Genomic DNA, 54309 nt, shown 5'->3' with positions numbered 1-54309 from the left:
GCGACAGGTGTCGACGTAGTGATTGGTGTCGAACCGATGCCCGCGGCCGAAGCTGAGGACGCGTTGCGCGTCCTTGGCCTCGACGCCGATGGAGCGGATCCACGCGATGCCGTCGGCGAACCGGTCCACCAGGGCGCGCTTCAGCGAGACGTCTCCATGTGGATTGTGCTGATCCATGACGTCGTGGCTCGGCGCGGTCCAGGCGTATCCGGCGAGGCGGGCGGATCCGCCGACGTCTTCGCTGATCTCGACGATCACCACGGACAGTCCATCGCGTGCCGCGCGGGCACCGGCGGTCAGCCCCGCCATGCCCGCGCCGATGATCAGCAGATCGGTCTCCTCTGTGCTCACGCGGCTCTCCTCTGTCCGGATCGGCTGGTCGGCGGGGGTGGTTGCCATCCGCGTGCCACGATAGACCAAACTCAATTCAATTCAAGTCTCGGCTCCCGGTTCGTGCCGCGGCCGCCGGAGGGCCGATCAGCGTCCTGAGCCCACGATGCGGAGCGCGAACTCGCTGTACTGCCACACGACGGCGTCCTCGTTGTGCTCGCCGTCATCGCGGTACCAGGCCGCCAAGCCCATGCCGAGGTCGAGGATCGCGTAGGACGCGAGCCGCTCCGAGGCCACGCGGAACACGCCCGCGGCGATCCCCGCTCGTACGAGCTCGCGAAAGCAGGTCTCGTACTCGGCGCGCAGGTCGAGCACGCGGCCACGATGAGGCTCGACGAGACTGCGAATCTCCCGGTTGCCGACGAACGCTTCACGCCGGTGCCGGGCGTGATAGCGGACGTGTGCCTCGCTCGCCCGCCGCAGGCGCTCGACGGGGTCGGTCGTGGTCGCGACCGCCGCGCGGTTGGCCGCGAGCAGCTCCCGCATCGTCGCGGTCATGATCTCGGCGAGCAGATCCTGCTTGGAGGTGACGTGCTTGTACAGGCTGGGCGCGCGCATCCCCACCACGGCGCCGATGTCGGCCATCGTGGTGGCTTCGTAGCCCTTGCCGGCGAACAACTCCAGCGCTACCGCACGGATGTGATCGAGCCTGTCCACAGCGCCTCCCCTCAGCAAACACATATTAGCCCCCAGACCTTGCACAACCATGCTTGCGCGCTACAGTTCGGCTAACGATGATTAGCCACATGGGAGGCTCCATGTCCGTCGACCTTGCCCCCAGTCCAGCTGTCGCCGATGTCGCCCGGCGTACCGCGACGTTCATCCGCGAGGTGGTGATGCCCGTTGAAGAGCGGCATCGTGGCGTCGTACGGTCGGAGGACGTCCGCAGGCATCTGCAGCAGGCCGCGAAGCAGGCCGGGATCTTCGCTCCGCACGTCGCGCGGGAGTACGGCGGGCTCGGGCTGGACATGCTCGGCCGGGCGGCGGTGTTCGAGGAGGCCGGCTACTCCCTCCTGGGGCCGCTCGCGCTCAACATCGCGGCGCCCGACGAAGGCAACATGCACCTGCTTGAGGCCATCGCCACCGGAGAGCAGAAGGAACGCTACCTGCGGCCTCTCGCTGCGGGCGAGGTCCGCTCCTGCTTCGCGATGACCGAGCCTGCCCCCGGCGCGGGCTCGGATCCGAGCGCGATCTCCACCTGTGCCACGCGAGTGGACGAGGGATGGCGTATCGACGGCCGCAAGTGGTTCATCACCGGTGCGGACGGTGCGGGTTTCGCGATCTGCATGGCGAGAACCTCAGGGCGCCAGGGCGAGGCGGGTGGCGCGACGATGTTCCTCGTCGATGCCGGCAACCCGGGCATGAACACGGTCCGCCACATCGACACCCTCGACGAGAGCTTGTACGGGGGGCACGTCGAGCTGGTCTTCGACAACTGCGTGGTCGGCGAGGACGCGGTGCTCGGTGAGGTCGACCAGGGTTTCCGCCATGCCCAGGTCAGACTGGGGCCCGCCCGTATGACGCATTGCATGCGCTGGCTGGGCATCGCACGGCGGGCGCAGGACATCGCCGTGGCGCGGGCGGCGGAGCGGCGGTTGTTCGGGTCGCGGCTGGGCGAGCTCGGCATGGTCCAGCAGATGATCGCCGACAACGAGATCGACATCGCCGCGTCCCGCGGCCTCATCCTGCGGGCGTGCTGGGAGCTCGACCGGAAGGAATCCGCGTCGCAGTCCACCGCGATCGCCAAGACCTTCTGCGCGGAGGCGATCTGGCGCGTCGTCGATCGCTCCGTGCAGATCTGTGGCGCTCTCGGCATCTCCGGCGACGTTCTGTTGAGCCGCTACCTGCGAGAGGTCCGCCCGTTCAGGATCTATGACGGACCGTCGGAGACCCACCGCTGGGCCATCGCCAGGCGGGTGCTGCGCCGGCATGACGCGCAGGCGGCGCGATGACCGGCCTGGCCCCGTCCGCGATCGACGGCCTGGACCTTCCCGCGCTCGAACGGTTCTTCGCCGAGCGCGTGCCCGGGTTCACCGGCCACCTCACCGCCGAGTTGCTGCAAGGGGGCCGGTCGAACCTGACATACCTGCTCATGGACGGGCGGCACAAGTGGGTGCTGCGCCGCCCGCCGCTGGGCGGGCTCACCCCGTCGGCGCACGACATGGGCCGCGAGTACCAGGTCGTGGCAGCCCTCGCCGGCAGCCGGGTTCCGGTCGCGCGTGCGGTCGTCCTGGCCGGGGCGGAGGTGCTGGGCGTGCCGTTCTCGGTGGTCGAGCACGTCGAGGGGGTCGTGCTCCGGACCACGGACCACCTGCTCGCGCTGTCCGACGAGGACCTCACCCGCTGCGCGTACGGATTGATCGATGTGCTGGCCGGGCTGCACGCGGTCGATCCCGCCGCGGTCGGGCTGGAGGCTTTCGGCCGCCCCGTGGGCTACCTGGCCAGGCAGCTGGGGCGCTGGCACAACCAGTGGCGACGAGTGCGGACCCGCCCCCTGCCCGACATCGAGCGGCTGCACGCGCGGCTGGCCGAGCTGTGTCCTCATGAGAGTGGCGCCTCGATCGTGCATGGTGACTATCGCATCGACAACGCCATCCTCGCCCGGCACGACCCCGCCGAGGTTCGCGCGGTGGTGGACTGGGAGATGGCCACGCTCGGCGATCCGCTGGCCGACCTTGGATTACACCTCGTCTACTCGGATCCGGCGTTCGCTCCTGTCCTCGGCGGCTCGGCCGCCTCCACCAGTGAACGCCTGCCCGCGCCCGCCGAACTCACGCAGCGCTACGCCGCGGTCAGCGGCCGCGACCTCGGCCGGCTCGACTTCTATCTCGGGCTCGGCTACTTCAAGATCGCCGTGATCGCGGAAGGCATCCACGCCCGCTTCCAGCAGGGCATGACGCGGGGATCGGGGTTCGAATCGGCCGGCCTGGCGGTCGCGCCGCTGGCCGCCGCCGGCCTCCGCGCCCTGGAGAAGCCCGCCTCCCCCTAGGAAACGATCAGCGACCGCGGTTCCGGACGTCGGCGGCAGGCGCGGTGGCGCGTCCACCGCCGGGACGCCGTTGCCACAAGGTGACCCGTGTCGGCGGATCTGGCCCCTCGGCGGCCGGCGAGCGCCGGATCGGCTACGTCGCGCGGCGGGTTTTGGTGAACTGACTTCAGTTTACTAGCATGGGAGGCGTGCTGATGTCGATCATCGGCGGCCGGGCGGTCGCCGCACCCCGTACCATGGCGAGCCGGGTGGCGCGGTGAGAGCGCTCAGGCTTCCGGGCTGGGGCATCCCAGCGATCCTCTCCGACGTCGAGCGGCCGTCCCCCCGAGACGGCGAGGTCCTGCTACGGGTGGAGGCCGCGGGCCTGTGCCACTCCGACCTGCACGTCCTCGACGCGGGTCCGGCGGGCATGCCCTTTCCGGCACCGTTCACCCTCGGCCACGAGATCGCCGGTCGCGTCGCGGCCGTGGGCCCGGCCGTGACCGACGTCGCCCTCGGCGATCCCGTCGCGGTCTACGGTCCATGGGGCTGCGGTGAGTGCCCGCGCTGTCGGGCCGGTAGGGACAACTATTGCGACCGCAGGGCGGAGCTGCCGTGGGCTGGGGCCGGACTCGGCCGCGACGGCGGGATGGCCGAGTACGTCCTCGTGCCATCGGCCCACCACCTCGAGCCGATCGGCGAGTTGGATCCCCTGCAGGCAGCGCCGATGACGGATGCCGCCCTGACGCCCTACCACGCCATCCAGCGATGCAGGCCGGCGCTGGGCGAAGGGTCGACGGTCGCCGTCATCGGCGTCGGCGGCCTGGGGCACCTGGCCATCCAGATACTCCGCGCGATCACACCGAGCCGGGTATTCGCCGTCGACATGCGCGACGAGGCCCTGAGCCTCGCCGACAGATGCGGTGCCCACCTGAGCACCCGCGTATCGGGAGACACAAGCCGGGTCCTGCGGACCGCGAGCGGCGGTCACGGCGTCGACGTCGTGCTCGACTTCGTGGGCACCGACTCGACGCTTGATCTGTCCGCCGCGAGCCTGCGCGCCGACGGGGAGCTCGTGGTGGTCGGCAGCGCAGGTGGACGGCTGAGCGTCCGGAAACCAGGCCCCCTCCCCCAGGGCGCCCGGATCTCACTACCGTTCTGGGGCACCCGCTCCGAACTCACCGAGGTGATCTCGCTCGGCCGTTCCGGCGCGCTCCACGTCGAGGTCGAACGGTTCCCGCTCTCCGCTGCCCTTGAGGCGCTGGCCCGGCTGCGCACCGGACAGCTGAAGGGACGAGCCGTAATGGTGCCCGACTGACGCGTTCAACATCGGCTCTGACGCGCTCCGGAACCCCGTCGATTTGATCAACGCGGTTGAGCTGGGTCGGCCATGTGTCGGCTCCTCTGTGGTGTCCTTTTGGCGCGGAGGTCTTCGATCTGCTCCTCGGTGCCGTCAGAGCCGAGCAGTCGCCACGTCCGTGTCTCGCCGGAGGCGCCGGGCGGCAGACCCGCGCGCGTGCCGCCCGGCGCGGCTCACCAGCGGCACGACCTCGACACCATGACCACCGAGCCGGGCGAGGTCACCGTGTGACGACCGCTGTCTCCTCCGTGTCGATGGATCCGCTCCCAAAGAGCGCGGTGACTGCCGCGCCACCGGCGAACGCCGTCGCCAGTGCCATCGCCAGTGCCGTCGCCACGATCACAGGCCGCCGCCAAGCCGCGTGCCGCGAGGGCGCGGCGACCGGAGCGGCAGCCGTCCCGTCGGCGATCTTCGTGCGGGCGGCCGCCCAAGCCCGTACGTGCTCCTCGCCGAGGCCGCAGCCTCTGACGAACGCGACGAGGAGTTCCTCGCGTGGCAGCCGGTTCTTGCCGAGCATGGTGGAGGCGGTGGAGGAGGGCAGCGTCTCACCGGCGGCGGACGCACGGCGTTCGAGCTGCCGGAAGCTGAGGCCGCACCAGGTTTTGAGGGCGCGTAGCCCGGCCATGAAGGTGGCCTCGTCGGTGGCTGCCGCCGGTGAGGGCGGTGGTGTGATGGTCATGGTCGCCCCTTGGGCCAGTAGCGATCGATTGCCTGCCGGTGTACGGCGCTGAGCCGGCCGTACAGCGTCCCGCACAAACGCGGACACCCGGACATGTTGATCAGTTCCGGCCTCGTCGGTCAACTTGTGACCCCCGGACAATCACTTGTGGAGGTCATATGAGCCGGATCCGCACCGGCGTGCTGCTGATGGTCGTGCCGGCCCTGGCCGCGTGCTCCCCGGCGTCCGACGAACCGGTCGGCGATTTCCTCGCTCGCACGCTTCCCGAGGGACCTGGCGCTACGGTCATCGCAGCGCGCGGCGATCAGATCTCCTACTGTCAGGGCTTCGGCCTGGCCGACCGCGACGCGCGGGCCGCCGCGACCTGCGACACGGTGTACGACGTCATGTCGATCACCAAGCAGTTCACCGCGGCCGCGATCCTGAAGCTGGAGATGATGGGCAAGCTCCGGACGAGCGACCCGATCAGCGCGTATCTCGGGCCGGTCCCCGCCGGCAAACGCAAGATCACCTTGCATCATCTGCTGACGCACACGGCAGGCTTGGTCGAAGGGCTCGGCGACGACTATGACGTGCTGTCCCGCGACGACATGCTGGCCAGGGCGCTGGCATCCAAGCCGATGTCGGCACCGGGAGTGGGATTCCACTACTCCAACGTGGGCTACAGCATGCTCGCCGCGATCGTCGAGAAGGTCTCCGGCCTGGGCTACGAGCGATTCCTGGCGACCTACCTGTTCACTCCCGCGGGCATGACCAGCACCGGGTACGTGCTGCCCCGATGGAAGCCTGGCCAGGTCGCCGTGGAATACGACGCCAAGGGAAACAGCAAGGGCCGCCCGTACGAGCATCGGTGGGCGACGGACGGCCCGTACTGGAACCTGCGCGGCAACGGCGGCATGCTGTCCACCGCACGCGACATGTTCCGCTGGCACCGCGCCCTGACCGGTGATGCCGTCCTCTCGGCGAGCGCCAAGGACAAGCTCTTCACCCCTTACGTGCGGACGCCCTCCTCGGAGGAGTCGTACGCCTACGGCTGGAGCGTCCGCGACACCGGCGACGGGCGGGTCGCCTGGCACGACGGCGGCAACTCCTGGTCGCTGGCCGCCTACGTCAGGTCCCTCCACGACGGCGTCATGGTGTTCTGGGTCAGCAACCACGCCTACCGGCAAGGGCGGTGGAACCTCGAAGACCTGGCCTCTGACCTGACGCTGGGCATCATGAACCGTACTCGCTCCGGCTCGGCCGCCACCGCCTGAGCCGCGTGCAGCACCCGCACCTGGGGTCCCGCCTCGAACGCGCCGCGGTGGAACGGGTCGAAGATGCCCGGGCAGGAATGCCGGTCCGGGCCGCCGAAGACGGGCGCGTCCTGGGCTTGCCCAGGACGCCATTCAGTCGGTCAGAAAGAGTTTCCGCTCCGCGGCCCTGCTCTCGAAATCCTCCAGCGGTGCCGCGGGCAACATGTTGATCATCATATGCACCAAGGCAGCGCACAGGACGGCGGGTGCGGCCTGCGAGTCGAAGGCGAAGCGCGAGCTCACCGGCGCGGTCAGCACCACGTCGGCCTGCTCGGCCACCCCGCCGACGGCGTGGTCGGTGACCAGCACGATCCGCAGCCCGCACCGCCGGGCCCAGCTCAGCCCCTCGCGCAACTCGCGGGGATAGCGGGGCAGGCCGAACGCCAGCAGCCAGGTGGCGCCCGCCTCCGCCGCCCGGCTGAGCCGGTCCTCCAGCGTCGACCCCGGCGCGTCGATCACCCGGATGTCGGGGTGGGCCTTGGCCGCCAGAAACCCGAACAGGGACGCCAGCGGCGCGGAGACCCGTAGCCCGACCACGGGGAGCGGCCGGGAGGCGGCCAGCACGGCGGCTGCTTCGGCGAGCCGGCCCGGATCGTCGAGGCTGTCGCGCAGCCGCTCCAGGTTGCGGATCTCGGAGTCCACCATCGACTGCAGTTCGCTGCCGGCCTGGGGGCGGACCCCCTCGCCGTCCGTGACGGCCGCCCGCAGGTGGTCGCGGAACTCGGGGAAACCGGCGAACCCCAGGGCGGCCACGAACCTGGTCACCGACGGCTGGCTGATCCCGACCGCCTTGGCCAGGTCCATGCCGTTGAGGAAGACCGCCTCGCGGGGATGGTCCTGCAGGTAGCGGGCGATCCGCCGTTGCGAGGGTGAGAGCCTGTGCCCGTCGAGGAGCTCCCTCAGCCGCGCGGAGACGTCAGACGAGTCCCATGCTCTTGAGCCATTCATCGGCAACGTCCTCAGGGTCTTCCTTGTCCACGTCGGTGCGGCGGTTCATCTTGACCAGGTCCTCGGTGGTGAGCTTGGCGTTGAGCTCGGTGAAGGCGGCGGTCAGCTTGTCGGTCACCTTGTCCGCGCGGACCAGCGGCACGATGTTCTCCGTCGGCGCCAGGTGCTTGGGGTCCTCCAGCACGATCCAGCCGTTGTCGGCGATCGCCGGGTCGCTGCTGAATCCGTCGGCGACGTCGACGTCGCCGTTCTTCAGCGCGGCCTTGCCGAGCGGCCCGCCCACGTCGAGCGGCTTGAACTCCTTGAACTCGATGCCGTACACCTTCTTCATGCCGACCACACCGATGTAGCGGGTCTTGTTCTCGGGCGGCGCGCCGTACACGAGTTGCTTGCTGACCTTGACCAGGTCCTCCATCGACTTCAGGTTGTACTTGGCGGCCGTCTCCTTGGTGACCAGCCACACGGTCTGGTCCTGGGCCGGCGCGTAAGGGAGAACCTTGAGCTCTGCCGGGAGGGCGGCGGCCAGCGCCTTGGCCTCGCCGTCGCCGTCGGAGGACTTGGCGTTGGGGTCGAGGTAGGCCATCAGAGCGCCCTGGTACTCCGGCAGAATGTCGACCTCGCCGCTCTTCAGCGCCGGGAAGATGATCTCCCGGGAGCCGAGGTTGGGCTTGACCGTCACCGTGTAGCCCTTGCTCTTCAGCAGGCCCGCGTACACGTAGCCGAGCGTGATGTTCTCGGTGAAGTTGGCGGTGCCGATCACGATCGTCTCACCGCCCGATGAGCCCGACGCGGACGCGGACGTGGTGGCGGACGGCCCGGCCAGCGTTGTGGTGCCGCCGCCGCAGGCGGTCAAGGTCAGGACCAGGCCGGCAAGGCCGGCGCTCAGTTTACGCATGTGCTTCCTTTCGGGTGTCACGGAGTCCCCGGGGGGTGAGGGCCCGTTGCAGTGCGGCGAGCAGGAGGTCGGTGGCGATGGCGAGGACCGCCACGGAAGTCGCCCCGGCGAGGACTTGAGGAAGGTCCCGCTGCGCCAGCCCGTCGAAGAGGTAGCGGCCGAAACCGCCGAAGCTCACGTAGGCGGCCATCGTCGCGGTGGCGATGACCTGGATCGCGGCCAGGCGGATGCCGGTGAGGATCAGCGGCGCGGCGACGGGCACCTCGACCTGCCACAGCCGTTGCCAGCCGGTCATGCCCATGCCGCGTGCCGCGTCCCGCAGTTCCGGCGGCACCGCCGCCATGCCGGCGTAGGTGTTGGTCACGATGGCCGGTACGGCGAGCACGACCAGCGCGATGTAGACCGGCCACAGGGAGAGCCCGCTGACCAGGAAGACCAGGGTGACCACCCCGATCGTGGGCAGTGCGCGGCCGAACCCGGTGGCGTTGACGGCGAGGAAGGCGCCGCGTCCCGTGTGGCCGATGGCCAGCCCGATGGGCAGGGCGATCAGGGCAGCGGCGAACGTGGAGAGCGCGGAGTACTCCAGGTGCTCGGCCAGGCGGGCGAGCAGCCCGTCGCCTCCGGTCCAATGGGCCGGATCGGCGAACCAGGACAGAATCTGCCGCAGAAGTTCCAGCATGACGTCACCGCCTCGTCCACGGGGTGAGGCCGCGCTGGACGCCGACCAGGACGGCGTCGGCGACCACGGCGAGCAGGAGGGTGAGGGCGATGCCCCCGATGATCGGCTCGGCGAAGTTCCGCTGCAGCCCGTCGGCGAACAACTGGCCGAGCGCGCCCTGACCGATGACGAGCGCGACGCTGGTGAGACTGATGGTCATGATGGTCGCGATGCGGACCCCCGCCATGATCACCGGTAGGGCGAGCGGCAGCTCGACCGCGATGAGCACCCGGGCTCTGCCGTACCCCATGGCTCTGGCGGCCTCGCGGACGCGCGGCGGGACGGCGGCGAGCCCTTCGACGATGTTCCGCACCAGAACCACCAGCGAGTAGAGGGTCAGGCCGATGACGGTGGTGGTGAGGCTCAACCCGGTGAACGGCAACAGCAGAATGAACAGCGCGATCGACGGCACCGTGAAGATCACGCTGGTGATGCCGAGGATGAGCCCGCGCAACCGGGGAACCCGGTGGGCCAGGATGGCGAGCGGAAGCGCGATCAGCAGCCCGCAACCGACCGAGATCACCGTGGTGATCACGTGTTGCAGGGTCAGCTCCGCCATCTCGTCGACGTGGCTGGCGAACCAGGACCATCTCACGTGGCCACCTCCTGACCGCCGTCGCCGATCACTGTGGAGCGGTGGGCCGCGGCGGCCCGCAGGACGTCGCGCTCGGAGGAGACGCCGGCGACCTTGCCCTCGGCGTCGACGCGGACCACATGGCCGCGCGGTGAGGAGACCACCGCCTCCAGGGCGTCCAGGAGGGTGCCTCCGTCGCGGACGGTCGCGACCGGCAGGCTGTTGCCTTCGGCGTCCACCCACGCGTACGGCCGGCCGTCCGCCTCGACGGCGACCATCCAGCGGATTCCGGCCCCGGCGGCGGTCGCGGCCACCGTCTCGGCGGGAGCGTCGCGGGGGACGGTCGTCACCGGGAGGGCGGGCACCTCCTTCAGCGAGCCGAGCGACAGCAGCCGGAGGCCGCGCTGGGCTCCGAGGAACTCCGCGACGAAGTCGTCGGCGGGGTGGGCCAGCAGTTCGGCGGGGGTGGAGTACTGCACCAGGCGTCCGCCCTGGCGGAAGACCGCGATCCGGTCACCGAGCCGCACCGCCTCGTCGATGTCGTGGGTGACGAAGACGATGGTCTTGCGCAGCTCCTTCTGGAGGCGGAGCAGCTCATCCTGGAGCAGGGTGCGTACCACGGGGTCGACGGCGCCGAACGGCTCGTCCATGAGCAGGATGGGCGGGTCGGCGGCGAGTGCTCTGGCCACGCCCACCCGCTGCTGCTGGCCGCCGGAGAGTTGGTGCGGGAACCGGGTGGCCATCTCCTGCGGGAGCCCCACGATCTCCATGAGCTCCGTGGCGCGGGCCCGCGCACGCTTCTTGTCCCAGCCGAGCAGCCGCGGCACGGTGGCCACATTGTCCAGGACGGTCCTGTGCGGGAACAGGCCGCTCTGCTGGATCACGTAGCCGATGCCACGGCGCAGCGTGTTCTCGTCCAGCGTGGCGATGTCCCGCCCACCCACGGTGATCGTGCCGGAGGAGGCCTCGATCATTCGGTTGATCATTCGAAGGGTGGTGGTCTTCCCGCAGCCGGACGAACCGACCAGGACGGTGGTCTCCCCTTCGTGGATCTCCAGGTCGAGGGCGTCCACGGCGGTCGTGCCGCCTGGATAGACCTTGGTCACCGCTTCGAATCGGATCACGGTTTTCCCCTTGAATGGAAAGATTCACTTAGAATTCCGACTGAAAGGGGTCTTTCACTTCAGAGCATGTTAATTCTGGGTAAATGTGAGCGATTCCAGGAGGTTCGGGCTGGGTGGTGAGCCCTCGTCGGGCGGGCCCGGCGTCCGCTGCAGCAGCCCGTCGACCACGTCGTAGTAGCCGATGGCGCGTAGCGGCGGCGAGTAGACGTGGATCGTGATCGCCCCCGCCTCGTGATCCATCCGGTGAATGCCCGAACCGGGGAGCGAGAACGACTCGCCGGCGCCGTAGGCGCGCACGCGGCGCACGCCGTCGATCGGCAGCCCCTCGTTGGTGACCCTGCCCTCCAGGACGTAGATGCCGACCGCGGAGCCGTCGTGGTCGTGGTAGCCGGTGTCCCGGCTCTCCCACCAGGTGTTGAGCCAGGCAACCGACTGCTCGTCCTCCCAGAGCAGGAGGTAGGAGCCCGGTCCTTCCCTTGACAGCGTGCCGGTGTCGAAGTCGGCCGCGGCGCGGCCGGCGCGTTCGGCGCATTCTGCGGGTGTCAGGTACATCGTGCTCCGTTCTCGGTCGTATCAGGGCAGCTCGTCGCTCGTGAGCCAGCTTTGGAGCGCGTCGATGTCGCCGTCGGCGGCTTCCGGGGTGGCGACCGGGATCGACCTGCGGGTGGCCTGGTAGGCCCGCAGCGTTCCCTCGCCGAGCTCACCGGTGATGCCGCGCAGGTCGATGGCCTGGGCGGCGCAGATCAGTTCGACGGCGGCGAGCCGGATGGCCAGGCCGGCCATGTCGTGCAGGCGGCGCGCGGCAGTGGGCGCGTTGGTGATGCGGTCTTCGATGCCGGCGGCGATGCCGCTGGTCGGCTGTTCGAGGGTGACCGGCTGGGCCAGCAGCCGGGCCTCCGCGGCCAGGCTGGCGGCGCCGTTGGCGACGATCGCCAGGCCGTCGTCGGGAGAGCCGGGGTCCGGCCGCAGCCCGGTGGTCAGCCCGGTGAAGGAGCCGTCGAGCAGCTTCTGCACCCGCTCGCCCGCGATCGTGACCGCCTGGGCGAGACCGAGCCGCGCGTAGTCCAAGCCGATGGCCACCGGGGTGATGTCATGGTTGCCGGTGGAGATGGCCCGGTCCTCCTCGGCCAGGACGATGGGGCTGTCTCCTGAGGAGGCGAGCTCGACTTCGAGGTTGTCGCGGCAGTGCCCGAGTGCGGCCCGCGCGGCGCCGTGGGTCTGCGGCACCACCTTGAACGCCAGCGGATCCTGGAGCATCCGCGGGCGCCGGGCCCCGGTCAGCAGCCCGCCGCCACGCAGCAGCTTGTGCAGGCGTTCGACGGTCTCGGCCACGCCGCGGTGCGGGCGGACGGCGGCGACCGCGGGGTGCATGGCGTCGACGTTGCCGCAGAGCGCCTCCAGGGAGGTGGCGGCGGACACATCCAGCGCGCGCAGTGCCAGGTCGGCGCGATGCAGGCCCAGACATGCGACGCCCATGGAGTAGGAGTTGGCGCAGACGATGGCGTGCGCCTCGCGCGGCTGGAGCACGATCGGCGAGTAACCCGTGGCGGCCAGCGCGGCGCCGTCCTCGCCGTAGCCGATGAGGGCCAGGCCGATCTCGGCCAGCTGGCTGAGATCGGCCTGGCCGATCGACCCGAGCTGGTGGACGCGGGGTGTGACCGGACTGTCCAGCGCCGTGCAGAACGCCTCGGCCAGGTCCGGCCGCACACCCGCCACGCCGACGGCCAGGCCCGCGGCGCGGACCGCCATCACCGCCCGCACGAACGGGGGCGGCGCGAGCTCGCCGTGTCCGACCCGGTGCGCGCGCAACAGCCTGACCTGGAACTCCGCCTGCGCCTCCGGTGCCACCGAGATGGTCTTGATCGCCCCGACGCCGGTGGTCAACCCGTAGACCGCGTCGCCGCGCGCGAGGGCGCCCTCCAGTACGGCGCGCGAGGCCAGCATCCGCTCCCTCGCCGCCCGACCGAGCACGATCCGCCTGCCGTAGGCGACGGACACCACGTCCTCCGGCCGCAGCGGCCCCTCCCCCAGCACCAGCGGCGCCTCGGTCACCGGGATCCCCCCTCATCGTTGACCGGGGCCTCGTTGACCGGGGCCTCGTTGGCCGGGGCCTCGGTGAGCAGGGCCAGGATCGCGTCGCGGCGGCGGGTGAGCTGCCGCACCGCGTCCGGTCCATATGTCCCGCAGAGTCCGGCTCCGCCCTTCATCCCGGTCTCCCCTCGTTCACGGGCCTGCTGCAGCAGCTCAGGAACGTCCGTCTGCCGGGAAAGCACGGGAAACAGCTGCCCGGCGACGGCCTCGTGGACCTCCAGCCCCGCCGCGTCCATGGTGGTGAACGGTCCGATCGCCGCCCACCTGGGTCCGAGGCCGTCGACGACGGCCCGATCGACGTCGGCGACGTCGCAGACCCCCGCCTCGACCAGCGCGTACGCCTCCCGCAGCAGCGCGTACTGCAGCCGGTTGGCGATGAACCCGGGTACGTCCCGCCGTACCGTCACCGGCCGCTTGCCGACCCGCTCGGACAGCGCCGTGAGGCGCTCCAGCGTCTCCGGCGCGGTCCGCGGCCCCCCGACCACCTCCACCAGCGGGACGAGCTCGGCGGGATTGAACCAGTGCCAGCCGGCGAACCGTTCAGGGCGGGCCAGCTCGCCTGTCAGGTCGGCCAGGCGCAGCGAGGAGGTGTTGGTCGTCACGATCCCGTCCTCGGCCAGGAGCGCCTCGGCGCGGGCGAGCACGTCGCGCTTGGCCCCGGCGTCCTCGGCGATCGACTCCACCGCGAGCGTGAATGGACCGCCCGGTTCGCCGGCCACCACGGAGACCGGCCGTCCGGCGCCCCTGCGGGCGATCTCGGCGCGCACCTCGTCCACCACCGAGGCCCGTCTGACCTGGACCACGGTGTCGATGCCGGCCGCCGACAGGCAGGCGGCGATCCCCGCGGCCATGGTGCCGCCACCGACGACGAGGGCTCTCATGACCAGAACCGCTGGCTGTCGAGGTAGGCGAGGAGGATCTCGCCCGCGTTCCGGACATGATCGCGCATGGCCCTGCGGGCGAGCGTCGCGTCGCGTGCGCGCAGTGCCGCGGCGATCGTCTCGTGCTCGGTGACGTTCATCGTCGTCAGCGCCGCCTGATCATGGCCCAGCGCTCGCCAGACGGAGTCGCGGGGAAAGAACGCCCGTAGCTCCTCGATGGTCTCCACCAGCCGGCGGTTGCCCGACGCCCGGTGCACGCAGTGGTGGAAGGCCGTGTTCCAGGTGGCGACGGCCGCGTCCAGCTCCGCCTCGTCGAGGTGCTCGGCAGCGGCGACCGCCTCGGTCAGCCGAGACTGCGCCCGATCGAGCTCGTCCAGATCCTTCTCAGCGGCGCGGGCGCAGGCCAGCTCGCAGGCGAGCCCCTCCAGGTCGGCACGCAACTCGTACACGTCGGCCACCTCGGTCCTGGACGGCACGCGCACCGTGGCGCCCCTGTTGGGCGCCACCACAACCAGGTTCATCGCCTTGAGCTGGCGGAGCGCCTCTCTGATCGGGGTACGGCTGACGCCGAACCTGACCGCGAGCTCCTCATGCTGGAGACGCGCCCCGCGCGGCAGCTTGCCGTCGAGGATCTCGGCCCGCAGCCGGAAGGCGATCTCGTCGGCCAGCGCCCTGGGGTGCACGGAATGCTGCTCCGGGGGTTCCGCAATCATGGCCGGGACATTACTTTGCATCCATGGATGCAATCAAGAGGACGGGGGAGCCTGCGCCCCGAGGCGACATTCTGCGCTGCAAGGGCTGGGAGCAGGAGGGCGTGCTGCGCTGCCTGCTCAACACGCTCGACCCGGCGGTGGCCGAGGACTCCGCCCGGCTGATCGTGTACGGCGGGCAAGGGCGGGCAGCCCGCTCCTGGGCCGATGTCGACGCGATCGTCGCCGCCCTCGAACGGCTCGGCCCCGACGAGACGCTCCTCGTCCAGTCCGGCAGGCCGGTCCTGGTCCTGCCCACCCACCCGGACGCGCCACGCGTCCTGATCTCCACCGCGATGGTCGTCCCCGCCTGGTCAGGGGCAGAGGAGTTCCGCCGCCTGGAGGAAGCCGGCCTGACCATGTACGGCCAGATGACCGCGGCGTCCTGGTTCTACATCGGTACGCAGGGCATCCTCGGCTTCACCCACGAAACCCTCGCGGCCATCGCCCGCCGCCACTTCGACGGTACGCTCACCGGACGCCGCGTGGTCACCGCGGGGCTCGGCGGGATGGGCGGCGCCCAGGGCCTGGCCATCGCCAACCTCGGAGGGCGGGCGCTCCTGGCCGACGTCGACCGCGACCGGGTGGAACGGCGGCTCGCGACCGGCTGGGTCGACCGCATAGCCCCCGACTACGCCGCCGCGGTGGCCGACCTCACCGGATCCGCGGACCCGGCCGCCATCGCCCTGATCGGCAACATCGCCGACGTCCTGCCCAGGCTGGTGGCCGACGGGATCGCCGTCGACGTCGCCACCGACCAGACCGCCGCGCACGACCTGGACCGCGGCTACATCCCGCTCGGCTACGACGTCGAACAGGCACAGGCGGAGGACCCCTCCTCTCCCGCCTACCGCTCCGCCGTACAGGCCACGCTGAAAGCGCACGCGGCCGCGCTGCTGGCGCTGCGCGAGCGGGGCACGATCGTCTTCGAGTACGGCAACAACCTGCGTGCCCAGGCCGTCGCCGCCGGCGCGGAAAGGGCCGCCGAGATCCCCGGTTTCGTGGCCGAGTACGTCAGGCCCATCCTGGCCAGGGGCGTCGGCCCCTACCGCTGGATCTGCCTCAGCGGCGACCCCGCCGACCTGCGGCGCAGCGAGGAAGCCGTCCTGGAGGTCGCGGGGACCCCCGGCCTGGAACGCTGGTTCGCGCTGGCCAGGAAGCGCGTCACCCCGCAGGGGCTGCCCGCGCGAATCTGCTGGCTCGGCCTCGGCGAGCGCCACGCCGTCGGCCTGCGCCTCAACGACCTGGTACGGAGGGGCGAGATCGGCCCGCTCGCGCTCGGCCGCGACCACATGGACCCTGCCTCGGTCGCCTCACCGACCAGAGAGACGGAAGGCATGCGCGACGGCAGCGACGCCATCGCCGACTGGCCGATCCTCAGCGCCCTGCTCAACACCGCCCAAGGCGCGACCTGGGTGGCCGTCGGCAACGGCGGCGGCGTCGGCGTCGGCCGCAGCGTCCACAGCGGCCAGGTGGTCGTCGCCGACGGCAGCGCGCTGGCCGAACGCAAGATACGCCGCGTCTTCTGGGCGGACCCTGCTCTCGGCGTCGCCCGTTACGCCGACGCCGGCTACGAGGAGGCGCTCAGCCAGGCCCGCCGGCACGGCCTCGACCTCCCAAGACAGCCGTGACCAGCCACCACAGGTACCGTCCGGCGCTTCTTGATGCCGTCGTCTTTCATCACGCCTCACCCGTGCCCCGCCAGGCCGCTCCGGTGGGCGATGATGGCCAGTTGGGTGCGGTCCCTGGCGGGGAGCTTGGTGAGCAGCCGGCTGACGTAGGTGCGTGCGGTGTCGGGGCTGATGAAGAGCTCGGCCGCGATCTCCCGGTTGTTCAGGCCGCGCCCGATCGCGGCCAGGACCTCGCGTTCGCGTACGGACAGGCCTTCGACCAGCTCCGGCCTGGTTCGCGTGTGCGCCGAGGCGGCGGCGCGCATGACCTTCTCGGTGATCGACGGCGCCAGGAGAGACTGGCCGTCGGCCACGAGGCGGATGGCGTTGCGCAGGTCCCGCGGCGCGATGTCCTTCAGGAGGTATCCGGAGGCGCCCGAGGCGAGCGCGTCGAAGACGTTCGCGTCCTCGTCGAACGTGGTCAGCACGATGATCCGGACGCCGTCGAGGTGAGGGTCGCCGACGATGCGGCCGGTGGCGGCGATGCCGTTGAGCACCGGCATGCGGATGTCCATGAGCACGATGTCGGGCCGGTGCTCGCGTACCGCGTCGACCGCGCCGCGGCCGTCGCCGGCCTCGGCCACGACGGCGATGTCGCCGTCGTGTTCGGCCAGCGCGCGCAGGCCCGAGCGCAGCAGCGGCTCGTCCTCGGCGATGACGATCCTGATCATGTACGGGGCTCCCGGGTCAGTGGCAGCCGGGCGGTCACGGTGGTGCCGGACGCCGGCGAGCTGGTGGTGGTCAGCGTGCCTCCCAGGAGAGCCGCGCGCTCGCGCATCCCTGCGATGCCGTGCCCGCCCGCGCTCGGCCCGCTCGGCGCCCTGCCGTCGTCGCCGATGGTCAGGTGGAGCGCGTCGTCCTCGATCCTGGTCGTGATGGTGAGCGTGGTCGCGCCGGCGTGCTTGATCACGTTGGTCACGGCCTCCTGGGCGATGCGGTGGGCGGCGGTGGCGATCGTGGGCGGCACACGCGCCGGCTCGGCGGCCAGCTCGGCGCGCGTCGTGAGGCCGGCCTGCCGGGCGGTCTCGATGATGGTCTGGATGCCTTCCATCGTGTGGGGCACGCGGTCCGTCCGCGCCGGGGAGTGCAGCATGGACACGGTGGAGCGGAGTTCGCGCAGGGATCGCGTGGTGGCGTCGGTCACGTTGGACAGCGATCGGGAGACCGTGTCGTCGTCGCGTCCGACGGCCTCGCGGGCGACGTTGGCGTGCACGGTGACGATGGCCAGGGCGTGCCCGATCGTGTCGTGCAGGTCGCGGGCGATGCGGATGCGCTCCTCCTGCATGGTGCGTTCGGCGCGGTCGCGTTCTCGTTCGCGTTCCAGCGTGATGATGCGTTCCTGCTGTTCGCGCAGCTGGTGGCGGCTTCGCACGGTCGAGGCGAGCGCGATCGCGCAGCCGATCAGCGCGGCGTTGGTCAGCAGGTCGTAGGAGAGGACGTCGCCTGGCTCGTGCTCGTTGACCGCTCGGAAGTAGGCGGACACGGCGAGCAGTACCAGGCCTGCGCCCACCGGCCACCAGACGTTCCTGCGTTCGGCGGCGAAGTAGAGCGCCGCGGCCGCGGGGACGGCCATGCCGATCGGCGGATGGTCCACGGCGTAGTAGGCGAAGATGCCGGTGATGGTCACCGCGAGCACCCCCAAGGGGGCGGCTCGGTGCGCGAGCAGCACGGCGCCGAACCCGCACGCGAAGGCGTACGCGCCCCACCCGCTGTAGCCGCTGCTCGGAGCGCCGACCGCGATGATGAGCGAGATCGCGAACGTCTGCCCACAGGCGACGAGGGTCAGGAACACCCAATCCGGGACGCCGTCAGCGTCCTGGGACCGTCCGTGCTGGAGCATGCGATCCGTCCTGCTCTGATAGGTCTCACCTGTCCCGTCCTGGTCTGCGGCTTGACCCGCGGCGGGTCGGACCGGACCGCGCAGATGTCGCTTCTCGACGTACAAACGGGTCGCGAAATGACGCTTGAGGCGCGACGCGCCGCGAGATCATGTGTTCGTACGTTCGACCGCATGACCTCGAACCACCGGCCTCCGGAGTCCTTTCTTCATTCGCTCAACTGGCTGCTCATCATCGGCCTGGCGGCCATCGCGCTCATCCGGCCGCTGTTTTCCCTGGTGGGTATGTCGGACGCGCTCGGAAAGCCCGCGACGCCGATCATCTTGACGGTCGCGATCTCGCTGGCCTGGACCCTCATCGTCGGGCTGACCCGGGTGCGCAGGCCTGTGCTGACGCTCGTGCTCGCCGGTCTTCTCTACGGCGTCGTCGCCGTCGCGACCAGCGGCCTGGCGCTGCGCGGCGGCCCCGCCGTGGTCTACGGCAGTGTGTCCATCCTCATCACCAACCTGCTGTGGGGCGCGGCCTGTGGCTTGCTCGCGCTGCTGCTGCAGCGGCTGCGCGGAGTGCGTTGATGCTGTCCAGACGTGGGCTGCTCACGCTCGGTGCCGCCGCGCTCGTCCTGCCCGCCGGCCTGAGCGCCTGCTCGGGCGGCGGAGGAGGAGGGTCGTTGATCGGGTCGGGAGGGGCGAACAACAGCGAGGAGGGCAGTGGCGGGGCGCTGCTCAACAGCGAGGCGCCCCTTCCTGACCCGTTCACCGTCGCGCTGCCCGTCCCGCCGGTCCTCCAGCCCGTGCGCGAGGACGCCGGCACCGACTACTACGAGATCACCCAGAAAGCGGCAAAGGTCGAGATCCTGCCTGGGCTGCGGACGGAGATCTGGGGGTACGAGGGCCTCTTCCCCGGGCCGACCGTCGTGTCACGCCGCGGCCGTCGTACGGTGGTCACCCACCGCAACGAGCTGCCGGTGCCGGTCTCCGTACACCTCCACGGCGGCAGGACCGCCCCCGAACACGACGGCTACCCGACCGACGTGATCCCTGCCAGGGGCGGGGCCGTCGGCGGCGGCAGGGAGTACGTGTACGCGATGGAGCAGCGGGCGGCGACCCTGTGGTACCACAATCACCGGATGGACTACACCGGTCCTCAGGTCTATCGATCCTGGCAGTGGCACCTTTCCTGTCAGGGCAGGTTGCCGGACCGTCGCAGGGCCAGGTTGCTCGGGTCCTCTGGATGATGACGAGGTCCGATCACCCGTTTCCGGCGGAGAGCCTCAAACCAGCGGCTGTCGCGCGGTTCCCAGGCGGCCCGCCGATCTCCTGGTTAGCAAATGCCCCACTTCGGGTCCCAGAGCTTGTTGTAGTAGCGCGTGCCCTTGTAGTAGATCCTGAGGCCGCAGGGCTTGCGCGCACTGCCCCCTTCCCAGGTGCGCGTCTTCCCGTCCTTGATCGGCTTATAGCCGGAGTCGGGCCCGGTCTGGATCAGGTTGACCTTGACGGTCCTGCCGCAGCCGTTCCTCACCTTCAGGTAGCGCGTGTTGCCCTTGACCCACGTCGTGTGGGTGACACACCTCAGCTTCGCGTCGGCGCTGGTGGCTGCGCTGGCCGCGGGTACGCCACTGACGAGCGTGCCCACGATTCCCGTCATCAGTGCAGCGGCTACCAGTTTCTTCCGCATAGTCCTTATCGCCTTACGTTTGGGGACAAAAGCCGCCAAGAGGCTAACACGCATCGCGATCACATGGTTACCCAACGGGCACGTTCCGGAGGCGACGAACAGCGGGAGCGCGAACAACATCCGGCCGGTCGCGGCTGGGTCGGGTATGTGCGAGCATGACCGGAATGGACGCACGTTTCCTTGGTATCGCCGATCTCGTCGAAGCCCCGTCCGTGGCGGTCGTGGTCGACGTCATGCGTGCTTTCACCGTGGCCGCCTGGGCCTTTGCCCAGGGGGCGGAAAAGATCGTTCTTGCTGAGTCGCTGGACGACGCCCTGGCGCTCAAGGCTCGCCACCCGGACTGGGTGGCGCTCAAAGACGGTCCGCCCGCGCCCGGATTCGACACCGTCAACTCGCCGGGCCTGCTGCGGTCTATTGATCTTGGCGGACGGACCGTTGTGCAGAAAACCACGGCAGGGACGGTCGGCGCCCTTGCGGTCAAGGAGGCGCCGCTGGTGTTGTGCGCCGGCTTCGTGGTGGCGGAGGCAACGGCTCAGCTCTTGCGGACGCGCAAGAGTGACAGTGTCACGTTCGTGGTCACTGGCGAGGACGGGCAGGCCGATGAAGATCTGGCGTGTGCTCAATACATCGCCCGGAGGATCACCGAGGCCGGGACGGATGCTGCCGAGTTCCTCCGCCGCGCTGCCGAGTCGCGCGCCGCCGCCGAACTGGCGGAGGGGGTGCGTCAAGGAGTCCATCCCGATGACGTTGCGCTCTGTCTTGAGGTCGACCGGTTTCCCTTTGCCATGGTGGCGACCTTGGAAGGCTCACTCATGGTCCTGCGTCCACGCACGATGCCTTCGCCGATGTGAGGTCCACTTCGGCCTTGGTACTGGTGGGCTCGCCTGTTCAACTGTCGTGAGGGCCGGAGCGGCAGGCGCTCCGCCAGCCGGTGATCGGCGGTCGTGGCGGCTGCCGTGCCGCGCCGACAGCACCCTCTGGTGGCTGGTCGAGCAGGTCGGGCAGCTGGGGATGGGCTCGCGGTGCGGCAGCGCTCGCGCGCATGGGCACTTCAGGCACCTCAGGAACGAGGCGGTGCACGGTTGCCCGGCCGGATCGTAGGGTCCGGCGGTGTTGTCCACGCAGCCGGCCAGGGTCTTGTCGGTGTGGGCGACGGGCCGCTGTCCGCGTTGCGGGTGCGACTTACGCATCCGCCCGGAGGTCACCGGTATCGGCACCAGGACCGAGCCCTCCGCGTCCTGGCTCTCCCGCTACCGGGTCGACAAGGCCGGCGACGACAACCCGGCCACCGCCGTCCAGGATCGAAGGCCGCAACCCGGCTCTGAACCCCATCCCACCCTTCAACTGCCACGACACCATCAACCGGTCGGAACCGGTGATCGCGCGTCCTGGCGCAGTGAGGTCCGGCATCAGCGCGTAGGCACCGAGCGCAGTGTGCGACTCGTCCCTTCCCGGCAGCGTCGGCTTCGCCTGATCGCCGCCGTCGACGGTGCGTCCGGAGCCCTCAGAAGACTGCGTTCGAAGCCGGGCAACACAATCGCCCTCTGGTGAACATTCTACGTTCATCATCTATTTAACATGGGACGTTGGACGTAGGATGTCTCCTCGTAATCTTCTCCTGTCAGGAAGGGCGAGGACATGCACGATGGTCACCCCCCGGAGGGCCGTACCGGGCGCCGCTCCCGGCGCCGCCGGGCGGGCGCCGTAGTGGTGCTCGCGGGCTTACTCGTCAGCGCGTTCGCCGCGCCGGCGAGCGCGGCGCCGGCGGCAACCTCCGAGGCCGGCGCGACGGCCGAGGCCGCACCGTTCGTGGACGAGCAGGTGCTCTACAAACAGGGCGACTTCGGATACGGCTGCTTCCGGATCCCCGCCGTGGTGCGGGCCACGAACGGCGTGCTCCTGGCGTTCGCCGAGGGACGGGTGAAGGACTGCGGCGACGACGAGGACATCGACCTGGTGCTGCGCCATTCCGCCGACGGCGGGCGGACCTGGGGGCCGCTGCAGGTGGTCTCGGAGGGCAACGGCACGACCCACGGCAACCCGGTGCCGATCGTTGACGAGCGCACCGGGCGGGTCGTGCTGGTGAGCACCCACAACGGTCCGGAGCCGTGCCCGAACGGCTGTGACCGCGACCCCTGGGTGCAGTTCAGCGACGACCACGGGGCGACCTGGTCCGCCGCCAGGGAGATGACCGAGGGCAAGCGTCCGGAGTGGAACTTCTGGTACGCCACCGGCCCGATGCACGGCATCCAGCTCAAGCTCGGCCCGCACGCGGGCAGGCTGGTCGTCGGGGCGAGTTTCGAAAGCTGGGACCGGGTCGGCAAGCACGTCTACGGCACGCACCTGCTCTACAGCGACGACAGCGGGGTGACCTGGAACATCGGCGCCGAGACGTCCCGCGATGACGGCACGGTCATCGCCCAGGAGGTCACCGTCGTCGAGCTGACCGACGGGCGGATCTACGCCTCGGCCCGCGAGCGCGGCACCGACGAGGGCAGCCGGGCGTACGCGACCAGCAGCGACGGCGGCGAGACATGGGAGGCCCCGTTCCGCACCATGCCGTCGCCGGCGACGACCGACGTCCAGGCGTCGCTGCTGCGGTTCGGCGACGGGCGCATCCTCTTCTCCTCGCCGATGCACCCGGGCGCCCGGGAAGCGATGGGGATCCGGTCATCCTACGACGAGGGGCGACGCTTCGAGACATGGGATGAGGGCAAGGTCTTCTCCTGGGGACCGTCGGCGTACTCGGACATGGTGCGTCTGGACGGTGACGAGGCGGCCCTGATGTACGAGGCCGGCAACATCACGCCGTACGAGCAGATCCGGTTCGCGCGGTTCAACGAGGCGTACCTGGAGACGCCGAACGGCACCCCGCCCGGCATCCCCGGCCCCCCGGCGCCCGGCCCGACGACGCCGGACAAGTCGCCGTACCGCAACCAGGCGTATGTCCGCGGCGGTGCGCAGACCACCGACGGGCGGTTCGGCAACGGGCTGGCCCTGGACCGGGTGGACGACCGGGTGGAGGTGGCGTTCAACGACTCCGTCGACCTCGGCGCGAAGGACTTCACGCTGACCTCCTGGATCCGGTATTCGGAGCAGGCCGGCTCGCACGCGATCCTCTGGTTCCACCGGGTGAACAGGGGCACCAACCCGCCGGCACTGTGGCTGCGGGCCGAACCGGCCAGCAACCGCATCCGGGCGGTCCTCTCCGTCGACCGGTTCAACGTGACCGTGCAGTCGCCCAGCGCGTACAACGACGGGCAGTGGCACTTCGTGGCGCTCCAGCGGGTACGTGGCGAGCTCCGGCTCCTGGTGGACGGCGTGCAGGTCTCGTCGGCGGCGGCGCCGGCCGGTTCGGTGACCCTCGGCAAGGAGTTCGGGATCGAGGGAATCCACATCGGGCAGCGGCTGGACGGCGTGGACCGCTTCCGCGGGACGCTGGACGAGGTACGCGTCTACCGGCGCGCCCTCACCGGCACCGAGCTGGACCTGATCCGGCAGCGGAACCTCCCGATCGGCGGTCGGCTCGGGCTGCGGCTGCCGTTCGATCAGGTCAGCTGAGGCGGCACGAGCCGCTTGGCGATGGCGCTCACGGACCCCGGGGGCGTCATCGCCGTGCCTTGACGGTATCCGCTGCCCGCCGGGATCAACGGGCGGCGAACGACGTCCTACGTCCTGTGGATACCCGCTGCTCCCCCGGGGAAGAGCTCGGGCAACTGTGCCCGGGCCGGTGGCCTGAGCCGTACGGCGAGCGAGGCGTCGACCCGAGTCGTACGGCCACCGGACTCGGGGTGCCGCCGCATCGCCGCGTACCACCACGCGTCGCCGCCCGCCAGCCACCCTGATCCCGATGACCGCGGGAACCTCGCGCCGGATCACCGCGGTGCCGTGCGCGTTCAGGCGATCAGCCCCCACGGCGACGAGCACGTCCAGCGGCGCCTCAAGGCCCCGCCGTCCGATTGGTAGGCATCGAACGTCCTATGTCCAGGGCCAGTGCGCGAACTGGCCATGGCCGTCCGGTGGGCCGTCTGTGTCGGCGGCGTAAACTTTCCTGCCCCGGCTGGCCTTCCGGGACGAAGAGGTGGGATGTTTTACGTAAGGTCTTCGACGAGCTTGGAGGTGGCATGCCTACACGCGACGGCGCGTCGCTTCAGGAGCGCATCGTCGCCCTGATCCATGAGCGCGGACTGACCCCCGGGTCCCCGATGCCGACCGAAGTGCAACTGATGGAGCTGCTCGGGACGAGCCGCAACAGCGTCCGCGAGGCCGTGCGGGCCCTGCAGGCGTTGGGCATCGTCGAGATCCGGCACGGTCATGGGACGTTCGTCGGGCACGCGCCGCTCGACGCGCTGACCCCGTCGTTCGCCTTCCGGGTGCGTTCGGGGCCGGGCGGGATCCGCGCGCTGCACGATCTGGTCGAGGTCCGCGAGCTGCTGGAGACCGGGCTGATCGGCCAGGTGGCTCAGAGCACCAGCGCTCCCCGGCTCGCCGCGTTGGAGGCGCTGGCCAATGGCATGGACCGGGACCGGGAAGCCGATCGGGCGTTCCACGCGCTGCTGTACGACTCCTGCGGCAACGAACTGGTCCTGCAGCTGATCGGCCTGTTCTGGGACGTCTACCACGAGGTCGAGCCGACGCTCGGCCCGCCGGAGGAGCGGAGCGCCGAGATCGCCGTCAACCACCGCCGGATCGTGGCGGCGCTCCGCGCTCGGGACCCCGAGGCCGCCCGGGAGGCGATGCGGTTGCACTTCCGCGACGTCAAGGCGCGCATCGCGCGGGCGGAGGCCCGGCCGGAACCCGCGCCGACCTGATCCCGGTCACGCCAGACAGACGGCAGCGAAGTAGCCTGCTCGGGCCCGGGTCCCCCTCGAACCCCGGGTTCGGGCTTTGAGCGTCATTTCCGGCACTCGCACCCCCGCTCGACGACGCTCACCACCCCTCGTACGACGCGACCTCGCGGCGCGCCACCTCATCGCGGCGGGTGGCCGTCCCCGGGACACCGAAGACCGTCGTCCGCCGCTCCCGGAGCTCGGAGGGCCGGTGGCAGGGCACGGGCAGCTCCCCCATCGGCGCCTCGCGGTGGCAGCCTCCGACGCGGCTCGGCCGGAACTGGACGCTCGCCCGCCGGCCGGGCCGCTGGCGGAGCTCACACGGACGCTGCCGGTGCTGCAGATCTGGGGGGAGGAGGACCGGTCCATCCCTCCAGAGACAGGCGAGCGCATCTCTCGGTGCGCGCCCCGGATGTCGTCCATAGTTCTGCCCGGCGTGGGTCACATGCCTTACATCCGGCAACCCGAGACCTTGTGCGGCGAGATCATCCGGTTCCTTGACGGACTCGCCTGGAACGTGAGCTTCCACCCGCCGCTACCGGGCAGGAGCAGGACGGGCGGGCAGCTTCCGGCTCGTGCGTAGTGGAAGCGGGTCACCTCGGTTCCGCGTCAGCCACGAGACCGATGGACGACCTCCTTCTTGGACCGTCCGGGATAGACCACGATCAGATGCCACTCGGCGGGCAGCATGGTGACGGCGGCCTCGTCGGCCCGCGCGTACACCCGCACCCGGTAGTGCCCCGGCCCCTTGATCGCCACGTTGGGCAGGGTCCGCCCGGCCCCCTCCTCGCCGCCCGGTCCCAGGGCCGGCACCATCAGACGGCCGCTGCGGCTGGTGACTCCCACCTCGGCCACTTCCTGCCACCCCCTGAGCCGCAGCGGCGGGGCCTTGTCGAACGCCTTGACGGTCACGCAGACGTTCAACTGCCTGATCGTTTCGATGCCCACGCCGGTCTCCTCGCCCGTGAGCAACCCGCCGTGGTCCCGCTCGACTCCGTACTCGTTGTCCGGGTCCACGTCGTCGGCGAGGTGATAGCCGCCGCCTTCGGACGTGAAGTACGCGGCAGTCCCCTGCTTGCGGGCCCGCGTCCTGGGCCACGGGTCACGGCAGGCGGCGTTGCTCGCGGCGACGTAGTCGGCATCCTCCTCGACCATCCGCTCGTCCGAGGGCATCAGGTCCGGACCTCCGATGACGTCGGGGCACAGGAACACCAGAGCGCCGTCCAGCCCCCGCATGTTGATCGTCCGGTCCCCGCTGCGGAGCCATTCGTCGGTTCTCCTCCACACCAGCTGGGCGCACAATGCCCTGCCGGACGCCAGGAGGGCCCGGTCGGACGGCCTACAGACCGAGCTGCACCGGTCTGGCCGGAGCCCCGCCGGCGATCAGCGCGGTCAGGGGTGTCGCCAGGTCGCGCGGTGAGAACACCTCAGAACCACGGTAGGCGGCGATGTCTCCCAGCCCCCACCAGCGGAAGCCGCCGATGTTCTCAGCGGCGAGCCTGTCGTCGGACATCGCCCCGCGGGGCTGGAACGACGGGGTGCGGACAAGGAAATAGTCATTGACCACGCCGTCGTAGCCTGGCGCGGGCCCGGGGTCGACAACCTGCTGGTGCCACACATGGGGCGGGTCGGAATCGACCGTCAGCCCCACCTCTTCATGGAGTTCGCGGCGCAGCGCGGCAAGCGGCGTCTCGCCGCGCTCGATGCCTCCACCGGGAGCCGCCCACACGACCAACGTGCCGGTCGGCTTCGGAATGGCGTGGCGACACAACAGGATGCGGTCGTCCTCGTCGAGGACGACCGCGCGGACTGAGCGACGCAGGTTCATCGAGGGCATCCGGCATGCTATCCGCCCGCACGCGACCTGCGCGCCGCTTGGGATCATGGCTACGAAACCAGGCCACCGTCGACGCCCGGGACCGGCTGCGGGGATCGCCCCGGCCCAGGGAGCCGGGGCCGCCGGCTCACAGGGACGCGCCGCCGCACATCACCAGGTGCTGGCCGGTGACCGAGCCTCCTTCCGGGCCGAGGAGGAAGGCCGTCAGTCCCGCGACCTCCTCGGGTCTGATGAACCGGCCCAGCGGCGGCACCCGTGGCGGCGTGGCGGCACGTCCGGGATCGCGCAGCATGGGGGTGTCCGTCGGGCCGGGGGCAACCACGTTGACGGTGATGCCCCGCGGGGCCAGTTCCATGGCCCAGGACCGGGACAAGCCCACGAGCGCGGCCTTGGTCGCCGCGTACTGGCTCTTGCCCGCCACGCCCGCCATCGTGCGGCTCCCGATCAGTACGACGCGGCCGCCGGGGCGGATCGCGTCGGCGAGGGCGTTCACCAGAACGGTCGCGGCCTCGACGTGGACCCGCCACATGAGGGCGCCGTCCGGCGCCGAGAGGCGTCCGAGCGGGGCGGAGCGTTGCAGGCCGGCCGCGTGAACGACGGCGTCGACGGCGCCCACCGCGGCCGACGCGCCGGCCAGCTGGTCGAGGTCGGTCAGGTCGGCCTGGATCCACGAGTAGGCCGGGGCGTCCTGGTGGTGCTCCGGAGGGCGGGTACGGCTCATCCCGGTGACCTTCCAGCCCTCGCGGAGCAGGCGTGCGGCGACGGCCCGGCCGATGCCGGAGCTGGCCCCGGTCACCACCGCGTGCCGCGATTCCTCCGCGTCCGGCGTGGTATCCGTCGACACGTCAGACACCTGCGGCGCGGGCGGCCCACTCGGGCCGTACGCGTACGTACTTGATGACGCGGCGGTGGTAGGTGAAGGCGATGTGCAGGTCGCCGTCGGCGGTTTCCTGGATGGACGGGTAGGAGTACTCCCGGTTGAGACCGTCGCGGGAGTTGTTGGTCAGGCAGTAGCCGTCGCCTGTCTCCAGATCGCGGCGGATCGGCCACGTGCGCCCTCCGTCGTCGGACAGCGCGAGGGTCATGGGCGCACGCGGAGCGCCCCAGAACGCGGTCCGCTCATCGCTCCCGGCGGGTGCCGGCGCTTCTTCGGCCGGACTCGCCGGGGTCGCCGGGGTCGCCGGGGTCTCGGCGAGGCCGTCATCGTCGACCTCGTCGTACAGGGAGACTCTCCGCTCGGTGGCGTCGGCCGCGCTGCTGGCGTTGAACACCAGCGCGAGCCGGCCGTCACGCAGTGTGACGTACTGGATGGAGGAGTTGTTGTTGGGCAGTTCGGTGGCGGCGGGAGCGCTCCAGGTCAGACCCTCGTCCTCCGACCGGCTCGCGTAGATCGAATCCGCCCAGCGGCTGCGGAACAGCGCGAGCAGCGTGCCGTCGGTCAGCAGATGGACGTTCATGTGGACGCAGCCGGTGCTTTCGGGGACGAGCTGTTCGCGCCAGGTTCGTCCCTCGTCGTCGGAGATCATCAGGGAGCTGGTGTCACGGTCGCCGACCCAGCGCTTGCCCGGTGTGGTGACGCAGTTGAAGACGGGCAGCAGCCACCGGCCGGAGGGCAGCACGAGCACGGGCTGCCGGACGAAGACGCCGCCGCGGCTCGTGGCGGGGAAGAGGGTGTCGACAGGTCCCCAGGTGTGACCGTCGTCCCGCGAGATGCGGCGGCGGACCTCGGCGGTGTCCTGGTTGCCGGCGTGCTGGGCGGTGTACAGCAGCCACAGCTCTCCGGCGGGCGTGGGGAACAGGACCGGGTTCTGTTCGGAACGCGTCATGTCGTCGGACAGCCGCGTGGGCGTGGACCAGGTGTCCGCGCCCTTCCGCAGCCGGGAGAACCAGATGGAGATGTCCGAGACGCCTTCCTGCGTGCCGCCGAACCACACGCAGCCGAGATCACCGTCGTTCAGCGACATGAGGTTGGCCGCGTGGTTCTGCACGGCGGGCGCGATCAGGTACGCGTCGTGGCGGTCCTGATCGTCGTCGCGAACGCGGATCAGACCGTCCATCGGCAGGTGATCGGGAACGGAGGTCTGGGACTGGCTCACTGCTCTCCTTGGCGAGACTGGGCTCGGGCGTCGGTCAGGTGGGACTTGGCGACCTGTTCGAGGTGGACGAGGTCGGAGGCGATGGTGGCGAAGGTGTATCCCTCGGCCAGGCGCTTGGCGGCGGTCCCGCCGTCGGGGGTGTGGATGCCGGCGGCGATACCGGCGGACCTGGCCGCTTCGCGCACCGTGACCAGCGCGTCCTCGAACTGGGCGGCGATGGCGGGGTCCCCGGGGAAGGCGCCGCCGAGGGCCAGGCACAGGTCGGACGGGCCGACGTAGACGCCGTCCAGGCCGGGGGTGGCGCAGATCGCGTCGATGTTCGCCAGCCCCTGTGCCGTCTCGATCATGGCGAGGGCCAGCACGGTGGCGTCGCTGTCCGCGGGGCGCGGTCCGATGCGGAGCGCGGAGCGCATCGGACCGTACGAGCGGCGCCCGTTCGGCGGATAGCGGGTCGCGGAGACGGCCGCCGCGGCGTCGTCGGCGGTGTCGATGAGAGGCACGATGACGCCCGCGGCGCCCGCGTCGAGGGCGCGGCCGATGTGGCCGGGGTTGTTCGCCTCGACCCTGACCAGGCCCGCGGACACGCCGCCCGCGTCGATCGCGGTCAGGCCGCTCAGCAGCCCCGAGTAGCCCAGCAGTCCGTGCTGGGCGTCCAGGCACACGTAGTCGTACCCGAGGCGCGCGATGCGCTCCGTGGACACGGGCGAATCGAGCACGGACCAGTAGCCCAGTGCGGGTTCCCTGGCGCGGATCCTGGCGGTGAAGTCGGTGATGCTCACGGCTGGCCTTCTCCTCGGTGGTCGGCTCTCATCGGTTGTAGGCGGGCATGGGGCCGCGCAGCGTCGCGCCCACGCGGTCACAGGCTGCCACGACGTCCTCGGGAAGCGGTCCTGCCGCGGCGGTGGCGATGTTCGCGCGCAGGTGTTCGACCTTGGAACCGCCCAGCAGGAGCGCCCCCACGCCGTCGCGATGGAGCAACCACCGCAGGGACAGCTCGACGAGGGGGATGCCCGACTGCGCGGCGATCGCGCCGAGGGCGGTGACGGCCTCGAACAGCGCCGGGTTCCAGTACCGCTGCCGGTACATGGGGGCGAGCTTGGAGTCGCCGAAACGGCCGGCGGAAGGGTCCTGCTCGAAGGTGTGCCGGCCGGTGAGCAGGCCCCCGCCGAGCGGGTTGTAGACCATGGTCGTCAGGCCGGTGCTCTGCGCGAACTCCAGGTATTCCTCCTCCACCCTGCGGGCAAGGAGGTTGTAGAGCTGCTGGGCGACGACCGGGCGCGGCGCGCCGACGGCGTCGGCGGTGTGGTTGAGCTCGGCGATCTGCCAGGCCGCGTAGTTGGAGACGCCGAGCGCGCCGATCTTGCCCTCGGCGACGAACTCGGCGACGGCGCCGAGGGTCTCGGCCAGCGGCGTGCGGCGGTCAGGCTGGTGCAGGTAGAACAGGTCGACGTGGTCGACCTGCAGGCGGCGCAGGCTGCCTTCGAGGCTCGCCCGCAACGCCTTGGCGGACAACGGCGCGTCATCGCCCGCGTCCGGATGGGGCATGCCGGCCTTGGTGGCGAGGACGACCCGGCAGCGCCGGGTGGCGAGCAGCGGTCCGAGGATGGACTCGGTCGCGCCGCCCGCGTAGACGTTCGCGGTGTCCACCCCGGTGATTCCGGCGTCGAGCGCCGCGTCCAGCATGCGCGCGGCCTCTTTCGCGTCGGCCGTGTCGCCGAACGTCATGGTGCCCAGCACCAGCCGGGACAGGCCGATGCGCGCCCCGGACGGTGTCGCCGCCGGTACGGAGATCGCCGGTACGGAAGTTGTCATCGGTCGGTTCCTCGCTGAACGGGTGTTCCTGGGGACTGCTTGGTGGACGGGGCCCGCACCACATCGCGCGGCTTGCGTGCGCGGATCGCGGCCGGGTCCAGCGCGGCCCTGCGGAGGGCGCGGGTGTAGGGGTGGGCCGGCGCGGCCAGCACCTTCCGGGTCGGGCCGGACTCGACCAGGCACCCTTTGCTCATGACGATGATGTCCTCGCTGATCTCCCTGACCACACCGAGGTTGTGGGAGATCACGACATAGGTGAGGCCGGTCTCGGCCTGGATCTTCATCAACAGGGCGAGGACCTGGGCCTGGACGGACACGTCCAGAGCGCTCGTCGCCTCGTCGCAGACCAGCAGATCGGGCTTGGAGGCCAGGGCTCTGGCGATGCCGATGCGCTGGCGCTGGCCGCCGGAGAACTCCGGCGGGCGGCGCTCCAGGGCCGTGGCGGGCAGGCCCACCAGGTCGATGAGCCTGGCCGCCTCCTTGGCCCGCGCGCGTCTGTCGCGCATTCCGCGCACTCGCAGCGGTTCCGCGACGATCTCCTCCGCCGACAGGTGCGGGTCGAGCGATCCGTACGGGTCCTGGAAGATCATCTGTACCTGGGTGCGCATCGGGCGCAGCTGCTTCTCGCTCAGCCCCGCGATGTCGGTGCCGCCCACCACGATGCGGCCCGCGGTGGGCTTGACCAGCCGTACGATCGACCGGGCGATCGTGGACTTGCCGCAGCCCGACTCCCCCACGATGGCCAGGGTGCCACCCCGCCGTACGGTGAAGCTGACGTCGTCGACCGCGCGGAACACGCCGTGGGCGACGGGATAGTCCACGACGAGGCCGTCGACCTCGAGGAACGCGTCGTCGGTCATCGGGATCCTCCCAGTGCCACCGGGTCGGCGGGCGACCCGTCGTCGGGGGTCGCCTCCGGGGACTCACCGTCCTCGTCCCACGGGCCGAGCCGTGGGACCGCCGTCAGCAATTTCCTGGTGTACGGGTTGCGGGGCTCGTCGACGATCTGTTCGGCCTCGCCGGACTCGACGAATCGCCCGTCCTTCATGACATGGATGCGGTCGGAGACGAGCCGGGCCACGCCGATGTCGTGGGTGATCATGAGGATGCCGATGCCGGTGTTCTCCTGCACTTCGAGCAGCAGGTCGAGGATGCCGGCCTGGACGGTGACGTCCAGGGCGGAGGTCGGCTCGTCGGCGACGAGCAGGACGGGCGACCCGGCGAGCGCGAGCGCGATGAGCACGCGCTGCAGCATGCCTCCCGACAGTTGATGCGGATATTTGCGGAGCTGGGACTCCGGATCGGGGATGTGCATCTTGGCCAGCAGGTCGACGGATCGCGCGATGATCTCCGACTTGGACAGGCCGCGGTGCCGCAGCCGCACGGCCTCACGGAGCTGCTGCCCGATGGTGTGGACGGGGCTGAGCGCCGTCATCGGGTCCTGCGGGATGAGCGAGACGGTCCGCCCGCGCACACTGCGCACCGCGCGCGGGTCGGCGATGACGTCGACTCCCTGGAACCGGGCCTTGCCGGACAGGACCGCCAGCTCCGCGGGCAGCAGCCGCAGGATGCCCATGGCCGTGGTGGACTTGCCCGATCCCGACTCGCCGATGATCGTCACGGTTTCGCCCTGGCGGATGAGGAAGCTGACGCCGTCGACCGCGCGGACGATGCCGGCTTCGGTGATCAGCTCGATCTGCAGGTCTTCGACCTCCAGCAGGGGACGATCGGCCTCGTCGAACTCGGCTGTCATGCTCGGCTCACCTTCCCTTTCCGCCTGCGGACGCGGTCCCGAAGCCCGTCTCCGAGCAGGTTGACGCCGACGACGAGCAGCACGATGACCAGTCCGGGCAGCGTGACCAGCCACCACGACGTCGTGATGTAGTCCTGGCCGTCGGAGATGATGCGGCCCCAGGTGGCGAACGGGCGCTGCGGACCGGCGCCGAGGTAGCTCAGCGCGCTCTCCAGCAGCACGGCCTGGGCCAGCAGCAGCAGGATCACGAGTGTGGCCTGCTTGACGACGTTGGGCAGCACGTGCCGGAGCAAAGTGGTGACGCGGCGCAGGCCGAGCACCCGGGCCGCGGCCACATAGGGTTTCTCCCGCTCGACGAGCACCAGGGAACGGGTCAGGCGGGCCACCTCCGGCCACTGCGCGATCGCGATCACGAAGGTGATGACCGGGATGGAGGGGCCGAAGAGCGCGACGACCAGCAGCAGCATCAACAGCAGCGGCAGCGAGAGCTGGGCTTCCAGCAGGCGGGAGACCACGGTGTCGACCCAGCCTCCGAAGAATCCGGCCGCGGCGCCGGCGACGAGGCCGATGAGGCCGGACACGAGGATGGCCAGCACCCCGACGGTGAGCGAGACCTGGCCGCCGTGCAGGACCCGGGAGAGGAGGTCCCTGCCGAGCTGGTCGGTTCCGAACAGGTGCCCGCCGGTCAGCGGTGGCAGGCGGCGCAGGCCGAGGCTCTGCTCGTCCGGCCCGGGGATCGGCAGCACATTGGCCAGGGCGACGGGCACGACGACCAGGGCCGCGCACACCGAGCCGACCCACAGCTTCAGCCGCGCGCCCTTGCGGCGGCGGACCGCCGCGGATCGCGCGAGATCCTTGGCGGTCACCGCGCTGGGCCGCGCGGAGGGCTCCGGGATGTCCTGGCCCCTGAAGCCGTCGGCGGGGCCGGCCTCCATGGCGGTCATGAGGCCACCGCCTTCCCGAGTCGTACCCGCGGGTCGAGCAGCGGGTAGGTCAGATCGATGAGGAGTTGGACGGCCACCGTCAGGATGGCCGTGACCAGTACGGTCGCCTGGATCAGCGGGTAGTCCCTGGTCTCCAGCGCGCGTACGACGAGCGATCCGACACCCGGCCAGGCGAAGACGACCTCGACCACCACCACGCCGTTGAGCATGGCGGCGAACCGGGTGCCGAGCGCGGTCACCACCGGGACGGCCGAGTTGCCCATGGCGTAGCGCCAGGTCAGGCCGCGTTCGGAGATGCCGCGGGAGCGGGCGATCGTCAGGTAGGGAGCCGCGAAGCCGGTCCCCATCTCCCGGCGTACCAAGCGGGAGATCAGCGCGATCTGCAGGATGCCGACCGTCACGGTCGGCAGCACCAGGCCGCCCCAACTGGTGAAACCGGATGCCGGCAGCACGGGGACGAGCACCGCGAAGATGGTCAGGAGCATGATGCCGCTCCAGAACTCCGGCATCGACTGGCCGGCGATCATGGCGACGTTGGCCCCCAGCTCGCGGGCGGTGTCGGCGTGCCGCGCCATCCAGACGCCGAGCGGGATGGCCACGACCGCGGCGAACAGGATGGAGGACACGGCGAGCATGACGGTGTACGGCATCCGGCTGAGGACGACGTCCAGGGCGGGGGCCTGGAAGGAGAAGGACGTGCCCAGGTTGCCGCTGAACAGGTCACGAACGAAGATTCCGTACTGCTGTATCAGCGGTTTGTCCAGGCCGAACTGGACGCGGATGCGTTCGAGCTCCGCCGTGGTGGCCAGGGGGCTGGCGTAGGCGGCCGCCGGATCCCCCGGCGCCAGCCGTACGAGGACGAAGACTGTGGAGACGGTCAGGAAGATCGCCAGGATGCTCTGCCCGACACGTTGGGCGACATATCGGACCACGATTCATCCATTCAGCCGGACAGCTGCCAGGTCGTAGGAGTTGGTGGGGCTGAGCAGCACGTTCTGCACACGCTTGCGCCGGGCGATGACGGTCTTGGGGACGAAGGCCCACATGCAGGGCCAGGTGTTCCAGATCTCCTTCTGGGCGGTGGCCAGCAGGGCGTCCCGGGCCGTCTTGTCGGTTTCCCGAGAGGCCTTCTGGAGCATTTCGGTGATCTTGGGGAACACGTAGCCGTGGTAGGTGTCCCGGGTGGCCTCCTTTTCCTCCGTGCCGGCGAACATGCCCTGCAGCGGAGTCAGCGCCAGCCCGGTCGGGCCGGGGTAGCCGTTGCCGAGGACGTCCCAGTCGCCACCCCGGCCCTGTCGCCACTTGGAGATGTCGCCGCCCGGCTGGAACTGCTGGAGTTCGGCCTGCACGCCGACCGCCTTGAGCATCTCCACCACGGCCTCCATGACGCTCGTGTCGTTGGCGAACTCCCCGGTCTCCCAGATGATCTTGATTTTGAGATCTTTCACCCCGGCGGCCTCGAGCATCTGCTTGGCCTTCTGCGGGTTGTAGACGTACTCGCCCGTCTGCACCGCCCCGGTCAGGGTGTCGGCCACCACGCCTCGGGCCTGGGTCACCGAATCGGCGAAGACGTCCTTGATCAGGGAGGGGCCGTTGATGGCGTAGCTGAGCGCCTCGCGCACGCGCGCGTCGGCGAGGGGGTGCCCGGAGGGCTTGCGGAAGTTGTAGAAGAGCTGCGTGATGCGCGTGCTCGGCACCTGCTGGATCTCCACGTCGCCGAGACCGGAGAGCTGGCTGATCGCATCGGGGGAGATCGCGTCGATCACGTCGACCTCGCCGCTGCGCAGGGCGACGACGCGGTTGGCCTCCTCCGGGAGGAACCTGACCTGCACGGTCTTGATCCCGGGCGCGGGGCCCCAGTACTTGTCGTTGACCTGCAGCGTGTACTCGCCGGTGCCGCGGTTCGCGGAGGTGACGACGTAGGGGCCCGAGCCGATACCGCCCTGAAGTTCCTCCGCCTTGTTCGCGGCGGCGGGGGTGATCAGGATGTTCGCCATCAGGTAGTCGAGTGTCGGCACCGGGTTCTCGGTCACGAGCTTGAAGGTGCTCGCGTCGACGGGGGTGACCGTCGGCCATTCGGGGAACAGGCCGGCCAGGAACGATCCGGGAACCTTCTGGTACATCTGCAGGGCCGTCGAGACGTCTTCGACCTTGATCGGGCTGCCGTCGGAGTAGCGGATGCCGTCACGCAGCTTGACCGTCCACTCGGTGGGAGCCGTCAGCTCGAACTTCTCGGCCAGGACATGCTGCACGGTGAGCTTCGGATCGATGAAGGTCAGTGCCTGGCGGACACCGCGCTGGACGCTGACGGCGGCATCGAACTGGTTGAGCTTGTTGTCCAGCGACACGAGTGAGCGGTTGAGCGCCAGCGTGAGGCCCGGACCGGCGGTGGAACCGGCACCAGAGCCGGCGCCGGGGACGGGCCCCGGTCCCGCGCAGCCGGCGAGGGGACCCAACGTCATGGCCGCGCCTGTGAGAGCACCGAGACGGAGAAGACTTCGGCGGGAGTACTGGGGGCCGCTTCCGAGATGAGTCACTGGGCTTCTCGCTTTCTGGACCGTCCTCAGCGGTGCGCTTCTCAGCGGCCGCCTGCCAGGACCGGATGTTTCCCACGTCACAACGACGTTGCTGCACCATTACATGCATGCGCGCTTCGCGCAAGTGCTCTAGCGCATTTTGTGCAAGCTGTGACATCATCCAGTCAAGACGACGGCTGCGCCGACGTGCACGCCTCGCTCCGGAGCGGATCGTTCATGGGTTCCGCGGGGGTAGCGAGAGCCTGCTTGAGGTGCATATATCGATCACATCGGGGGATTCTTTGACGCCCAGGAGAAGCACGGCCGCGCGCGGTGTCCTCATCGTGGCCGACGACCTCTCGGGCGCGGCCGAGTCGGCAGCGCGAATAATGATGCGCGAAACACGCACAAGGATTGTTCTCGCTCACCAGGCCGTGCGGGGCGAGTGTGATCCCGCCGAAATCCTGGTGGTCGACACCGACTCCCGGCACCGGCCTCCCACCGAGGCCGCCGCGGCCGTGCGTTCCGCGCTCGGCCTGGCCTCGGCCGGTCGCCCGCGGCTGGTCTTCAAGAAGATCGACTCCCTGCTGCGCGGCAACGTCGCGGCGGAGGTGGCCGCGCTCACGACGCCTGGGGCCGGCATCGTCGTCGCCCCTGCCCTGCCCGGCCTGGATCGGGTGGTACGCGGCGGCGTGCTGCACCTGGCCGGTGTGGCCCTCCACCGCGCGAACGCCTGGGCGGTGGACGGCGTCTCCGCTCCGACGTCGGTCGAGGCGGCCCTGGCGCCGCTTCCGGCCCGCGTGCTGGACCTGGCGACCGTGCGATCGGATCGCCTTTCCGACGCGATCGCCTCCTGCGCCGAAGACTCGCACATCGCGCTGTGCGACGCCGAGACGGATTCCGATCTGGACGCCGTGCTGCGTGCCGCGCTGGCCGTGCCGTCGGTGCGGCTGGTCGGATCCGGCGGGCTCGCCGACGCGCTCGGGCGTCATCTGCGGAGTCTCGGCGAAGCCGTCGAGGAGCATGAGCCCGTCCCCGCGCAGGCGGCGCGGCCCGGCGACCTGGCCCGCCCGGCGCCGCTCGTCGTGGTGGGCAGCGCCGAGCCGGTCGCGGCCGAACAGGTCCGCCGGCTGGTCGAGGCGGGAGCCGTACCCGTGGCCCTGCCTTTGACGGCGCTCCTCGGCACGCCCGGCGGACGGGACCCCCTCCCCCGCATCCCGATCGGCGACCAGGCGGTCGTGGCCTTCCTCGACTCCGCCGGCGCCGTCCTCCCTGCGGCCTCGCGTGACATCGTGGGGCGGCTGGCCGAGGTCGTCGCGGACGCGGTGCGCGCGTCCCCGCGGACGGTGGACCTCGTGCTGACCGGCGGCGAGACCGCCCGGCGCGTCCTCGACGCCCTTCAGGTGCGGGAACTGACGCCGGTCGGACAGGTGCACCCGGGAGCCGTCCACTCCCGGACGCCCGACGGCCGCTCAGTGGTCACCCGCCCGGGCAGCTTCGGCGGGCCCGGCTCGCTCGTCGAGATCGTCACGGCCCTGGCCCCGCACTCCCTCGGAACCCTTGACCCCACCCCTCCCCAGAACCAAGCGAAAGGTCCCCTAGTGAGCATCACCACCGCCCCCGTCGGCTCACAGCCGCGCACCTCGGCCACCCCGATCATCGCCGTCACCATGGGCGACGGGGCCGGCGTAGGCCCGGAAGTCATCGTCGGCGCCCTCCAGGACCCCCACATCGCCGAGCTCTGCCGTCCCGTCGTCATCGGCGACGCCGTCCGGCTGCGCCAGGCGGCCGGCATCCTCGGGATCGACGCCGAGATCGTGGCGGTCGACAGCGTGGCCGATGCCGTGTTCCAGCCGGGACGCGTCAATGTCATCGACCTGGCGCTGCTGCCGGAGGATCTGCCGTGGGGGAAGGTCTCCCCCGTGGCGGGGGCGGCCGCCTACCACTATGTGCGCGTCGCCAGCGGGCTGGCGATGTCCGGGGAGGTGCAAGCGATCTGCACGGCACCGCTGAACAAGGAGGCCCTGCACGCGGGCGGCCACATCTTCCCGGGACACACCGAACTCCTCGCGCACCTGACCGGGATCGACGAGGTGTCCATGATGTTGTCCTCACCGAAGATCCGGGTCATCCACGTCACCACGCACATCGGACTGATCGACGCGATCGCGAAGATCGAGCCCGGCCTGGTGGAACGAACCGTTCGCCGCGGCCACGAGGCACTGCGGCGTGCCGGGATCGAGAACCCGCGCATCGGCGTGTGCGGCATCAACCCGCACGCCGGGGAGAACGGCCTGTTCGGGTACGGGGAAGAGGCCGAGAAGATCGTTCCCGCCATCGAGGTCCTGAAGGCCGACGGCATCGACGTGCAGGGACCGCTGCCCGCCGACACGGCGTTCTTCGTCGCGGGGCGCGGAGACTACGACCTCATCGTGGCGATGTACCACGACCAGGGCCACGGTCCGGTGAAGATCCTCGGCATCGAGGCCGGGGTGAACATCACCGTGGGCCTGCCCGTCATCCGCACGTCCGTGGACCACGGAACCGCCTTCGACATCGCCGGGAAGGGCCTCGCCGAGGTCGGTAGCATGATCGAGGCGCTGCGGCAAGCCGCCCAGATGTCTCCCAGCCCGGCCGTCTGACCCCGGGGCGTTGAACGACAAGCCGAGAAGGAGGAGCGTTGTCCAGTAACTCTGAGCGTCGGCGCGCCGAGATCGTGCGTTTGGCCACGACCAGTGGTCTGGCCAGCGTCGAAGAGCTGTCCTCGACGTTCGACGTGACGTCCTCGACCATCCGGCGTGACCTCGCCCGGCTGACCGCGCAGGGTTTGCTGGCCCGCACGTACGGCGGCGCGATGGCCGTCGTCGCGCACCCCGAGGACTCGTTGCGCCAGCGCGTCGGTGACGCCTTCGAGGCCAAACGCGGAATCGCCCGGTGGGCGGCCCAGCAGATCGGAGCCGGCGAGTCCGTGTTGCTCGACGCCGGCTCGACCGTCGCGGCGCTGGCTCATGAGCTGCGCTCCAGCACCCGGCTCCTGATCGCCACCACGAGCCTGACCGTGCTGAAAGAGCTCGACGACGTCGAGGGCCTCCATGTGGTCTGTCTCGGCGGCAGGCTGCGCCACCTCAGCCAGGGATTCGTCGGCCCCATCACCGAGACCTCCCTGGAGCGGATGTCGTTCGACCGCGTCTTCCTCGGGGCTGACGGAGTCACCGCGGACCGCGGGATCTGCGAGGCCGACCATCAGCAGACCCGGCTCAAGGAGCTCATGGCGCGCAGTTCCCACAGGACCTACGTGCTGGCGCATGCGGCCAAGCTCGGACGACGTCCGTTCCACGCCTGGGTCCGGCTCCCCCGGCCCTGGACGCTGGTGACCGACGCCGGCGCCCCGGAAGAAGTGCTGGCCCCGTTCTCGGCCGAGGGAATCGAGGTGGTCGTGGTCGACGCCGAAGGACAGATCAGCAAGCCGAAGCCGGCCGATCGCCCATAGCGTGGAGGGGCGCGGGATGGGCTCCTCGGTCAGGACGCCGTAGCCGATCAAGGTTCCGCCGGGTGAGAGCAACCGCAGGAGGTCTCCCGGTCTCCTGGTCTCGCGGTCAGCCGGTGCCGCCGGGAGAGATCAGGCCGGTCTCGTAGGCGACCACCACGGCCTGGACACGGTCGCGCAGGCCGAGCTTGGACAGGATGCTCGCGACGTGGGTCTTCACCGTGGCCACGCTGAGGGTCAGCCGGCCGGCGAGTTCGGCGTTGCTCAGGCCGGTGGCGAGCAGGCGCAGCACGTCCAGTTCCCGGGGCGTCAGCTGGGACAGATCGCGGTGGAGGGTGGGCTGCGCATTGTCCCGGCGGGCGAAACGCTCGACCAGGCGGCGGGTGATGGTGGGCGCGAGCAGGGCGTCGCCGGAGCGCACCAGACGTACCGCGGCCACCAGGTGCTCGGGTGAGACGTCCTTGAGCAGGAACCCGCTCGCGCCCGCGGCGAGCGCGGCGTACACATAGTGGTCGAGGTCGTAGGTGGTCAGGATCAGCACGCGGGTGTCCTCGGCACCGCCGGCGAGGATCCGCCGGGTGGCTTCGAGGCCGTCCATCTGCGGCATCCGGATGTCCATGAGCACGACGTCGGGCCTGGTACGGCGGACCGCGGCGACGGCCTCCTCCCCGTCGGCGGCCTCGGCCGCCACTTCGATGCCGTTGGCGGTGAGGATCATGCGGAATCCCGTGCGTACCAGTGCCTGGTCGTCGGCGATGACGGCCCGCAACCTCTCGGTCATGCGGTCCTCCACGGGACGCGGGCCTTGATCCGGAAACCGCCCCCGGCCGTTCGTCCGGCGTCCAGGGTCCCGCCGTAGACGGCGAGCCGTTCGCGCAACCCGATCAGGCCCCGGCCGGCACCGGTCCGGGACCCGGTAGTCCGTGTCCCGCCGGTGTCGGTCACCTCGATCTCCAGCCAGTCGCCGTCATGGCCGATCGTCACGGACGCTGCGGCCCCGGGCGCGTGCTTGATCGTGTTGGTGAGGGCTTCCTGCACGACGCGGTAGGCGGCGAGGTCGATCCCGGGAGGCAGCGGCCCGGGCGGCGACAGCGCGACGCGCACCGGCACTCCGGCGGCGCGCACTCGTTCCACCAGGCCGTCGAGCTGGTCGAGCCCGGGTTGGGGTTCGAGCCCGTCGGACGGCCCGTCGAGGCGTTCGCCGCCCGGTCCGGCGAGCAGGCCCATGACATGGCGCAGCTCGGCCATGGCGGCCCGGCCGCCGGACTCGATCGCGAGCAGAGCCTGCTTCGACTGTTCCGGCTCCGCGTCCATCACGCTGCGGGCCGCGCCGGCCTGGATCACCATCACATTGACATTGTGGGTCACCACATCGTGGAGCTCGGCGGCGATCCGGGACCGCTCCTCGGTGACAGCCCTGCGCATGGCGTCCGCCTGCTCCTGCTGCAGCTCGGCGAGCCGGTGCCGGCTGGCTCCCAGCTGTCGCCGCCAGAAACGGACGAAGCTGGCGAAGAACCCGACGCCCAGCAGGAGGACGAACGGCCCCACCCAGCCCGGCAGTGCAGGCGCGACGTCCCCGAACCCGGAGCCGGCGAGCCCGGCCGCGAGCACGAGGCCGCCCATCGCCAGGAATCGGTTACGGCTGTGGACGATGGCGCCGTACGCGGCGACAGCGCAGGCCAGCACGGTGATCCAGGTCGCGTCCGCGTGTGTGGCCCGCGCCGCCAGCAGCACCACCCAGAAGGTGATGAGCGGGTAGCGGCGCCGCGCCGCCAGCGGCAACGCCGTCAGCGCCACGAGGAACGCGGGCGGGTCGTCCTGGGACGGAAGCTGGACGAGCCGATTGCCGAAGGGTGGGGATGCGCCGGGAGGTAGTGCGTGGTCGGCCGGGGAACCAGGCCGGAGGCGCAAATACTCGATCGCTGCGGGCTGATGCGCGGGGCCGATCGCCGGATCTTTCACCGCCAGGGCCACTGCGATGACCGTCAGGACGATCGCGATCACCACGTCGGCGGCGAGTGCTCTACGAGACAGCCTTGGGGGTCCGTCGCCACGCTGATCCGAGTAGTCCTCGTTCAGCCGGCTGTACAGGTCGAGCACATGCCGCCACCACGGCCGTCGTTCACCGGTTTCCACCGGCACATTGTCACGCCTGCCCCGTCCGTCCCGCATCGGCCGTCGTGACGGGGTTTCACGGTCTTCGGGAGTAGATCTCAGGGATGAGCCGGCGGCCCCTCGTTCTCAAGCGGTAGGCGATCTCGCTTTGACGGCCGAAGCGCACCGGCGTGGGCAGTTCCTAGTTTCGTTCCCGGCACCACGCCGCCGTGGAGCCGCGACCTCGACGATCGAGGCGCTGTTCATGATTCGAGGAGGACATGGCGTGAGCTCTGTCTTGGAGGCCCAGGGACTGGGCAAGAGGTACGGCAAGCGCTGGGCGCTGCGCGAGTGCACCATCGGCATCCCGGCGGGCCACGTCGTGGGGCTGGTGGGCCCCAATGGAGCCGGCAAGTCCACGCTGCTGAAGCTGGCCGGCGGCCAGCTGGAGCCGACGGCGGGCGGCATCACCGTGCTCGGCGGCCGGCCGGGGGGCACGCCCGCGCAGCTGGCCAGGGTCGGGTTCGTCGCCCAGGACACCCCTGTCTACGCGGGCCTGACCGTCGCCGAACACCTGCGCCTGGGAGCCCGGCTCAACCCCCGCTGGGACACCGCCCTGGCGCGGGAACGCATCGCGCGACTTGGGCTCCTCCCCGCGCAGCGGGCGGGCAGGCTGTCGGGCGGCCAGCGCGCCCAGCTCGCCCTCACCCTGGGCCTGGCCAAGCGGCCCGAGCTGCTGATCCTGGACGAACCCGCGGCCGCGCTCGACCCGCTGGCCCGTCACGAGTTCATGCAGGGACTGATGGAGGCCGCCGTCGAACACAAGCTGAGCGTGGTGCTCTCCTCCCATCTGGTCTCCGACCTCGAACGGGTCTGCGACTACCTGATCGTGCTCGTCGACTCCCGCGTCCAGATCGCCGGGAAGACCGACCGGCTGGTGGCCACCCATCACCGGCTCACCGGCCCGCGCCACGATCCCGACCGGCTGCCCGCCGGCCGGCAGGTGGTCTCCGCGCGGCACACCGAGCGGCAGAGCACGTACGTGGTCCGTGCCGGCGCCCCGGTCCACGACCCCGCCTGGACGGTCAGCCGGCTCAGCCTGGAGGACCTCGTCCTGGCCTACATGGACAGGCGCACCGCCGACCTGGAGGTGCAAAGATGATCTGGCTGACCTGGCGCCAGCTCCGCGGCTCGGCCGCGCTGACGGCCGCCGTACTCGTCGTCCTCACCGCTGTGCTGGCCCTGACCGGCCCGGATCTGGCCTCCCACTACGCCGCGGGGATCGCCGGCTGCACCTCGGACAACACCTGCGACGACTTCTTCGACCGCTTCTTCGACACCTACCAGATCCCCTTCCTCGCCCTCACCGTCGTCGTGCTGATCCTGCCGGCGCTGGTCGGGCTCTTCTGGGGAGCACCGTTGATCACCCGCGAGCTGGAGTCGGGCACACACCTGCTGGTGTGGAACCAGAGCGTCAGCCGCGGCCGCTGGCTGGCGGTCAAGCTCGGGCTCACCGGCCTGGCCGCCATGGTCGCCACCGGCCTGTGCGGCCTTGCGGTCACCTGGTGGTCCGAACCCCTGGACAAGTCAGCGGTTCCGGAAATGGCCCGGATGGCTCCTGTGGTGTTCGGCGCGCGCGGCATCGCCCCGATGGGGTACGCGGCCTTCGCCTTCGTCCTGGGCGTGACCATGGGCGTGCTGGTGCGCCGCACGCTTCCCGCCATGGCACTCACCCTGGTCGCTTTCGCCGCGATCCAGCTCGCCGTGCCGCTGCTGGTCCGTCCCCATCTGATGCCCCCGGTCACGTCGGCTTTCGAGCTCGGCCGGACGAACGTGGAAGGCCTCGTGCCGCAAGGGCAGGAAGGCGGCGCCATGCAGGTTTTCCTGAGCACGTCGGCCGTTCCCGGCCACGCGGGCGCCTGGGTCCTGTCCAGTGATCTGGTCGATCCGTCCGGACGTACCGTCTCCGGCGGCGATGGAGCCTCGGGGCCGTCGTCGACGATCGCGCGGTCCATCCCGGTCTCCACGACGTCGGGCCCCTGCGCACAATCAAGGGCACAGGGCACGGACGCGTGCACAGCGGAGATCAACCGGCTCGGCTACCGGCAGCAGGCGACCTACCAGCCCCTTGAGCGCTTCTGGCCCTTCCAGTGGATCGAGACCGGGATCTACGCCCTGCTCACGCTCGGCCTCACCTGGCTCTGCTTCTGGCGGGTGCGGAGAGGCTTGTCATGACCGTCGTCAGGATCGCGGCCGCCGCTCTCGCCCTCCTCCTGGCGGCGGCCTGCACGGCACCGGCGCCGCCGCGCGGCCAGGCGGGCACGGCGGCCGGTACGGTCTGCGCGCCGCCCCAGGGAGCGCCCGGACCGGAGAGGCCCACCACGATCGACGTGATCGAGCAGGCGTACTTCTGCATCCTCGGCAACTACTACAGCGGCGCCACGCTGGACGCCCGCGCGCTGCTGACCGCCGGATTCGCCGCCCTGACCCAGGAGCTCAACCGCGATGGGCGCGACCTGCCGGGGGCCGGCATGCCGGCGCTGACCGGCGACCGCAAAGCCGACTGGGCCGCTTTCGAGACCGCCTACCGCAAGATCACCGATCAGGTGCCCGGCCTGCGCGACAAGCTGGCCGTCGGCACCCTTGAGGCCATCGTGGCCGGCCTCGGTGACGACCACGCCGGCTGGACGCACGACGTCAAGCAGCCGCCGGACTACTACGACGGAGACGGCTACGGCCTGGGGCTTGCGGCGAACGTGGACGCTTCGCAGGCGGACGGCAACCTCGGCGTCGCCCTCGCCCCGCTGTTCGTCACCACCGTGCAGGGTGGCGCGGCGCGGGCCGCCGGGCTGCGGCCGGGCGACATCATCGAATCGATCAACGGATCGGCGCCCTTCATCGACGGCCGAGCCACCCCCGCGATCAACGCCCTCTACCCCCGGTATCCGGAAGCGCGCCCCGTCAAGCTGCGGCTCCTGCGGCAGAGCACCGGCCGCCGCTGGAGCGTGACGCTCAAGCCCGGCCTCTACCAGCGGGACCTGGCCACCCTGCAAGTGGTGCAGTCGAAGCTGCTGGACGACGACATCGCCTACGTACGGATGACCGCGTTCGCCCCCGACTCCGCGGACCGGGTCCTGCGGGCGATCTCCAGGCTGCGCGAGGGCCGGACGCTGTCCGGCGTCGTGCTGGACCTGCGCGGCAACGGCGGCGGCAGCCCCACGGAGGCGACCCGCCTGGTGAGCGCGTTCGTCCACGGCAAGGTCACCGCCTACCACTGCGCTGTGGACGGCAAGTGCGCGACCTCGCGGACCGACGACACCGTCGAGCTGGTCGACCTGCCGCTGATGGTGCTCACCGACCGCGGCTGCGCCTCGGCGTGCGAACACTTCAGCTCCGCGGTCAAGGATCTGCGCGCCGGCCGGCTGATCGGCACCAGGACCGCCGGCGTGATCTCCGGCCCGGCGCAGGCGTACCTGCTGCGTAACAACACCCTGCTGGGCTTTCCCGCCCAACACCACCTGGGGCCCGACCGCGAGGTCATCGACCGGATCGGCGTGCCACCCGACCACCACGTGCCCCTGACCCCGAAGGACGCGGCCGCCGGGCGCGACCCCGCCCTGACCAAGGCCCTGACCTTGCTGCACAAGTGAATGGACCTCTCCATGAGACAGCTCCTGGCCGTCGCCGCGGGACTGGCCGTCCTGGCCGCGTCCGCCTGCTCCGTACCCGCGCCGCCCCGATCCGACGCCGTGCCCGCCGCGCCGGCCGGGCCTGCCACCCTGCCCGCCCCCACCGGCGCCCACCCGGTCGGCACCACCGCCCTGTACCTGAAGGACACCTCCCGCCCCGATCCCTGGAACCTCGACGTCGACGCCAGGGAACTCAAGGTCACCCTGTGGTACCCGGCCAAGCAGAAGGACGGGCGGCGGGCGCCGTACATGACTCCCAAGGAATCGGAGCTCCTCCTGAAGGGCACCAATATTGCGAGCGCGCCGTACGACACGCTGAGCAAGACCCGGACGAACGCCATCGAAGACGCCGACCTCGCTGGGCGGAAGCTGCCGCTGGTGGTGCTCTCCCCCGGCTTCACCAAGCCGATGAGCACGCTCACGTCCCTGGCCGAGGAACTGGCCGGCCGCGGGTACGTCGTGGCCGGGATCGACCACACCTACGAGAGCTACGCCACGACCTTCCCCGACGGGCGCGTCGCCGAATGCCTCGCCTGCGACAGCAACTCCGATCCCGGCTTCGGCGCAGGGCTGGTCGCGGGCCGGGCGGCCGACGTCTCCTTCGTCCTCGACCAGTTACCGTCGAAATGGGATGGTTCCGACCGGATCGACCGCTCCCGCATCGCGATGGTCGGCCAGTCGATCGGCGGGTCCAGCGCCATGGCGACCATGCTCGAAGACTCCCGGGTGCGAGCCGGGGTCGACATGGACGGCACTGCCTACGCCCGCATTCCCAAGAGCGGGTTCTCCCGGCCGTTCATGTTCCTGGGCTCGGCGCAGCACGTCTCCGGAGGCCCTGCCCCCACGTGGGATCGCGACTGGAAGCTGCTGACCGGATGGAAGCGCTGGATCGTGCTGACGGGCGCGGAACACCAGTCCTTCACCGACACCCCGCTGCTGTCGAACGCCCTCGGCATCAAGCCCGCCTACGGCGTCCTGCCCGCGGCACGCGCCGCCGAGCTCACCCGCACATACGTGACGGCCTTCCTCGACCAGCACCTGAGGGGGCAGCGGCAGCCCCTCCTGGACAAGCCGTCATCGCGCTACCCCGAGGCCAAGTTCTGCCCCGCGACCTGCGCTCAATCCTGAGGCGCGGCGGCCGAGGAGGTTCGTGGCGATGAGCCGCTCGGCCTCCGCCGCGGCGCCGGCCGGGTCCCTGCCGGTCATGGCCGGCGCCCAGCACCGGACCAGCCGCTGATAGGTGCCCAGGAACACGAAGGAGAAATCGCCGGGTGGACGGCCTTGGCCGCGACCGCGATCCCGGCCGGCAGGCCGGCGTTGCAGACGGGCACCAGGATCGTGCCCGCATCGGACAGGTCACGGCCGATCTCGATACCGGTGCTGCCGTGCCCGGCGATGACGTCGAAGTCGTCGGAGCCGACCACCGTGGCCGCGAGCCTGTCGGCCAGGGCCAGGCAGGTGTGCTCCCTCAGGGCCGGTGGCACGATCACCACCTCGGCGCCGAGCCGGCGGGCGGCCCCCACCTTCAGCTCCGGCGCGGTGTCCGGCAGGACGACGGTCGCCCGCACGCCGTGCCCGGCGGCGGAGTACGCGACAGCCTGGGCGTGGTTGCCGGAGGACTGGGCGATGACGTGTCCGACGCCCCGTTCGGCGAGGCGCGCCACGGCGTTCACCGCGCCGCGCACCTTGAACGAGTGGGTGTGCTGCCGATTCTCGGGCTTGATCCAGAGCCGTTCGCCGGGCAGCCGCAGCAGCGGTGTGCGCCGTACGTAGGGCGCGATCCGGGTCGTGGCGGCGGTCACGTCGGCCATGGTCACGAGGGTCATCCGTTCAGCACCTTCGCCTGGATGGCGTCGAGGTCGGCCGCTGACTCGGGCGGTGGCGCGGCGTCGGGTACCACGTCCTCGAGGTGGCGCAGGGGACGGTAGCGCAGCCCGAGCAGACCCCAGACCACCAGCAGCACCCCGCTGGCCAGCAGCACCGCCGCGGCGCCCCCGCCCGGGCGGGAGGTGTACTGCTGGCCTCTATCGCCTCGTGGACGCGGCCCGGTGCCGGCCATACGCAACCGGCGGTGGGCGGTCGCGGCCCGCGATCGGGGCGGGGTGTACCGCACGGGCGAACATCCAGGCCTCCATGGACATATCCAGCGATATATGGGAAAACTAACAACTGTCACATTTTTGGCGCAACGGAAGGAGGTGGGCCGATGACCGCGGCCGCATGGGGCCTGGGCGCGGCGGTGCTCCTGGCCTCGATCGTGGAGATGGTGGAGGCCCTGACGATCGTCATGGCGATGGGCATGACGCGGAGCTGGCGCTCCACCCTCATGGGCGTGGGCGCGGCCCTCGTGGCCCTGGCCGCCTTCACCGCCGCCGCCGGCTACGCCCTGGCGACCTGGTTGCCGGAGGCGGCGCTGCAGCTCGCGATCGGCGGCCTGCTGCTGATCTTCGGCCTGCAGTGGCTGCGCAAGGCGATCCTGAGATCGTCGGGACGCAAGGCCATGCACGACGAGGACCAGATCTTCGCGGAGGAGGTCGCCGCCGCGAAGGACGCGGGCGAGGTCAAGGGGCTCGACTGGTTCTCGTTCATGATCAGTTTCAAGGGCGTCTTCCTCGAAGGCGTCGAGGTCGTCTTCATCGTGATCACCTTCGGCCTGAGCGCCGGCAACCTGCCGGTGGCGATCGGGGCGGCCGTGATCGGCGTGCTCCTCGTGCTCGTCGCCGGCATCGCCGTCAGGGGGCCGCTGTCGAAGGTGCCGGAGAACACGCTCAAGTACGGCGTCGGCCTGCTGCTGGCCGGCTTCGGCACGTTCTGGGCGGTCGAGGGGCTCGGCATCTTCACCGGCAGCCGCGAGAGCCTGGAGTGGCCGGGCGCCGACCTGGCGATCCTGGTGCTCATCGCCGCCTGGTACGGGCTGTCGCGGCTGATGGTGCGCGCGCTCAGGCGTCCATCCCACGCGCGATCCGAGGTCGCGCCCACTGCTTCCGGGAGCCGGACATGAGGTTCATCCGAGGGTTCGGACAGTTCTGGTACGACCTGATCGTCGGCGACGACTGGAAGATCGCCGTCGCCGTGGTCGTCACGCTGGCACTGGGCACGGTGGCGCTGCTGGCGTTCGCGGTGCCGTCGATGGTGCTCACGCCGGTGCTCGGCCTCTGCCTGATGGCCGCCTTCGCCATCGCGCTGCGGATCGACGCGCGCGACCGGTAGCCGGCGGCGGGCCGGGGTGGGCGGCCCGCGCTCAGCCGGCGCCGTGCTGGAAGATCGCGGTGTCCTCGGCCTCGTACACCGAGGCGGCGAACTCCTCCAGCGTCCGCGCGCAGTCGTCGAGCGCCTTGATCACCTCTTTGCGCCGCGGCGAGCCCAGGACGTCACGGGCCTTGACCTTCTCGTACCAGCCCTTGAGCTTGGTGAGGTCCTCCTCGTTCTCCTCAAGTTCGCTGTACGTGAAGTGTTTGGCCCGCACCTCCTTGGCCACCTCTTCGTGGAAGTCGGCGCACTTGTCGAGGATCTCCTCGTACTCGTCGTCGCGGGCGGCGTTGTAGAGCGCGACCAGGTCGGACTCGCCGATGACCGACGAGGTGGTGACCAGGAACGCCTGCCCGGACATCGACTCGACGATCTCGCTGCGCAGCGCCCGCAGGGCCCGCTCGCTCTGCGGCGTGCGCGGCGCGGCGGCCGCGGAGTTCTGCAGGTAGACGGCCCCGAGGGTGCGGAGCTTGCGCCAGACCGCGGCCCGCAGCCTGGTCGGCTCGCTGGGCACCCGGTAGATCAGCATGAGCCAGGTGACAGCCTTGGCCTGCTCGGCGACCTGCGCCCCGCCGCCCTTCGCCTCCTGCGTGCCCGGCACCGCGCCTCCTTCTCCGAACGGGACCACTCGATCGTATCCGTGCGCCTGGCCTCTTTCGCCGTGGACAAGGCGGCCGCCCCCAACTGCCCATTAGTAAGTAATTGTCACAAATGTTTCCAAAGTCCTTTTTATGAGGCATCAGGTGCATTTGGGCGGATATCAGTGCCTATTGAGGACAAGCAGGGAGGTGACAGGTCGTGTCGGACACAATGTCCAACCGAGCTACGGAAACCGGTCAGGCCGCGACCGTGCCGAGGGCCAGGACGTACGAGGGCGGCCCGGGAGCCGGGCTGGTCACCGAGAAGGGCACCACCAGGATCGAGGACGTCGTCGTCGCCAAGATCGCCGGGCTCGCCGCGCGCGAGATGTCCGGCGTCCACGCCATGGGCGGGGGCGCGGCGCGCGCGTTGAGCAGCGTACGCGGCATCGTCGGTGTCGACGAGAGCGTGACGCAGGGCGTGTCGGTGGAGGTGGGCGAGCGGCAGGCCGCCATCGACCTCGACCTGGTGGTGGAGTACGGCATGGCGATCCCGGACCTGGCGGGGGCAGTGCGGAAGAACGTCGTGAACGCGATCGAGCGGATGTGCGGGCTCGAGGTGACCGAGGTCAACATCCGCGTCGACGACGTCCATCTGCCCGAGCAGGACCGCGACCGGGAAAGCGACAAGAGCCGCAGGCAGGAGACCGAGCCGGAGCCGCGGGTCCAATGACGGACGCGGGCCCGGCCCCAAGGTCCGGTGCGAGCCCCGGAACCGGAACGTGCCCGGCCGGGGACGCGGGCTCCAGGGTGGACGACGGCTTCGGGACGGGCCCCGAGGACGAGGCGCGGGCGATCGCCGAGCGGGCGCGATCATGTGCCGGCGTGGCCGGGCTGTCCGGCGGCCTGTTCGGGACCGTGGCCACCTACCTGCCGGGCCGGCGGCTGACGGGCGTCTCCGTGAACGACCGCGCGGTCGAGATCGCCATCGTGGCCACGATGGACCGCCCGCTCCCGGAGACCGCCGACGAGGTGCGGCGAGCCGTGACGGACCTGGCCGGCGAGCGCCTGGTGAACGTGCGCATCGACGACATCGTGGAGGGACCATGAACAACCAGTGGCTACCGCTGATCGGGATGACCGTCGGCATCGTTCTCGGGATCGTCGGGGCGTTCGGCGGGCTGATGGCGTTCCTGATCGTGCTGGTGCTCGGCGCCGTCGGCTACCTCGTCGGCAGGATCGCCGAGACCGGCGAGGTGAACCTGTCCGTGAGGCGGAAGTGATCGCTGCCACCGGCACGGGCGCCGTGGCAGGCAGCGTGGCAGGCACCGGGGCCGTGCCGGTGCTGCGTCCCGCGCCTCCGCCGCCCGAGATGCGCGGGCGCACCCGAATCGCGGGCCGGGTGGTCGCCAAGATCGCCTGCTGCGCCGCCGAGGAGCTTCCCGAGGTGCTGCGGGTGCGTCCCGGAGGCACGTCGCGGTCGCGCCGGCCGGACGCCGAGGTCCGCGGCGAGCAGGCCACGGTTCACCTGAACGTGAGCGTCGCCTACCCGTCGCCGCTGCGCGCCGTGGCGGCGCGGCTCAGGCAGCACGTGATCGCTCGCGTCGCCGCCCAGACCGGCCTGAACGTCACCCGTCTGGACGTGACCATGACCGGCTTCGGCGGTGACCTGCCATGACCGGGCGGACACCAGGGCCAGAGGACGTCGCCGTTCCTCCTGAAGGCGGTCCCGGAGACGCCCGCCAGGCGAAGCGTGACAAGGCCGCCGATCGGGCGGCTGTGCGGGCGTTCCGCCCGTCCAGGAGGGCGCCGGCCATCGTGGTGGCCCTGCTGCTCACGCTTCTGGGCCTGCTCGTGGCCGCCGAGACCGTCTCCGCGCTGCTCGGCGATCCGCTGCGCCTGGTGCCCTACGACCGGATGCTCGGCTGGGCGGTCTCCACACCGTGGTCGAACCCGCTGTTCGTGCTGGCCTCGATGGTCGTGGCGCTGCTCGGGCTGGCGCTGCTGATCACCGCTCTGGTGCCGGGACGGCCGCGCATGATGCCGGTACGCACAGGCGACCCCGACGTGATCATCGGACTGCGCCCCAAGAGCTTCACCAGGGCCCTGGCACACGCGGCCGAGGAGGTGCCGGGCGTGCACTCGGCCCATGCCACGCTTCGGGGCTGGACCGTCGCCGTCACGCCCTCCACGTCGGGGTGGGACAAGGAGAGGTTCGCCCAGGAGGTGCGCGCCGCCGTGCTCGCCAGGCTGGCGGGACTGGACCTCGTGGAGCCGTACCGGGTGACCGTGGACGTCAAGGAGCGCAAGTGAACAGGAAGACCAGCCGGGGCAACCGATGGGGACTCGCGCTGGTCGGGATGGCGCTGATCGTACTGGGCGGGCTCGCGACGGCCCGCGGGCTGGGCGGCTTCGGATCCGCCCGGACCTCGATCGTGGACGGCGGCGTGCAGGGGTTCTTCGCCCGCAACAGCCCGGCGATCTGGTGGGCCGTGGCGATCGTGTCGATCGTGGTGGCGCTGCTGGCGTTGCGCTGGCTGTCGGCACAGGGCCGCAGGGAGATCACGCACCGCCCGATCCGGTTGGAGAGGTCGCCGACCGGCCTCTCGGAAGTGTCCGCGGACGGGATGGCGCACGCGGTCGCCGCCGACGTGGCGTCGAGCCCGGCCGTGTTCAGCGCCGACGCGGGCTTGGCCGGCTCGCATCACCGCCCTGAAGTGCGGCTACGCGTGGTCGCCGACGAGCGGGCGCCCATGGGCGAGCTCAGCCGGCACCTGTCCACGTTCGCGCTGCGGCACATGCGCGACGCCCTGCAGCTTGATCATGTCCAGGCGGTGGCCCGCGTCAGCCTGGAACCGCCGCCCACCCCGCACCGGACGGTGCGCTGACCACACTTACCCCGGCTTCGCCAAGGATCAGTAGCCCGCCGGCGCCGGCCAGTGGCGCTCGACTCCGATCTTGTCCAGTTCCCCGGTGAACTCCTCCAGCAGGGTCTCCTTCTCCCTGACCTCCTGCGGCTCCACCCCCCGGCGCAGGCAGTACGCGGCCAGCCGGCCCGCGACCTCACCCACGTTCCACTCCACAGGATGCAGGCGAAAACACCCGTTCGAGATGTGCGTGGTGCCGATGTTCTTCCCCGCGGGCAGCAGGTTGCGCATTCTGACAGGCAGCAACGCGCCGAGCGGGATCTCGAAGGGCACGCTGGCGATGTCGATGTAGTTGTCCCCGCCGGTCGACGGGTGCAGGTCGATGCGGTACGCGCCGACTCCGACGGAGTCATGGTGCCGCAGCGTGCCGCGGTCGCCGCGGATGGCTCTGGAGACGTGGTGCTCGGTGACGGTGGTGACCGCGCGGACGCGCCTCGACTCCCTGACATAGGCGGACTTCGCCAGCCCGTCGGCGGTGCCGACCACGTCGTGGCGGAGCCGGAGCCCGGGGAAACCGGTGCCGCCGTCTGGGCGGGGCGCTTCGGTCTGGAGCCAGTACAGCAACGACAGCGACAGTTGCCTGGCCTCCCTGTGCGCCAGCGCCGCCGTGCCGGCGTCCACCTCGATGATCGGGCGCAGCCAGTAGTCGTTCAGCGGCCAGTTGACCAACGTGATGTCGGACGCGGCGAAGCCGGGCTCGAACAGGTCGCGGGCGAGGATCCTGCGGAACATCCACAGGTCCTTGTCCCCTGATTGGGCGCTCTGGTCGGCCAGCACCCCGCGGGGGTCACCGGGCGGGTTGGGGTCGAACCAGCGGGCCTCGGGCTCCAGGGTGCGCGGGTCCGGTGCGCTGAGGCCGAGCAGCGGCCCGGGCCAGAAGCCGGGCCGGTAGTCGCGCCAGAATCCGTAGTCCGAAGGCCGGTCGATGACGTGGTTCTCACCGTCGTGGTGGGAGACGGCGAAGCAGTAGGTGATGCCCTGCATGTTCAGCGGCTGGTGCTCGTCCGGCGCGTGCGGCTCGTCGTGCTCGCGGCGGGCCTCAGCGCCCGTGACGTACTCCGCCTGCGCCAGCGGCAGCAACTCGCCGGTCTCCGTCGCGTCGAGGACATAGGCGGCGGCGATGGTGTTCGAGTCGCCGGAGCGAAGGTCCAGCAGCGTGACGGCTCTGACGCGGTCACGGTCCACCTCGACGTCGACGGGGCGGTGTTCGAGGAGGACGCGCAGGCGCCCGGCGGCCACGTGGGGAGCCAGCATGGCCTGCAAGATCGCCAGGGAGACGCGTGGTTCGTGGCACAACTTGCTGACATATCCGGCGCCGGGGTTGAGCTCGCGCCAGCGCTGCGCGCCGCCGGTCATGGGGTACCAGCGCCGGTAGTAGTCGCGGATGGAGCTTCGCACGTCACGATAAGTGGCGGTGGCTCCGAAGCTCTCGATCCACGGGTGCTCGTCAGGGGGTACGGCCTGAGCGGTGAGCTGGCCGCCGATCCAGTCCGTCTCCTCGGTGAGGACGACGTCGTGGCCCGCGCGGCAGGCGGCCAGGGCTGCGGCGACGCCGCCGAGCCCACCGCCGACGATGAGGATGTCGGTCATGGATGCCTTTCGAGAGGGCTAACGGGGAGGTGCCGCGGTCTCGCCCGGCTCCAGCTCGCAGGTCATGAGCTGGTGCCTGGGGACCGTACGGTCTCCCGCGATGAGTTTCGTGAGCAGCCGGACGGCCGCGGCCCCCATTTCGCGACGGGGCACGGCGAAGCCGGTGAGACCCGCCGCGCGGTCGCGGGGGTCGCCGAGCGTGGCCAGGGAGAGGTCGTCGGGGAAGCGGAGACCCGCGCCTCCGGCGGCCGCCAGGAGGGCGCGGTGGGCGGCGTCGGTGTCGGTGGCCTCGGTGACCATCGCGGTGACGCCCTGGTCGTGCCAGGCGCGCAGGCGGTCGGGCGTCAGGTCGGTGCCGTCGGTGCGCACCACCTCGGCCGCCAGCCCGCATTCGTCCATGCCGCTTCTGAAGCCCGTCTCCCTGTCGACGGAGGTGATCGCCTCGTCGGCTTCGCGCACGTACAGGATGCGCTCGTGGCCCAGCCCCGCCAGGTGCCGCACCACGGCGGCGCCGGCGGAGACGTAGTCGGCGCCGACGTAGGGCAGGCGGTCGCCGAATTCGTCGTGCCGCCCTATGTAGACGACGGGCAGATCGGTGGCCAGCAGGCGGTCCATCTCCGGCACGGGCAGGTGCCTGCCCAGGAACAGGCAGCCGTCGGCCAGCCGTACCCGGTTGAGCACCTGGGCGTGCGGGCGCTCGCCCGTGACGCTGGAGGCGATGAACATCAGCAGGTCGTAGCCCTGCGCCGCCGACTCCTCCTCGATGCCCACCAGGAACGGGTAGTAGGCGTGGGACATCTCGGTGGGGAAGGTCGCGGTGAAGGTGTAGAGGCCGAGCAGGTTGTTCTGCCCGGCCGCCAGGCGGGTGGCGATCGGGTCGGGCATGTACCCGAGTCGCTCGGCGGCCTCCATGACCTTGCGCTGGGTCTCCTCGGCGATGCCCATGGCCGCGGCGCCGCCGCCGAGGATCAGGGACACGGTCGGCTGTGAGACGCCGGCCAGTCGAGCGATGTCCGCCTGACGAGGGCGACCGCTCGGTCTCATGGCATACCCC

Annotated in this window: 58 protein-coding genes (1 of these 58 only partly in view); 24 read left to right on the top strand and 34 right to left on the bottom strand. The window is 70.7% G+C overall.

Translation table 11 applies throughout. The features are described from left to right. Nucleotides 1-351, bottom strand: partial view of an FAD-binding protein gene (locus ACIBQ1_RS20070; protein ID WP_397279385.1) — the 5' portion only. Its footprint begins 987 nt before the window's first position; only the first 351 of its 1338 coding nucleotides appear in the window; it begins with the start codon at nucleotides 349-351; its stop codon lies off the left edge, out of view. A gap of 126 nt (nucleotides 352-477) precedes the next feature. Next, nucleotides 478-1047 carry a TetR/AcrR family transcriptional regulator gene (locus ACIBQ1_RS20065; protein WP_397279383.1) on the bottom strand — a complete coding sequence of 190 codons (570 nt, stop codon included), beginning with the start codon at nucleotides 1045-1047 and terminating at the stop codon, nucleotides 478-480. A 101-nt stretch (nucleotides 1048-1148) separates the two neighbouring features. Here ACIBQ1_RS20065 and ACIBQ1_RS20060 point away from each other — a divergent pair, with 101 nt between their 5' ends. The 3 genes from ACIBQ1_RS20060 to ACIBQ1_RS20050 all read left to right on the top strand — a co-directional run bounded on the left by ACIBQ1_RS20060 (nucleotide 1149) and on the right by ACIBQ1_RS20050 (nucleotide 4676). Further along, nucleotides 1149-2342: an acyl-CoA dehydrogenase family protein gene (locus ACIBQ1_RS20060; RefSeq protein WP_397279382.1), complete on the top strand. Its 1194-nt coding sequence runs from the start codon at nucleotides 1149-1151 to the stop codon at nucleotides 2340-2342. Then, entirely contained in the window at nucleotides 2339-3379 is a 1041-nt protein-coding gene (locus ACIBQ1_RS20055) for a phosphotransferase family protein (protein ID WP_397279380.1), read from the top strand. Before ACIBQ1_RS20060 ends, ACIBQ1_RS20055 begins: the two co-directional genes overlap by 4 nt. Nucleotides 3380-3635: 256 nt before the next feature. Then, on the top strand, nucleotides 3636-4676 hold the full coding sequence (locus ACIBQ1_RS20050; RefSeq protein ID WP_397279378.1) for an NAD(P)-dependent alcohol dehydrogenase: 1041 nt from the start codon (nucleotides 3636-3638) through the stop codon (nucleotides 4674-4676). Nucleotides 4677-4938: 262 nt separating this feature from the next. On the opposite strand, the gene ACIBQ1_RS20045 is transcribed toward ACIBQ1_RS20050, so the two are convergent. Continuing rightward, the gene (locus ACIBQ1_RS20045) at nucleotides 4939-5397 is read right to left on the bottom strand and encodes a hypothetical protein (RefSeq protein WP_397279376.1); all 459 of its coding nucleotides are present in this window, start codon (nucleotides 5395-5397) and stop codon (nucleotides 4939-4941) included. 158 nt (nucleotides 5398-5555) lie between these two features. Here ACIBQ1_RS20045 and ACIBQ1_RS20040 point away from each other — a divergent pair, with 158 nt between their 5' ends. After that, on the top strand, nucleotides 5556-6653 hold the full coding sequence (locus ACIBQ1_RS20040) for a serine hydrolase domain-containing protein (RefSeq protein ID WP_397279374.1): 1098 nt from the start codon (nucleotides 5556-5558) through the stop codon (nucleotides 6651-6653). 132 nt (nucleotides 6654-6785) lie between these two features. Here the strand turns inward: ACIBQ1_RS20040 and ACIBQ1_RS20035 are convergent, their stop codons facing one another. From ACIBQ1_RS20035 to ACIBQ1_RS19995, 9 genes are all read right to left on the bottom strand, one after another. Continuing rightward, the gene (locus ACIBQ1_RS20035) at nucleotides 6786-7640 is read right to left on the bottom strand and encodes a MurR/RpiR family transcriptional regulator (protein ID WP_397279372.1); all 855 of its coding nucleotides are present in this window, start codon (nucleotides 7638-7640) and stop codon (nucleotides 6786-6788) included. Further along, nucleotides 7609-8535, bottom strand: coding sequence for an ABC transporter substrate-binding protein (locus tag ACIBQ1_RS20030; RefSeq protein ID WP_397279370.1), 927 nt, complete (start codon nucleotides 8533-8535; stop codon nucleotides 7609-7611). Before ACIBQ1_RS20030 ends, ACIBQ1_RS20035 begins: the two co-directional genes overlap by 32 nt. Further along, on the bottom strand, nucleotides 8528-9214 hold the full coding sequence (locus tag ACIBQ1_RS20025; RefSeq protein WP_397279369.1) for an ABC transporter permease: 687 nt from the start codon (nucleotides 9212-9214) through the stop codon (nucleotides 8528-8530). Before ACIBQ1_RS20025 ends, ACIBQ1_RS20030 begins: the two co-directional genes overlap by 8 nt. Nucleotides 9215-9218: 4 nt before the next feature. Next, nucleotides 9219-9848, bottom strand: a complete 630-nt coding sequence (locus tag ACIBQ1_RS20020) for an ABC transporter permease (RefSeq protein ID WP_397279367.1) — start codon at nucleotides 9846-9848, stop codon at nucleotides 9219-9221. Then, on the bottom strand, nucleotides 9845-10951 hold the full coding sequence (locus tag ACIBQ1_RS20015) for an ABC transporter ATP-binding protein (protein ID WP_397279365.1): 1107 nt from the start codon (nucleotides 10949-10951) through the stop codon (nucleotides 9845-9847). Before ACIBQ1_RS20015 ends, ACIBQ1_RS20020 begins: the two co-directional genes overlap by 4 nt. A 69-nt stretch (nucleotides 10952-11020) precedes the next feature. After that, the gene (locus tag ACIBQ1_RS20010; protein WP_397279363.1) at nucleotides 11021-11503 is read right to left on the bottom strand and encodes a hypothetical protein; all 483 of its coding nucleotides are present in this window, start codon (nucleotides 11501-11503) and stop codon (nucleotides 11021-11023) included. 21 nt (nucleotides 11504-11524) lie between these two features. Next, nucleotides 11525-13003, bottom strand: a complete 1479-nt coding sequence (locus tag ACIBQ1_RS20005; RefSeq protein WP_397279361.1) for an aromatic amino acid lyase — start codon at nucleotides 13001-13003, stop codon at nucleotides 11525-11527. Further along, on the bottom strand, nucleotides 13000-13923 hold the full coding sequence (locus ACIBQ1_RS20000; protein ID WP_397279359.1) for a 3-hydroxyacyl-CoA dehydrogenase family protein: 924 nt from the start codon (nucleotides 13921-13923) through the stop codon (nucleotides 13000-13002). The genes ACIBQ1_RS20005 and ACIBQ1_RS20000 overlap by 4 nt, the downstream gene beginning before the upstream one ends. Further along, a complete protein-coding gene (locus ACIBQ1_RS19995) occupies nucleotides 13920-14636 on the bottom strand; it encodes a GntR family transcriptional regulator (protein ID WP_397279357.1) in 717 nt (238 codons plus the stop codon). Before ACIBQ1_RS19995 ends, ACIBQ1_RS20000 begins: the two co-directional genes overlap by 4 nt. 23 nt (nucleotides 14637-14659) lie before the next feature. Between ACIBQ1_RS19995 and ACIBQ1_RS19990 the strand changes: the two genes are divergently transcribed. Next, nucleotides 14660-16303: a urocanate hydratase gene (locus tag ACIBQ1_RS19990; RefSeq protein WP_397279356.1), complete on the top strand. Its 1644-nt coding sequence runs from the start codon at nucleotides 14660-14662 to the stop codon at nucleotides 16301-16303. A gap of 56 nt (nucleotides 16304-16359) precedes the next feature. On the opposite strand, the gene ACIBQ1_RS19985 is transcribed toward ACIBQ1_RS19990, so the two are convergent. Both ACIBQ1_RS19985 and ACIBQ1_RS19980 read right to left on the bottom strand, forming a co-directional pair. Continuing rightward, nucleotides 16360-17013 (bottom strand): response regulator, encoded by a 654-nt coding sequence (locus ACIBQ1_RS19985; protein ID WP_397279354.1) that lies wholly within the window; start codon nucleotides 17011-17013, stop codon nucleotides 16360-16362. Beyond that, entirely contained in the window at nucleotides 17010-18182 is a 1173-nt protein-coding gene (locus tag ACIBQ1_RS19980) for a sensor histidine kinase (RefSeq protein WP_397279352.1), read from the bottom strand. Before ACIBQ1_RS19980 ends, ACIBQ1_RS19985 begins: the two co-directional genes overlap by 4 nt. A 171-nt stretch (nucleotides 18183-18353) precedes the next feature. On the opposite strand from ACIBQ1_RS19980, the gene ACIBQ1_RS19975 reads away from it, so the two are divergent. Continuing rightward, complete coding sequence (locus ACIBQ1_RS19975; RefSeq protein WP_397279350.1) at nucleotides 18354-18752, top strand: hypothetical protein; 399 nt, start codon at nucleotides 18354-18356, stop codon at nucleotides 18750-18752. Continuing rightward, entirely contained in the window at nucleotides 18752-19414 is a 663-nt protein-coding gene (locus ACIBQ1_RS19970; protein WP_397279348.1) for a multicopper oxidase family protein, read from the top strand. Before ACIBQ1_RS19975 ends, ACIBQ1_RS19970 begins: the two co-directional genes overlap by 1 nt. Nucleotides 19415-19500: 86 nt before the next feature. Here ACIBQ1_RS19970 and ACIBQ1_RS19965 read toward each other — a convergent pair whose 3' ends face one another. Continuing rightward, nucleotides 19501-19824 (bottom strand): hypothetical protein, encoded by a 324-nt coding sequence (locus ACIBQ1_RS19965; RefSeq protein ID WP_397279346.1) that lies wholly within the window; start codon nucleotides 19822-19824, stop codon nucleotides 19501-19503. Between the two features lie 185 nt (nucleotides 19825-20009). Between ACIBQ1_RS19965 and ACIBQ1_RS19960 the strand changes: the two genes are divergently transcribed. From ACIBQ1_RS19960 to ACIBQ1_RS19950, 3 genes are all read left to right on the top strand, one after another. After that, nucleotides 20010-20705, top strand: a complete 696-nt coding sequence (locus tag ACIBQ1_RS19960) for a 2-phosphosulfolactate phosphatase (protein WP_397279345.1) — start codon at nucleotides 20010-20012, stop codon at nucleotides 20703-20705. A 787-nt stretch (nucleotides 20706-21492) separates the two neighbouring features. Further along, a complete protein-coding gene (locus tag ACIBQ1_RS19955) occupies nucleotides 21493-23415 on the top strand; it encodes an exo-alpha-sialidase (protein ID WP_397279343.1) in 1923 nt (640 codons plus the stop codon). Nucleotides 23416-23978: 563 nt separating this feature from the next. Beyond that, complete coding sequence (locus tag ACIBQ1_RS19950) at nucleotides 23979-24665, top strand: FadR/GntR family transcriptional regulator (protein WP_397279341.1); 687 nt, start codon at nucleotides 23979-23981, stop codon at nucleotides 24663-24665. 118 nt (nucleotides 24666-24783) lie between these two features. Here ACIBQ1_RS19950 and ACIBQ1_RS19945 read toward each other — a convergent pair whose 3' ends face one another. The 12 genes from ACIBQ1_RS19945 to ACIBQ1_RS19890 form a co-directional block, all read right to left on the bottom strand. Then, nucleotides 24784-24921 carry a hypothetical protein gene (locus ACIBQ1_RS19945; RefSeq protein WP_397279340.1) on the bottom strand — a complete coding sequence of 46 codons (138 nt, stop codon included), beginning with the start codon at nucleotides 24919-24921 and terminating at the stop codon, nucleotides 24784-24786. Nucleotides 24922-25292: 371 nt separating this feature from the next. Continuing rightward, the gene (locus tag ACIBQ1_RS19940; RefSeq protein ID WP_397279338.1) at nucleotides 25293-25970 is read right to left on the bottom strand and encodes a hypothetical protein; all 678 of its coding nucleotides are present in this window, start codon (nucleotides 25968-25970) and stop codon (nucleotides 25293-25295) included. Between the two features lie 52 nt (nucleotides 25971-26022). Continuing rightward, nucleotides 26023-26511, bottom strand: a complete 489-nt coding sequence (locus ACIBQ1_RS19935) for an NUDIX hydrolase (RefSeq protein ID WP_397279336.1) — start codon at nucleotides 26509-26511, stop codon at nucleotides 26023-26025. Nucleotides 26512-26647: 136 nt separating this feature from the next. Next, nucleotides 26648-27364: an SDR family NAD(P)-dependent oxidoreductase gene (locus ACIBQ1_RS19930; RefSeq protein WP_397279334.1), complete on the bottom strand. Its 717-nt coding sequence runs from the start codon at nucleotides 27362-27364 to the stop codon at nucleotides 26648-26650. A gap of 1 nt (nucleotide 27365) precedes the next feature. Continuing rightward, entirely contained in the window at nucleotides 27366-28616 is a 1251-nt protein-coding gene (locus ACIBQ1_RS19925) for an exo-alpha-sialidase (protein WP_397279332.1), read from the bottom strand. Beyond that, entirely contained in the window at nucleotides 28613-29395 is a 783-nt protein-coding gene (locus tag ACIBQ1_RS19920; RefSeq protein ID WP_397279330.1) for an HpcH/HpaI aldolase/citrate lyase family protein, read from the bottom strand. The genes ACIBQ1_RS19925 and ACIBQ1_RS19920 overlap by 4 nt, the downstream gene beginning before the upstream one ends. Before the next feature lie 28 nt (nucleotides 29396-29423). Beyond that, complete coding sequence (locus ACIBQ1_RS19915; RefSeq protein WP_397279329.1) at nucleotides 29424-30428, bottom strand: aldo/keto reductase; 1005 nt, start codon at nucleotides 30426-30428, stop codon at nucleotides 29424-29426. Next, complete coding sequence (locus ACIBQ1_RS19910; RefSeq protein ID WP_397279328.1) at nucleotides 30425-31288, bottom strand: ATP-binding cassette domain-containing protein; 864 nt, start codon at nucleotides 31286-31288, stop codon at nucleotides 30425-30427. Before ACIBQ1_RS19910 ends, ACIBQ1_RS19915 begins: the two co-directional genes overlap by 4 nt. After that, nucleotides 31285-32181, bottom strand: coding sequence for an ABC transporter ATP-binding protein (locus ACIBQ1_RS19905; RefSeq protein WP_397279327.1), 897 nt, complete (start codon nucleotides 32179-32181; stop codon nucleotides 31285-31287). Before ACIBQ1_RS19905 ends, ACIBQ1_RS19910 begins: the two co-directional genes overlap by 4 nt. After that, nucleotides 32178-33125: an ABC transporter permease gene (locus tag ACIBQ1_RS19900; RefSeq protein WP_397279325.1), complete on the bottom strand. Its 948-nt coding sequence runs from the start codon at nucleotides 33123-33125 to the stop codon at nucleotides 32178-32180. The genes ACIBQ1_RS19905 and ACIBQ1_RS19900 overlap by 4 nt, the downstream gene beginning before the upstream one ends. Continuing rightward, entirely contained in the window at nucleotides 33122-34057 is a 936-nt protein-coding gene (locus tag ACIBQ1_RS19895) for an ABC transporter permease (protein WP_397279324.1), read from the bottom strand. Before ACIBQ1_RS19895 ends, ACIBQ1_RS19900 begins: the two co-directional genes overlap by 4 nt. A 3-nt stretch (nucleotides 34058-34060) precedes the next feature. Further along, complete coding sequence (locus ACIBQ1_RS19890; RefSeq protein WP_397279322.1) at nucleotides 34061-35587, bottom strand: ABC transporter substrate-binding protein; 1527 nt, start codon at nucleotides 35585-35587, stop codon at nucleotides 34061-34063. A gap of 140 nt (nucleotides 35588-35727) precedes the next feature. On the opposite strand from ACIBQ1_RS19890, the gene pdxA reads away from it, so the two are divergent. Continuing rightward, nucleotides 35728-38283 carry a 4-hydroxythreonine-4-phosphate dehydrogenase PdxA gene (gene pdxA, locus ACIBQ1_RS19885; RefSeq protein WP_397279759.1) on the top strand — a complete coding sequence of 852 codons (2556 nt, stop codon included), beginning with the start codon at nucleotides 35728-35730 and terminating at the stop codon, nucleotides 38281-38283. 38 nt (nucleotides 38284-38321) lie between these two features. Then, nucleotides 38322-39131, top strand: coding sequence for a DeoR/GlpR family DNA-binding transcription regulator (locus ACIBQ1_RS19880; RefSeq protein WP_397279321.1), 810 nt, complete (start codon nucleotides 38322-38324; stop codon nucleotides 39129-39131). Between the two features lie 106 nt (nucleotides 39132-39237). Here the strand turns inward: ACIBQ1_RS19880 and ACIBQ1_RS19875 are convergent, their stop codons facing one another. Beyond that, a complete protein-coding gene (locus ACIBQ1_RS19875) occupies nucleotides 39238-39909 on the bottom strand; it encodes a response regulator (RefSeq protein WP_397279320.1) in 672 nt (223 codons plus the stop codon). Next, on the bottom strand, nucleotides 39906-41264 hold the full coding sequence (locus ACIBQ1_RS19870; protein ID WP_397279319.1) for a sensor histidine kinase: 1359 nt from the start codon (nucleotides 41262-41264) through the stop codon (nucleotides 39906-39908). Before ACIBQ1_RS19870 ends, ACIBQ1_RS19875 begins: the two co-directional genes overlap by 4 nt. A gap of 244 nt (nucleotides 41265-41508) precedes the next feature. On the opposite strand from ACIBQ1_RS19870, the gene ACIBQ1_RS19865 reads away from it, so the two are divergent. From ACIBQ1_RS19865 to ACIBQ1_RS19850, 4 genes are read left to right on the top strand one after another with little or no spacing between them, the layout of a single operon-like run. Next, nucleotides 41509-42384 carry an ABC transporter ATP-binding protein gene (locus ACIBQ1_RS19865; protein ID WP_397279317.1) on the top strand — a complete coding sequence of 292 codons (876 nt, stop codon included), beginning with the start codon at nucleotides 41509-41511 and terminating at the stop codon, nucleotides 42382-42384. Continuing rightward, on the top strand, nucleotides 42381-43457 hold the full coding sequence (locus tag ACIBQ1_RS19860; RefSeq protein WP_397279315.1) for an ABC transporter permease: 1077 nt from the start codon (nucleotides 42381-42383) through the stop codon (nucleotides 43455-43457). The genes ACIBQ1_RS19865 and ACIBQ1_RS19860 overlap by 4 nt, the downstream gene beginning before the upstream one ends. Continuing rightward, the gene (locus tag ACIBQ1_RS19855; protein ID WP_397279314.1) at nucleotides 43454-44872 is read left to right on the top strand and encodes a S41 family peptidase; all 1419 of its coding nucleotides are present in this window, start codon (nucleotides 43454-43456) and stop codon (nucleotides 44870-44872) included. The genes ACIBQ1_RS19860 and ACIBQ1_RS19855 overlap by 4 nt, the downstream gene beginning before the upstream one ends. Before the next feature lie 12 nt (nucleotides 44873-44884). Then, nucleotides 44885-46039 (top strand): alpha/beta hydrolase family protein, encoded by a 1155-nt coding sequence (locus ACIBQ1_RS19850; protein ID WP_397279313.1) that lies wholly within the window; start codon nucleotides 44885-44887, stop codon nucleotides 46037-46039. Between the two features lie 74 nt (nucleotides 46040-46113). Here the strand turns inward: ACIBQ1_RS19850 and ACIBQ1_RS19845 are convergent, their stop codons facing one another. After that, nucleotides 46114-46737 carry a threonine/serine dehydratase gene (locus tag ACIBQ1_RS19845; protein ID WP_397279312.1) on the bottom strand — a complete coding sequence of 208 codons (624 nt, stop codon included), beginning with the start codon at nucleotides 46735-46737 and terminating at the stop codon, nucleotides 46114-46116. After that, the gene (locus ACIBQ1_RS19840; RefSeq protein ID WP_397279311.1) at nucleotides 46734-47024 is read right to left on the bottom strand and encodes a hypothetical protein; all 291 of its coding nucleotides are present in this window, start codon (nucleotides 47022-47024) and stop codon (nucleotides 46734-46736) included. The genes ACIBQ1_RS19845 and ACIBQ1_RS19840 overlap by 4 nt, the downstream gene beginning before the upstream one ends. Nucleotides 47025-47117: 93 nt before the next feature. Here ACIBQ1_RS19840 and ACIBQ1_RS19835 point away from each other — a divergent pair, with 93 nt between their 5' ends. Together ACIBQ1_RS19835 and ACIBQ1_RS19830 are read left to right on the top strand one after the other, a co-directional pair. Further along, nucleotides 47118-47912, top strand: a complete 795-nt coding sequence (locus tag ACIBQ1_RS19835) for a COG4280 domain-containing protein (RefSeq protein WP_397279310.1) — start codon at nucleotides 47118-47120, stop codon at nucleotides 47910-47912. Continuing rightward, on the top strand, nucleotides 47909-48121 hold the full coding sequence (locus ACIBQ1_RS19830) for a hypothetical protein (RefSeq protein ID WP_397279309.1): 213 nt from the start codon (nucleotides 47909-47911) through the stop codon (nucleotides 48119-48121). The genes ACIBQ1_RS19835 and ACIBQ1_RS19830 overlap by 4 nt, the downstream gene beginning before the upstream one ends. Before the next feature lie 31 nt (nucleotides 48122-48152). Here the strand turns inward: ACIBQ1_RS19830 and ACIBQ1_RS19825 are convergent, their stop codons facing one another. Further along, nucleotides 48153-48761 (bottom strand): Chromate resistance protein ChrB, encoded by a 609-nt coding sequence (locus tag ACIBQ1_RS19825; protein WP_397279307.1) that lies wholly within the window; start codon nucleotides 48759-48761, stop codon nucleotides 48153-48155. Nucleotides 48762-48970: 209 nt separating this feature from the next. On the opposite strand from ACIBQ1_RS19825, the gene ACIBQ1_RS19820 reads away from it, so the two are divergent. The 6 genes from ACIBQ1_RS19820 (at nucleotide 48971) to ACIBQ1_RS19795 (ending at nucleotide 51626) form a co-directional block, all read left to right on the top strand. After that, complete coding sequence (locus tag ACIBQ1_RS19820; RefSeq protein WP_397279757.1) at nucleotides 48971-49471, top strand: Asp23/Gls24 family envelope stress response protein; 501 nt, start codon at nucleotides 48971-48973, stop codon at nucleotides 49469-49471. 77 nt (nucleotides 49472-49548) lie between these two features. Next, a complete protein-coding gene (locus ACIBQ1_RS19815) occupies nucleotides 49549-49848 on the top strand; it encodes a hypothetical protein (RefSeq protein ID WP_397279305.1) in 300 nt (99 codons plus the stop codon). Next, the gene (locus ACIBQ1_RS19810; RefSeq protein WP_397279303.1) at nucleotides 49845-50021 is read left to right on the top strand and encodes a DUF2273 domain-containing protein; all 177 of its coding nucleotides are present in this window, start codon (nucleotides 49845-49847) and stop codon (nucleotides 50019-50021) included. The genes ACIBQ1_RS19815 and ACIBQ1_RS19810 overlap by 4 nt, the downstream gene beginning before the upstream one ends. Next, entirely contained in the window at nucleotides 50018-50416 is a 399-nt protein-coding gene (locus ACIBQ1_RS19805) for an Asp23/Gls24 family envelope stress response protein (RefSeq protein ID WP_397279301.1), read from the top strand. Before ACIBQ1_RS19810 ends, ACIBQ1_RS19805 begins: the two co-directional genes overlap by 4 nt. After that, nucleotides 50413-51051 carry a DUF6286 domain-containing protein gene (locus ACIBQ1_RS19800; protein ID WP_397279299.1) on the top strand — a complete coding sequence of 213 codons (639 nt, stop codon included), beginning with the start codon at nucleotides 50413-50415 and terminating at the stop codon, nucleotides 51049-51051. The genes ACIBQ1_RS19805 and ACIBQ1_RS19800 overlap by 4 nt, the downstream gene beginning before the upstream one ends. Further along, nucleotides 51048-51626, top strand: coding sequence for a hypothetical protein (locus tag ACIBQ1_RS19795; protein WP_397279298.1), 579 nt, complete (start codon nucleotides 51048-51050; stop codon nucleotides 51624-51626). The genes ACIBQ1_RS19800 and ACIBQ1_RS19795 overlap by 4 nt, the downstream gene beginning before the upstream one ends. A 27-nt stretch (nucleotides 51627-51653) precedes the next feature. Here ACIBQ1_RS19795 and ACIBQ1_RS19790 read toward each other — a convergent pair whose 3' ends face one another. Then, entirely contained in the window at nucleotides 51654-53255 is a 1602-nt protein-coding gene (locus tag ACIBQ1_RS19790; RefSeq protein WP_397279296.1) for an FAD-dependent oxidoreductase, read from the bottom strand. 18 nt (nucleotides 53256-53273) lie between these two features. After that, nucleotides 53274-54299: a LacI family DNA-binding transcriptional regulator gene (locus tag ACIBQ1_RS19785; RefSeq protein WP_397279295.1), complete on the bottom strand. Its 1026-nt coding sequence runs from the start codon at nucleotides 54297-54299 to the stop codon at nucleotides 53274-53276. Nucleotides 54300-54309 lie beyond the last annotated feature (10 nt).

The sequence above is a fragment of the Nonomuraea sp. NPDC050153 genome, from assembly GCF_044460125.1.
In the GTDB taxonomy this organism is placed as follows: Bacteria; Actinomycetota; Actinomycetes; order Streptosporangiales; family Streptosporangiaceae; genus Nonomuraea.
The sequence above is the reverse complement of the archived record's forward strand: the minus strand, read 5'-3'. Positions and strand labels throughout refer to the sequence as shown.

Excerpts from the sequence above, each read along its gene's own strand:
- ACIBQ1_RS19995 (WP_397279357.1), bottom strand. The coding sequence starts at position 14,636 with ATGATTGCGGAACCCCCGGAGCAGCATTCCGTGCACCCCAGGGCGCTG.
- pdxA (WP_397279759.1), top strand. The coding sequence starts at position 35,728 with ATGTTTCCCACGTCACAACGACGTTGCTGCACCATTACATGCATGCGC.
- ACIBQ1_RS19905 (WP_397279327.1), bottom strand. The coding sequence starts at position 32,181 with ATGACAGCCGAGTTCGACGAGGCCGATCGTCCCCTGCTGGAGGTCGAA.
- ACIBQ1_RS19910 (WP_397279328.1), bottom strand. The coding sequence starts at position 31,288 with ATGACCGACGACGCGTTCCTCGAGGTCGACGGCCTCGTCGTGGACTAT.
- ACIBQ1_RS19875 (WP_397279320.1), bottom strand. The coding sequence starts at position 39,909 with ATGACCGAGAGGTTGCGGGCCGTCATCGCCGACGACCAGGCACTGGTA.
- ACIBQ1_RS19850 (WP_397279313.1), top strand. The coding sequence starts at position 44,885 with ATGAGACAGCTCCTGGCCGTCGCCGCGGGACTGGCCGTCCTGGCCGCG.
- ACIBQ1_RS19945 (WP_397279340.1), bottom strand. The coding sequence starts at position 24,921 with ATGGGGGAGCTGCCCGTGCCCTGCCACCGGCCCTCCGAGCTCCGGGAG.
- ACIBQ1_RS20035 (WP_397279372.1), bottom strand. The coding sequence starts at position 7,640 with ATGAATGGCTCAAGAGCATGGGACTCGTCTGACGTCTCCGCGCGGCTG.
- ACIBQ1_RS19960 (WP_397279345.1), top strand. The coding sequence starts at position 20,010 with ATGACCGGAATGGACGCACGTTTCCTTGGTATCGCCGATCTCGTCGAA.
- ACIBQ1_RS20025 (WP_397279369.1), bottom strand. The coding sequence starts at position 9,214 with ATGCTGGAACTTCTGCGGCAGATTCTGTCCTGGTTCGCCGATCCGGCC.
- ACIBQ1_RS20040 (WP_397279374.1), top strand. The coding sequence starts at position 5,556 with ATGAGCCGGATCCGCACCGGCGTGCTGCTGATGGTCGTGCCGGCCCTG.
- ACIBQ1_RS20055 (WP_397279380.1), top strand. The coding sequence starts at position 2,339 with ATGACCGGCCTGGCCCCGTCCGCGATCGACGGCCTGGACCTTCCCGCG.
- ACIBQ1_RS19970 (WP_397279348.1), top strand. The coding sequence starts at position 18,752 with ATGCTGTCCAGACGTGGGCTGCTCACGCTCGGTGCCGCCGCGCTCGTC.
- ACIBQ1_RS19790 (WP_397279296.1), bottom strand. The coding sequence starts at position 53,255 with ATGACCGACATCCTCATCGTCGGCGGTGGGCTCGGCGGCGTCGCCGCA.
- ACIBQ1_RS19955 (WP_397279343.1), top strand. The coding sequence starts at position 21,493 with ATGCACGATGGTCACCCCCCGGAGGGCCGTACCGGGCGCCGCTCCCGG.
- ACIBQ1_RS19810 (WP_397279303.1), top strand. The coding sequence starts at position 49,845 with ATGAACAACCAGTGGCTACCGCTGATCGGGATGACCGTCGGCATCGTT.
- ACIBQ1_RS19860 (WP_397279315.1), top strand. The coding sequence starts at position 42,381 with ATGATCTGGCTGACCTGGCGCCAGCTCCGCGGCTCGGCCGCGCTGACG.
- ACIBQ1_RS19835 (WP_397279310.1), top strand. The coding sequence starts at position 47,118 with ATGACCGCGGCCGCATGGGGCCTGGGCGCGGCGGTGCTCCTGGCCTCG.
- ACIBQ1_RS19950 (WP_397279341.1), top strand. The coding sequence starts at position 23,979 with ATGCCTACACGCGACGGCGCGTCGCTTCAGGAGCGCATCGTCGCCCTG.
- ACIBQ1_RS19785 (WP_397279295.1), bottom strand. The coding sequence starts at position 54,299 with ATGAGACCGAGCGGTCGCCCTCGTCAGGCGGACATCGCTCGACTGGCC.
- ACIBQ1_RS19965 (WP_397279346.1), bottom strand. The coding sequence starts at position 19,824 with ATGACGGGAATCGTGGGCACGCTCGTCAGTGGCGTACCCGCGGCCAGC.
- ACIBQ1_RS19980 (WP_397279352.1), bottom strand. The coding sequence starts at position 18,182 with ATGCTCCAGCACGGACGGTCCCAGGACGCTGACGGCGTCCCGGATTGG.
- ACIBQ1_RS20010 (WP_397279363.1), bottom strand. The coding sequence starts at position 11,503 with ATGTACCTGACACCCGCAGAATGCGCCGAACGCGCCGGCCGCGCCGCG.
- ACIBQ1_RS19830 (WP_397279309.1), top strand. The coding sequence starts at position 47,909 with ATGAGGTTCATCCGAGGGTTCGGACAGTTCTGGTACGACCTGATCGTC.
- ACIBQ1_RS20045 (WP_397279376.1), bottom strand. The coding sequence starts at position 5,397 with ATGACCATCACACCACCGCCCTCACCGGCGGCAGCCACCGACGAGGCC.
- ACIBQ1_RS19935 (WP_397279336.1), bottom strand. The coding sequence starts at position 26,511 with ATGAACCTGCGTCGCTCAGTCCGCGCGGTCGTCCTCGACGAGGACGAC.
- ACIBQ1_RS20000 (WP_397279359.1), bottom strand. The coding sequence starts at position 13,923 with ATGAGAGCCCTCGTCGTCGGTGGCGGCACCATGGCCGCGGGGATCGCC.
- ACIBQ1_RS19915 (WP_397279329.1), bottom strand. The coding sequence starts at position 30,428 with ATGACAACTTCCGTACCGGCGATCTCCGTACCGGCGGCGACACCGTCC.
- ACIBQ1_RS20030 (WP_397279370.1), bottom strand. The coding sequence starts at position 8,535 with ATGCGTAAACTGAGCGCCGGCCTTGCCGGCCTGGTCCTGACCTTGACC.
- ACIBQ1_RS19800 (WP_397279299.1), top strand. The coding sequence starts at position 50,413 with ATGACCGGGCGGACACCAGGGCCAGAGGACGTCGCCGTTCCTCCTGAA.
- ACIBQ1_RS19820 (WP_397279757.1), top strand. The coding sequence starts at position 48,971 with ATGTCCAACCGAGCTACGGAAACCGGTCAGGCCGCGACCGTGCCGAGG.
- ACIBQ1_RS19975 (WP_397279350.1), top strand. The coding sequence starts at position 18,354 with ATGACCTCGAACCACCGGCCTCCGGAGTCCTTTCTTCATTCGCTCAAC.
- ACIBQ1_RS19900 (WP_397279325.1), bottom strand. The coding sequence starts at position 33,125 with ATGACCGCCATGGAGGCCGGCCCCGCCGACGGCTTCAGGGGCCAGGAC.
- ACIBQ1_RS20060 (WP_397279382.1), top strand. The coding sequence starts at position 1,149 with ATGTCCGTCGACCTTGCCCCCAGTCCAGCTGTCGCCGATGTCGCCCGG.
- ACIBQ1_RS19890 (WP_397279322.1), bottom strand. The coding sequence starts at position 35,587 with ATGACGTTGGGTCCCCTCGCCGGCTGCGCGGGACCGGGGCCCGTCCCC.
- ACIBQ1_RS19990 (WP_397279356.1), top strand. The coding sequence starts at position 14,660 with ATGGATGCAATCAAGAGGACGGGGGAGCCTGCGCCCCGAGGCGACATT.
- ACIBQ1_RS19845 (WP_397279312.1), bottom strand. The coding sequence starts at position 46,737 with ATGACCCTCGTGACCATGGCCGACGTGACCGCCGCCACGACCCGGATC.
- ACIBQ1_RS19985 (WP_397279354.1), bottom strand. The coding sequence starts at position 17,013 with ATGATCAGGATCGTCATCGCCGAGGACGAGCCGCTGCTGCGCTCGGGC.
- ACIBQ1_RS19855 (WP_397279314.1), top strand. The coding sequence starts at position 43,454 with ATGACCGTCGTCAGGATCGCGGCCGCCGCTCTCGCCCTCCTCCTGGCG.